Origin of the sequence: Pantoea sp. Fr+CA_20, assembly GCF_024520835.1 — a bacterium.
Taxonomy (GTDB): Bacteria; Pseudomonadota; Gammaproteobacteria; order Enterobacterales; family Enterobacteriaceae; genus Pantoea; species Pantoea allii.
The window spans coordinates 226,830-284,500 of the sequence record NZ_JALNPN010000005.1; the positions used below are offsets into that span (position 1 = coordinate 226,830).

A 57,671-nucleotide genomic window follows, 5' to 3' on the forward strand; every position below is an offset into this window, starting at 1 on the left:
ATCGAGTCCAGCAAGGTCTGATACTTCAGGTTGCTGATGAAAATGTGTTTTTCATGATCGGGCAGTGCCTGGTAGTCGATGCGGTCACGTGAAACATCAACCTCTTCAGGACGCCAGAAGAAGGAGAGCTGCTTTTCGATCAGTTTTTCAAAGATGTCGTATTTCTGCTGGTCAAAACGCGCCACGTTAACGGACTGACCGAAAAACATCGGCTCTTTCAACTGGTCATTTTTGTTCTGTGAAAAAGTGGAGTAAGCCATAAAAACTGTCCAAAGTAGACGAGGCTCAGCACCGGCCTCGCGGGAAAATGTGGGCGGAAAAGGCTTCCCGCCCGACCGTCAGATCTTACAGGCGCCGCTCTCGCAGCCATCATCCTGAATAGAAGGTGCCAGATCATCCTGTGCATCTTCCGCACCATCACGGGTGTTTTGATAATAGAGTGTCTTCACGCCAAACTTGTAGGCGGTCAGCAGATCTTTTAACAACTGCTTCATGGGCACTTTGCCGTTGGCAAAACGTGACGGATCGTAGTTGGTGTTAGACGAAATCGCCTGGTCGACGAATTTCTGCATCACGCCGACCAGTTGCAGGTAACCATCGTTCGACGGCATATCCCACAGCAGTTCGTACTGATCTTTAAGGCGCTCATACTCCGGCACAACCTGACGCAGAATACCGTCTTTGGATGCCTTGATGCTGATATGACCACGCGGTGGCTCAATACCATTGGTTGCGTTTGAAATCTGCGATGAGGTTTCAGACGGCATCAGCGCGGACAGCGTCGAGTTACGCAGACCGTGGGTTTTAATCTGCTCACGCAGGGTTTCCCAGTCCAGGTGCAGCGGCTCATTACAGATCGCATCCAGATCTTTCTTGTAGGTGTCGATCGGCAGCACGCCCTGCGCATAAGTGGTTTCATTGAACCACGGGCAGGCACCTTGCTCTTTCGCCAGCTCATTGGACGCTTTCAGCAGGTAGTACTGAATGGCTTCAAACGTTTTGTGCGTCAGACCATTGGCACTGCCGTCGGAGTAACGTACACCGTGTTTCGCCAGGTAGTAAGCAAAGTTAATTACGCCAATACCCAGCGTACGGCGACCCATTGCACCGCGTTGTGCGGCCGGGATAGGGTAGTCCTGATAATCGAGCAGGGCATCCAGTGCACGCACCGCGAGTGTTGCCAGCTCTTCCAGGTCGTCCAGGCTTTCGATGGCACCCAGGTTAAAGGCCGACAGCGTACACAACGCGATTTCACCGTTGTCGTCGTTAACGTCGCTCATCGGTTTGGTTGGCAGCGCAATTTCCAGGCACAGATTAGACTGGCGCACGGGAGCGATGCTGGCGTCAAACGGGCTGTGCGTGTTGCAGTGATCGACGTTCTGGATGTAGATACGGCCCGTTGAGGCGCGTTCCTGCATCATCAGCGAGAACAGGTCAACCGCTTTGACACGCTGCTTACGAATGCTGCTGTCTTTTTCGTATTTGGTGTAGAGACGCTCAAATTCGTCCTGATCGGCAAAGAACGCATCATACAGGCCAGGCACGTCTGACGGGCTGAACAGCGTGATGTCTTCGCCTTTAAGCAGACGCTGGTACATCAGTTTGTTGAGCTGCACGCCATAGTCCATATGACGAACGCGGTTGCCTTCAACGCCACGGTTGTTCTTCAGAACTAACAGGCTTTCGACTTCCAGATGCCACATGGGATAGAACAGTGTGGCTGCACCACCACGGACGCCGCCCTGCGAACAGGATTTTACGGCGGTCTGGAAGTGTTTGTAGAACGGAATACAGCCGGTATGGAAGGCTTCACCGCCGCGGATAGGGCTACCCAACGCGCGGATACGGCCGGCGTTAATACCAATGCCCGCACGCTGAGAAACGTATTTCACAATCGCACTGGAAGTGGCATTGATGGAGTCCAGGCTGTCGCCGCACTCAATCAGCACGCACGAGCTGAACTGACGCGTAGGCGTACGCACGCCGGACATGATGGGCGTCGGCAGTGAGATTTTAAAGGTCGAGATCGCATCATAGAAACGCTTGATGTAATCCATGCGGGTCGCACGAGGATAAGCTGAGAACAGGCAGGCTGCGACCAGGATATACAGGAACTGTGCGCTTTCATAGATTTCACCGGATACACGGTTCTGAGCCAGATATTTGCCTTCTAACTGCTTCACCGCCGCGTAGGAAAAATTCATGTCACGCCAGTGGTCGAGAAAGCCGTCCATTTGCTCGAACTCTTCACGGCTGTAGTCTTCCAGCAGATGGCGGTCGTACTTACCCAGATCGACCATCTTAACAACCTGATCGTACAGGGCTGGGGGTTCAAACTGACCGTAAGCTTTCTTGCGCAGGTGAAAAATAGCCAGTCGCGCGGCCAGATACTGATAGTCAGGGGCATCGCGAGAAATGAGGTCTGCAGCGGCCTTAATGATAGTTTCATGGATGTCAGACGTTTTGATGCCATCATAAAACTGAATGTGGGAACGCAGCTCTACCTGTGAAACCGACACATTGTTCAGCCCTTCGGCCGCCCAGTCGAGGACACGGTGAATTTTGTCGAGATCAATGCGCTCCTGGCGGCCATCGCGTTTAGTAACGAGCAGACTTTGGTTCATGTCGCGTTTTTACCTTTGCGTGAGTATCCAATAATTAAAAGAAATCCCGATTTATGCACAGCATATTCATTGTGAATAATGTTGTGGATAAACACTACATCTTGGGGTTGTCGAAGATATGTATAACAATATGGAGGCTTATTCTAGTATTTTGCTGGCGCTTAACAAGAGGAAAAAATGATGTCTACGGGGGTTGTATTTTCTAAGGGTTTTCTTAAGCCGCGTCTCGTAAGGCCGCAGGTCATGTCAACCATCCAGAGAAAATATTGCAATTTATGATCGACCGCTGATTTTTCAAACATTGCGCAAGTTTTTCAAACACCAGAAAGCAGGCATCAGCAAAATGTGCAAATGTCACGGCTCCGATGACACAGAACTGCCCCATGGGAAAATTAGCGCGAGCAGATGACAACAGGATGACAGCAGCGTGGGCAGAGCCGCACGCTGCGGCGGATCAGGCGTCGCCGTGGTGGGCGTGTATCATGTAGTTCACATCAACACCGTTACCCAGACGAAACTTATCGGTGATGGGGTTGTAGTGCAGGCCAATCATATTGCGCTCACGCAGTGGCGTTTCATCGACCCAGCCCAGCAGTTCTGAAGGGCGGATAAATTTTTTCACATCATGCGTGCCGCGCGGCACCATGCGCAGAACATACTCAGCGCCAAAAATAGCCATCAGCCAGGCTTTGGGATTACGGTTAATGGTAGAAAAGAACACCTCACCGCCGGGTTTCACCAGCTGCGCGCAGGCGTGCACTACCGAACGTGGATCGGGCACATGTTCCAGCATCTCCATGCAGGTCACCACATCGTATTCTCCCGCGTGTTGGCTGGCGTGCTCTTCCACCGTCTGCTGCACATAGCTGAGCGTGACGCCGCTTTCCAGCGCGTGCAGACGCGCGACTTCCAGCGGTTCAGCGCCCATATCCAATCCGGTGACCACTGCGCCTTCCCGGGCCATGCTTTCGGCCAGGATACCGCCGCCACAGCCGACATCCAGCACCTTCTTGCCAAACAGCCCGTTGCTGTGTTGTGCAATATAGCCCAGCCGCAGAGGGTTAATACGGTGCAGCGGTTTAAATTCGCCCTCCAGATCCCACCAGCGCGAGGCAACGGCCTCAAACTTGGCAATTTCCTGTGCATCGACATTGTGCTGATGATTCTGTGGTTGTGCATTCATTGAATCGTGACTCCTGACAAAATGTGACATCAGTATAAACGCTTAACTGACTCAGACGCACCTTATCAACTTGAGGAAAAGCACCTTAATAAGGTGGTTAACGTTCACCAGTGAATTGCGGTGTGATATACTTTCGCACCTTTAAAATCCGGGATTAGTAGAGGGATAGCGGCTCCATGAGCGACCTTGCGAGAGAAATTACACCGGTTAATATCGAAGAAGAGTTAAAAAATTCTTACCTCGATTACGCCATGTCGGTCATCGTTGGCCGAGCTTTACCCGATGTGCGTGATGGCCTGAAGCCAGTGCATCGCCGCGTACTTTTCGCGATGAGCGAACTGGGTAATGACTGGAACAAACCCTATAAAAAATCTGCCCGCGTCGTCGGTGACGTTATCGGTAAATATCACCCGCATGGTGATTCTGCCGTTTACGACACCATTGTACGTATGGCCCAGCCTTTCTCCCTGCGTTACATGCTGGTGGACGGTCAAGGCAACTTCGGCTCCATCGACGGCGACTCCGCTGCGGCGATGCGTTATACCGAAGTGCGCATGTCCAAAATCGCCCACGACCTGTTAGCTGACCTGGAAAAAGAGACCGTCGATTTCGTTCCGAACTACGACGGTACAGAGCAGATCCCTGAAGTTCTGCCCACCAAAATCCCTAACCTGCTGGTAAACGGCTCGTCCGGTATCGCAGTCGGTATGGCAACCAACATTCCGCCGCATAACCTGCGCGAAGTGATCAACGGCTGCCTCGCTTATATCGAAGATGAAAACATCAGCATTGAAGGGCTGATGGAACACATTCCGGGGCCTGACTTCCCGACAGCGGCAATCATCAACGGCCGCCGCGGCATTGAAGAAGCCTATCGCACCGGCCGTGGTAAGGTTTATATCCGTGCCCGTGGCGAAGTAGAAGTGGATGCCAAAACCGGGCGTGAAACGATCATCATTCACGAACTTCCGTATCAGGTGAACAAAGCTCGCCTGATCGAGAAAATCGCCGAGCTGGTGAAAGAAAAACGCGTCGAAGGGATCAGCGCCCTGCGTGATGAGTCCGATAAAGACGGCATGCGCATCGTCATTGAAATCAAACGCGATGCAGTCGGTGAAGTGGTCCTCAACAACCTCTATTCACTGACTCAACTGCAAACCTCTTTCGGCATCAACATGGTGGCACTGCATCAGGGCCAGCCGAAGATTATGGCGCTGAAGGAGATTCTTGAAGCCTTCGTTCGCCATCGTCGTGAAGTGGTGACGCGTCGTACTATTTTTGAACTGCGTAAGGCGCGCGATCGCGCACATATCCTTGAAGGTCTGGCGATTGCGCTGGCTAACATCGATCCGATCATCGAACTGATCCGTCGTGCACCGACGCCAGCGGAAGCCAAAGCGGGCCTGATTTCACAAGCGTGGGATCTGGGCAACGTGTCAGCCATGCTGGAGCGCGCAGGTGACGATGCAGCCCGACCGGAGTGGCTGGAGGCGCAGTTTGGTATTCGTGACGGCCAGTATTATCTGACCGAGCAACAGGCTCAGGCCATTCTGGACTTACGTCTGCAGAAACTGACCGGTCTTGAGCATGAAAAGCTGCTGGATGAGTACAAACAGCTGCTGGATCAAATTGCCGAGTTACTGCACATCCTGGGAAGCTCAGAGCGCTTGATGGAAGTCATCCGCGAAGAGCTGGAACTGATGCGCGATCAGTTTGGTGATGAGCGCCGCACGGAAATCACCGCGAACAGTGCTGACATCAACATCGAAGACCTGATCAATCAGGAAGACGTGGTGGTTACGCTGTCGCATCAGGGTTATGTGAAATATCAGCCACTGACGGATTATGAAGCGCAGCGCCGTGGTGGCAAAGGCAAGTCAGCCGCACGCATTAAAGAAGAAGACTTTATCGATCGTCTGTTGGTGGCAAACACCCACGATACCATTCTGTGCTTCTCCAGCCGTGGCCGACTCTACTGGATGAAGGTCTACCAGTTGCCGGAAGCCAGCCGTGGTGCGCGTGGACGTCCCATCGTCAACCTGCTGCCGCTTGAAGCCAACGAACGTATCACGGCGATTCTGCCCGTGCGCGAATATACCGAAGGCTTCAACATCTTCATGGCAACCGCAAGCGGTACAGTGAAGAAAACGGGTCTGCAAGAGTTCAGCCGCCCACGCAGCGCCGGTATCATTGCCATTAACCTGCGCGATGATGATGAGCTGATTGGTGTCGCGCTGACCAACGGTAACGATGAAGCGATGTTGTTCTCGGCTGCCGGTAAAGTGGTGCGCTTCGCCGAATCTGCCGTGCGTGCCATGGGCCGTACCGCCTCGGGCGTTCGTGGTATCAAGCTGGCGCAGAACGATCGGGTGGTTTCACTCATCGTGCCGCGCGAAGAGGGCGCTATCCTGACGGTCACCCAGAACGGCTATGGTAAGCGTACAGCTAACAGCGAATACCCGACCAAGTCGCGTGCTACGCAGGGCGTTATCTCTATCAAAGTGACCGAGCGTAACGGTCCGGTGATTGGCGCAGTGCAGGTGGTCGACAGCGATCAGATCATGATGATCACCGATGCAGGCACTCTGGTGCGTACACGGGTATCTGAAGTCAGCATCGTGGGCCGTAATACCCAGGGTGTGATTCTGATTCGTACTGCAGAAGACGAGAACGTGGTCGGACTGCAACGCGTTGCGGAGCCGGTGGAAGAAGAAGAGCTGGATTCCATCGACGGCAGCGTCGCGGAAGGGGACGAAGATATCGTGCCTGAAGTCGACAACGACGACGACGATGTCCCGGCAGCGGACGACGACGTGTAAGTCATCCAACGCACGTGAGTCATGAACGGCAGGTCAGGGGCAACCCGACCTGCCGTTTTTTTTGCGGTGGTGTGTTAGCAAGGATGATTTCCGGTAAGGTCAAACATTCCCAAACTGCGGTCGCGCTCCGTAGCCGACTGGCTTTTTTGCTGCGATAAAGCTAGTGTATGAGCATTAAAAATCCAACGATGCGACTAACCTTGCCACCTGCGAGTCACCTTTGAAATATCTAGTCTCTTTCCGCACGACGCTTCGCATTTCGCGCTATCTGTTTCGCGCGCTGGCGCTGCTAATCTGGTTACTGGGCGCGGTGCTGACCACCTTCTATATCATCAGCGTACTTCACGATAAAGAGAATAAGGTTCGTCAGGAATTCGCCAGCAACTACGGGACAATTGACTGGTACGTGCGCCACTCGGCGGGCATGATGCGTGAGCTCAAGTACATCGCTGAAAACCATTTAACCAGTAGCGGGGCCGATCCCTCAGGTCGGTTACCGGCCGGCAAAACCATTCAACCGCAGTTTACGCCACTGTATTCAGGCGACGACTGCGCCTCCATGAGCACCACCTGGCGCACCTCACTGGACTCACTTGGCAACTATATCAATTACTGGAAAAGCAACTTTGCCTCATCTTATGATTTGAGCCGGGTTTTCCTGATTAGTGGGGATAGTAAGTGCCTGGCGGATTTTGCTATCGGCAATAACGTCAGTCGCGATCGCAGTCTGAAACTGCTGCAAGAAAACCTGCAACGCTACCGCAACAGCTCGGAAGAGGACCGGCGCAATCCCGCTTACTGGGTAAACAGTAGCGCGCAGCCTGGCGTGGGTAGCTTCTCTGTTGTGATGCCGATATACGTTGCCGATAAGCTTCAGGCCTTGCTGGGGGTGGAACAAAACATTCAGCTTGAGGAGTTTATTCAGCCCGGTAGCCTGCCCGTAACAGCCACGATCACGGATGAAAACTATTATCCGCTCCTGACCTCGCGCCGGGGTGGTTTAGGTTTTTCACTAAATGAATTGCCCGATGACAAAACCTGGTTTGGCTATCTTGACGGTTATCGTCAACTGGTGCTGAAAAAACCGCTGCCGCCCTCGAATCTTAACGTGGTGTGGTCGGTATCGACCGACGTGCTGGTCGATCAGCTTAAGCTGATGATGATTAATGCCTTATTGCTTAATATCCTGAGCGCGATTGTGCTGTTTACGCTGGCCTGGCTATTTGAGCGGCGCATGTTTCTGCCAGCGGAAGAAAATGCCCACCGGCTGGAAGAGCATGAGCAGTTTAACCGTAAAATTGTGGCCTCGGCCCCGGTCGGGATTTGTATTCTGCGCACCAGCGATGGCACCAACATTCTCAGTAATGAGCTGGCGCACAACTATCTCACGCTGCTGACGCAAGAAGATCGTAAGCGATTGAATGAGATTATCGGTGGTCAGCAGGTCAACTTTGTCGATGTGCTGACGGGCAGCAACACTAACCTGCAAATCAGTTTCGTGCATTCCCGCTATCGAAATGAGAACGTAGCCATCTGTGTGCTGGTGGACGTGTCCGCGCGTGTCCGTATGGAGCAATCGCTACAGGAAATGGCCCATGCTGCTGAACAGGCCAGCCAGTCGAAATCGATGTTCCTGGCGACGGTCAGCCACGAACTTCGTACGCCGCTGTATGGCATCATTGGCAACCTGGATCTGCTGCAGACGCGCCAGTTGCCGAGCGGGATAGCGTCGCTGGTCACCGCAATGAATAACTCCTCCAGCCTGCTGCTGAAAATCATCAGCGACATTCTCGATTTCTCCAAAATTGAGTCGGAGCAGCTGAAGATAGAACCGCGTCCTTTCTCGCCGCGTGAAGTGATTACCCACATTGTCGGTAACTACCTCTCCCTGGTAGTAAAGAAACGTCTGACGCTTTACTGCTATATCGAACACGATGTGCCGCAGGCGCTTGATGGCGATCCACTGCGCCTGCAACAGGTGATTTCTAACCTGCTGAATAATGCCATTAAATTTACCCATACGGGCTGCATTATCCTGCATGCCTATGTCACACAAGGCTATCTGGCGTTCCGCACGCGGGATACCGGCGTCGGCATTCCGGCAAAAGAGTTAACCAGACTGTTCGACCCTTTTTTCCAGGTGGGTAATGGCGTACAGCGTAATTTCCAGGGCACCGGGCTGGGTTTAGCGATTTGCGAAAAGCTTATCAATATGATGGACGGTGATATTGAGGTTGAGTCTGAGCCAGGAATGGGAAGCCAGTTTATTGTGCGCATTCCCATCTATAACGGTAAGCAGCCATCAATCCCGCTGCTGGATGGGTTACAGGATAAGAAAATCTGGCTGGCGATGCGTAATGAATATCTGGCGCAGTATCTTGAGCGGTTGTTAAAGCAGCATGGTATTCAGGTCGCCGAATATCAGGCTGATCCCGGCAGTGATGATGTGGTGTTAACGGATTATTCGTTAGACGTTAGCTCTCCGGTTCGCGCAGTTATCACCGTTGACGGCTCACACGTGGACATGCCGCGTGAGCCCCAGGCCGGGCGCTGGATTCACAGCACCGCCACCCTGCATGAGCTGCCAACCCTGCTGGCGCGCATTTACCGCATTGCGGTTGAATCCGACGTGAACGATGCGTTGTCGCTGGCCAGTCCGGTGGAAGAGAAAATTCATAACGACGACATTATGGTGCTGATCGTTGACGATCATCCTATCAACCGTATGTTGCTGTCAGAGCAGCTTGGCACGCTGGGTTATCAGGTTAAAACGGCACAGGATGGCGTTGATGCGTTGAATGTCCTCAGCCGTAACAGCATTGATATTGTGCTGACCGATGTGAACATGCCGAATATGGATGGCTATCGCCTGACACAGCGGTTGCGTCAGCTTGGGCACGTATTCCCGGTGGTGGGCGTGACGGCGAATGCGCTGGCGGAAGAAAAACAGCGTTGTATGGATGCCGGAATGGACAACTGTCTGTCGAAGCCAGTGACGTTAGACGTGCTGAAAACGACGCTGGGTATTTATGCGGAGCGGGTACGTAAAACGCGGGAAGGATAGCCGGGAAGAGAGGCGGTGCGTAAACGCACCGCCTGCGGACTTAATCTTTATCGATTTGGGTCGCACTCACCGATGACAGGTAGTTGAGCAGGGCGATATCGTTATCCACACCCAACTTCATCATGGCTGATTTTTTCTGGCTACTGATGGTTTTAATACTGCGGTTCAGCTTCTTGGCAATTTCTGTGACCAGGAAACCTTCAGCAAAGAGGCGCAATACTTCGCTCTCTTTTGGCGACAAACGTTTGTCGCCATAACCGCCCGCACTGATTTTCTCCAGCAGTTTAGCCACGCTTTCTGGCGTATATTTCTTGCCTTTCTGCAGGGCTGCCAGCGCTTTTGGCAGATCGGTTGGCGCACCCTGTTTCAGTACGATCCCTTCAATATCCAGATCCAGTACCGAGCTCAGAATCGCCGGGTTATTGTTCATGGTAAGAACAATAATGGACAGGTCGGGATAGTGACGTTTGATATATTTAATCAGCGTAATACCGTCACCATACTTTTCACCTGGCATGGAGAGGTCGGTGATCAGAACATTCGCATCAAGCTTGGACAGGTTGTTGATCAGCGCCGTTGAATCTTCAAATTCGCCTACAACGTTAACCCACTCAATTTGTTCCAGAGATTTTCGGATACCGAAAAGAACAATTGGGTGATCATCCGCAATAATTACATTCAAGTTATTCATCTTATTGGTTACCTTGCTGCAGCAGTTGATTGACATAAGCGTCAATATTACTGGTGGTATTTGTAATGTTTGAATCGTCACACACTTTAATGTGGTGTTCTAACTCTTCACAAAGCTGTTTGCCCGGTGTCAAATTGAGCATAGCAAACACGCCTTTAAGGCGATGAGCTGTCTGAGCAAGCGAGGCATAATCTGATATCGCTGACTCAGTATACAATCTCTTTACATCATCCGGTACTGTCTCAGTAAACAGCTGGAAATAGCCACCACTTAACAGTGGCGTGCTGGCGTCATCGTCGGTGTCATCCTCCATCACATCGTGGGACAATTGCTTCTCAATCAGTGCCAGTAATGCATCAAGTAGTGCATTGCTGAGATTGAAATTGACGCGATACTGTTGATCGTTTAAAGCATGATGGCCGGGTTCATCTTCCGCCAGCAATAAAGCCCAGCCACATAATTTGCTGGGGTCGTCAGTAATTTGTACATCATGATCCTGGCCTGAGATGCGTTCATCTGGCGTCAGGCAGCGTGCGCCCCAGTTCTCCAGATGGCGACAGACGATCTTGTGGACGTCTTCAACCGCGATCTCCACCAGGGCGGTAATCCCTTCGAGGATTTTCTCTTCATCCTCTTCGCGCTTTTCTTCAAGCGTAAGCGGAAGCTGAATATTATAGCGAGTGCCAATATCCGCTTTGGCGACGATTTCCAGACTGCCGCCCATCTGCTTACACAGCTGTTTACACAGGAAAAACGCCATCCCGGAAGCCTGACCATAACGATCCTGGCTGGTATCGCCCAGGAACGGGAAGTCGACATTCGCCAGTTCATCCACGGTGAGTCCGGCACCGGTGTCCACCAGCTCGATATAAAGGCGGTCGGGATGGTGCTCCGCCGTTTTCACTTCGAGCGTTATCTTGCCCCAGCGCGTCGTGATCAAGGCATAATGCATCAGCGTCGTCAGCACTTTGCGCAGGGCACGGCGATCGCCAAACCGCATTTCATCATTCGCCTGATGATTATTCACCACGAGCGATAATCCCTTGCGACGCAGCAGCGGCAGACTTTCCAGAGTGATCTCGTCCAGCAGTTCCTGCAGGTTAAACACCGAGGCATCCGGGGACCAGTCATGCGCTTCAAGGCGATTGAGCAGCACGATATCGTCAACCAGGCGGGCCAGTGACTGACTCTCATCCAGAATATCCAGCACGCTCTCGTCGTTCTGACGCTGGCTCAGGTGAACCAGCTGCGAAACGATCTTTTCCAGCGGCTGGTTTAACGCGTGACCAAGGTGATGGAGCAACTGCTGACGCATCTGGTGGTTACGATCCAACACCTGTTGCGCTTTCTGCAGCTTCTTGTTCACCAGTAGCTCACGATCCTGATCGCGCATCATAAACAGCTGGGTATGCGGTGATAAGACGCTGCGCGCGTGGCGGATTTCATACACCTCATTGTTAATCGTGGCTTGCAGTACGCCCTGATGCTGATCGGACATATTGATGATCTTCTGCAAATTAAGGTGAGGCAAAAGATGCTCAGCGATTTTATTGCTTAACAAGGTGCGATTGCTGGCGAAGTCATAGACCAGCAAGCCAACCGGTAAGCTGGCGACAATCTCCTGATTGAGCACACGGAGCGAATCCAGCTCGGCGCTCTGGTTTTCACTCGGTCGCAGAGACTGTTGACGTAACAACAACATTCCGCCAAGTGACAGCAAGAACAGCAGCAGGTTAATCAGCAACGGCCACATCAAATTATGCGCGCTGTCGAGCAACAGGCGTAAGAAGGGCACCTGATAGACCAGCTGTAACGATGTGCTCGGGAGCGTTGCGGCTATTTCGATATCGTGACTGACCAACGAAACCTGCGTGGTTTCGACATCTTCCTGGTTGCTGCTGGCGCTGTTATTCAGCGGAGCATCCTGACGCAGCTGGAAGTTTTCCACCGGCATATTGAGTGGAATCAAGTCATTAACAGGTAAATCAAATGCCACCACGGTGGCCAGATGGCCCGGCTGATTGAACGTCGTACGCAGGGTAAAATAGTGGTCATTCTGGAAAGCGAGATGACGCAGCGGTGAAAAGCTTTCACGCTCATCCAGCGCATTAGCCTGTTGCAGCATTTCTGCACGCCGTGCTTCAACCAGAGAACTGATGGCGTTCTCTTTGTAGCGCGTGGTCATGTCTTTCAGGGGCAGGGTGGAAATCATGATCAGGCTGTTGTCCTGACCATTTAAAAAATACATTGACCATGTCGGCGTTTCTGCACCCCATAACGTATCCAGGTAACTGGACATCCGCATCGACATATCCAGCGTGCTGCTGTCATGCGAACCGAAAATCAGCGCTTCGGTTTTGCGTCGGGTTTTTTCCAGATAGTAGACATCCGGACGCAGGCGCGTCTCTTGTAAATTCGTGGCGGGTGTCGATCCGGCGGCGCTGGTCGACAGGTTTTCATAGATCTGCCAGGTCACAAAGCGATAGGCATCAATGCGTTTTTGAATATCACGCGCCATATCCGCCATGGCATAACGTTTATCCGTCAACCAGGCATTGACGGAATTTTGCACCATAAAGCCCAGCGCCAGTAACAGCACCAGATTAAATACGATAAAAAAGCGAGTGACATTACCGGATGTCAGCGGAAACTTATACAACATAGCGCTCAGATACCTGAATTATCGCGCAACGTTGCGCGCACTGACAGCCACAGCTAACAATAACAGTGCAATAAGCAAAAATGCACCGCTAAGGCTAATCCATTGAGAAATGAACCCGATCAACGCCGGACCAGAAAGAATACCTGCATATCCCAACGTTGTCATGGCAGAAATCGCCAGGTTCGCCGGCATATCATGCTGATTACCTGCCGAATTAAATAACATGGGCACGGTATTCGATAAACCAAAACCCACCAGTAAGAAAGCCAGCAGTGAGGCTTCTGGCCAGGGCAGGAGCACGGCTAAGGTCATGCCTGAAGCCGCCGCCAGCGCGCCCATCAACATGACCGGGTAGCGGCCAACGCGGTGAATGATTTTATCGCCGCTAAAACGTCCAATCGTCATGGCGACGGAAAACAGGGCATAGCCCAGCCCGGCATGCGCCGTTGTCATTGAGGGGTTTTGTAACAGCAGAAGTGCGCCCCAGTCGAGCACGGCTCCTTCCGCTAAAAACAGAATAAAACACAGCATGCCCAGAAAGGCGACGCGTCCACGCGGAATCACCAGCCACGACTGATCGGGCTGATGTAAGCGCTGATTCATATAGGTTGGCAGACGCCAGAGCAACAGTACCCCCATCACGGCCATAATGATTAACACGGCTATTAACGGGGTAAACGTCAGGCTTAACAGCAGGCTAACCGCACCGGCACCCAGAATACCGCCCAGGCTAAAAAAAGCATGGAAGCCCGACATCATCGGTCTGCCGGCTGCTTTTTCCACTTCTACCGCCTGATAGTTCATGGCGACGTCCAGCATGCCCAGTCCGGCACCAAACAGCATCAATGTTGCTGCCATTAACAGATGTGTTTGCACTGTGGCGAGCAGCGGCATCATGAATAACACCACTAACGTCGAACAGACCATCACCCTGCGGCAGCCAAAGCGCGCCACTAAGGTGCCGGTCACCGGCATGGCAAGGAGTGAGCCAATTCCCAGACACAGCAAAAGCGCACCCAATGAGGCGCCATCTAAGTGCAATCGATCGCGTGCATAGGGCACCAACGGAGCCCAGGCAGACATCCCCAATCCGTTGATCAAAAAAATAGTACGGGTGCCCCCGCTCAGGCGGCTGGCAGATTGGCTTGATTTTGCGGCATCCAGTGCTGTCATGGCTCTAATTCATCAGTAGCAAAGCAGAAAAGTGTAGCATCAATTTCCTGTAAAACGCTGTGAGAACACAGGTTTAACAGGTTAAGCGGCCTGCTGTAACAGGTCATGAGAAAAGCCAGTGTACCGACTTTTATCCTAATGGATGTGTTTTCCAGAACTTTCCTGGCAAAGCCCGCGAATAAACCCCAAACAGCTCCCTTTCCAGGACGATCTTCATCACAAATTCGCAAGGTGAATAGCTTAGCTGAATTTGAGTATCTGGCAGAAAGCAAAGAACCCAAAAAAGAGAGTCTTTTCCGTCACTTTTGCTATTTACTGGAAACATTTAGCAATGTTTTGACATGGGAGATCATCTTTCCCACCCTGTGCTCTGCTGATTAATCACAAATATGGCTAATGTTATTTTGATTAATTCATAAATAAAACTGCATCTTATGATTGATTTTTAAACGCGATAAGTTAACTATTGATTGCATGGTGTTGCTGTTTATGAACATCGGTTAACAAGAATTTTAAAAAATAAAGTAAATGCTTAGGACATGGTCGGTTTTCTGTGTCTTTTTCTCGCACTGCCCACACCAGACTGAAACGTTTTCTGATACACAGCATGAAAAAACGTCAATGTGAAATCATAACTTATGTTTATGGTTTTACATTTCAGCTAATTAGATATTCTGGTGGAGCAAGGTCAAGATGGCAGAACTCACTCAAAGTCGCGTCGATATCATTTCTCGTGCAAATGGTACGCTCACGTCTCAGGTCAACGGCGGCATAACACAAACGATTACGCTCAGTGAACCCAGCGTTGTACGCATCAACGGGACACGTGAGGCCGTCGTACAATACCAGCGTCAGGGCGACGATCTTATCGTCCAGATGCGTGACGGAAGTTCTGTTCGCTACAAAAAATTCTTCCTGGATGATGCCGCAGGCGATCACAGTGAACTTGTCTTTGACGATGGCGTGAACCCGCCCGATCATGCGCTCTTTCCCACCACGGCTGGTGCAACAGATTTAGCCACGACCACCGTGACACCCAGCTATGAGTCGCTGGATAGCGTGGAGCCGCTTCTGCTGGCAGATAACAGCAATATTTCCACCGGCCTGATGACGGCGAGTGGTGTCGGCTTGCTGGGTCTTGCGGGCGCTGCACTCGGCACCCGCCGTGGCGGTGGTGGTGGCGGAGATGACAACGCGGCTACGCCAGGAACCCCAGGTACACCGGGAACGCCAGGCACACCCAATACACCTTCCCTTAGCGTTAATCCGTTTGCCGGTGACAACGTTCTTGATAATACCGAGAAGGCCAGCGATCAGCCGGTGTCGGGCACCACAACCAACGTCGAGGCGGGCCAGACCGTCACCGTAACGCTGGGCGGGCAGACGTACACCACCACCGTCGGGCCAGACGGCAGCTGGAGCGTGACGGTGCCGTCGGCGGCGCTGACCGCGCTGGCGGCGGGTACCACCAAGCTTAACGTCACCGTCAGCAATGCGGCGGGCACTACCGCCAGCGCAGAGCAGGTTGTGACGGTGGATGCTCCGGTTACCACGCCGGGCGCACCGACGCTGACCGTTGATCCGTTTGCCGGTGACAACGTTCTTGATAATACCGAGAAGGCCAGCGATCAGCCGGTGTCGGGCACCACAACCAACGTCGAGGCGGGCCAGACCGTCACCGTAACGCTGGGCGGGCAGACGTACACCACCACCGTCGGGCCAGACGGCAGCTGGAGCGTGACGGTGCCGTCGGCGGCGCTGACCGCGCTGGCGGCAGGCACCACCACGCTTGATGTCACCGTCAGCAATGCGGCGGGCACTACCGCCAGCGCAGAGCAGGTTGTGACGGTAGATGCCCCGGTTACACCACCGGGCCCACCGACCATCACGGTAGACAACTTCGCCGGTGACAACGTACTGGATAACGCCGAGAAGGCCAGCGATCAGCTGGTATCGGGCACCACCACCAACGTCGAGGCGGGGCGCACCGTTACCGTGACGCTGGGCGGGCAGACGTACACCACCACCGTCGGACCAGACGGCAACTGGAGCGTGACGGTGCCATCCGCAGCACTCGGGGCGCTGGCAGCCGGTTCCACCACCATTGACGTCAGCGTCAGCAATAGTGCAGGCGCCAGTGCAACCAATAATGAATCCATTACCGTCGAACCGGCAACGGGTACGCCTGGTACATTGACCATATCGCAGCCACTGGGCGGTGATGGCTTCCTCAATGCCCTTGAAGCAGGACAAGGATTAACCGTAAAAGGGTCGATCGCGGGTGGTTCGCCAGGGCAGCAGGTTGCAGTCAATTTTAATGGCGTTAATTACAACGGAACGGTAGATGCGAATGGCCTCTGGTCCGTCACCATTCCTTCAACCGCGTTTAACGGGGTAAGCGATGGGCTGAAGCAGATCACCGTCAGTACGGTAGACGCCAACGGTAATCTGTTATCCGATACTGCAGACGTTACGTTGCAGGCTACGACCCTGCCAGCCATTACCCTGGATGCCGGATCGGTGAGCGATGGGGTGATTAACAACCTGGACACCGCCAGCGATCAGGTGCTGAGCGGCAGTACCGGGATTACCGGTGCCGGGCAACAGGTGCAGGTTCAGTTGGGTGGCAAAACCTATGATGTTCCGGTTAACAGCGACGGCAGCTGGAGCGTGACGCTACCCGCGGGCGATCTTGCTGTGCTGCCCCAGGGTAACAATTCACTGATCGTTAGCGCAATCGATCAGGCCGGAAACGTGGTTACCCAGACCAGCACCGTAACCATTGATACGCTTCCACCCTCATTGGGCGTGGACCCCGTGGGCGGCGATAATACGCTCAGCGTAAGCGATTTGACGCAACCGCTGGTATTGAGCGGTACCGGTCAGAATGGCGATCAGGTCACCATGTCACTCAATGGCCGATTCTATCGCACGTTTGTCACGACTAATGGGCGCTGGTCGTTACGCATCGATCAGTCCGATCTGGCTGCGTTGCCTTCGGGTAATAATCCTTTTACGGTGACCATCACCAACGCGAATGGCAGTCAGACGACCTATACCAGCGAGCTGAATGTCGCCACAGCACCAGAAGTGCAACCCACGCTGAGCGTTGACAGCGGGACTTTTGCTGGCAACGGTGTGCTGGATGGGTCAGAGCAAAAACTCCCTCAAACCCTTACCGGCACATCGACTAACGTAGAGGCCGGCCAGCAAGTCACCGTAACCATTAACGGTGTCACTTACAGCGGCACCGTTGAGGCAAGCGGAAACTGGAGCATCAGTATACCGCCAGCCGCACTGGCAACCCTGAATGAGGGTAATCAGGCCCTGACCGTCACCGTGGTGAATGCCGCAGGTAACACGACCAGCACTGAGCTTAACTTTGTGGTTGACGCAACGGGAAGCAGCGTTGCTCTGGCTCCTGCAGGCAACAACAACTATCTCAATGCTGATGACGTGGCAAGCGAGGTGGTGCTTAGCGGCAGCACCAGCAATATTCCGGCGGGCAGCATTGTTAACGTCAATGTTAACGGCACGAACTACACCGGTACGGTGGGTGCGGATGGCAACTGGACGGTTACGCTGCCGGCCGGCAGCCTCGTGGGATTACCTAACGGTGCACTTCCGGTGACGACCACCATCACCGACGCTGACGGCAATACGCTGGCGACCAGTACCTCAGATATTAATGTCGTGGCGACGGACGTGCCGGTTGCCACACCGGGTGATGCCTTTGTTGATGGCGTACTGAATGCCAGTGAAGCGGCAGCGGGCGGTTTTATCACCGGCAACAGTGGTGTAACCGGAGAAGGGCAGCGCGTTGTCGTCAGTCTTAATGGCGTCAACTACACCGGTATTGTCGATAACGCCGGTAACTGGCAGGTCAATATTCCTTCTGGCGTGCTCACCGCATTACCCCAGGGAACGGTGCCTTATACCGTGACCGTTACCGACATTGCGGGTAACACCAGCAATGCGTCCGGCAATGTCACAGTGGATACCTTACCGCCAGCGCTGACGGTGGCTACGCCGTCTGGTGATGGCGTTCTCAATGCTGCTGAACTTCAGCAGCCACTGGTCTTAAGCGGTAACAGCGAAGGCAATGCCGTTATCGTGGCGAATATTAACGGCACAACGGTCAGCACCACCGCCAATCCAGACGGTAGCTGGACGCTGGAAGTACCGCCTGCTGCGTTCAATGGGCTGACCAACGGCAGTTATCCTTTAACCATTACCGCCACCGATCCGGCGGGCAATATCACGACCGATACCAGCAACCTGACGGTCAAGGCAGATGCGGCTTCATTACCAACACTCACGCTGAATGCTTTTGCCGGTGACAATCTGATTGATGGGGCGGAACGCCAGGTTAATCAGGAACTGTCGGGTACCACGACGAACGTCGAGGCCGGGCAGGTGGTGACACTGACCGTGGGTAGCGATGTGTTTAGCGGTACCGTCCAGGCAGATGGAACATGGCGGCTGACGGTGCCAGCTACCGTTCTGTCGTCCCTGGCGGATGGCAGTGCCACCTACACGGTTGCCGTCAGCGATGCAGCAGGAAATACCACGACAGCGGATCTTGCTCTCACGGTTAACAGCAATGCATCTGGCGTGGCGCTGGATACCATAAGCGGTGATAACTTCCTGAATGCCAGCGAAGCCGGTGAGCCGTTAATCATCACGGGAACCACCGTGAATGTGGCACCAGACAGCACCGTCACGCTGCAGTTTAACAATGTCACTTATAACGCCGTGGTCTCCGCTGGCGGTACATGGAGCGTGATCATCCCGGCTGCTGCGCTGGCGAGCCTGGCGGATGGTCCTGCCACGTTGACGGTGACAGCGACGGACACGACGGGTGCCGCCCTGAGCAGTTCAGGCACCTTAAACGTTGCGATCAACAACCTGCCTAATCCTGTCGTGATTACGGCATTCGGTGACGGCACCCTCAATGCCGCTGATATTTCCAGCACACAACAGCTGAGCGGAACCACGGGCGTAAGCGGTGTGGGTCAGACCGTCAGTGTTTCACTGGGCGGCAATGTTTATAACGGTACGGTAGACGGCAATGGTAACTGGCGTGTGAGTATTCCTGCCGATGCCTTAACCACACTGAATGAAGGCAGCGCCAACTACAGGGTTACGGTCACTGACGCCGCGGGTAACAGCCGTGAGGTAGACGGTAATGTTAACGTTGATCTCACGCCACCAAACCTGACGCTGGACCCGGTCGCCGGGGATAATATCGTTGACGCTTCAGAAAGCACCGCGCCCATCGTGCTCAGCGGCAGCAGTGACGCCGGTGAAGGCCAGGTGGTGACCATCACCCTCAATAACCAGGTGTGGAATACCACGGTCGATGCGAACGGCAACTGGAGCTTTACTCTGCCCGCGGGTGCCCTTGCCGATGTTGCGGCGGGAAGCTATACCCTGGCGGTGACCGTCAGCGATGCGGCAGGCAACAGTTTTACAGAAACCCGTGATATTACGGTCGCGACGGGGACCTTAGCGATAAGCATTAATACGCCATTTGCCGATGATTATATCAGTCAGGTCGAGGCGGCCAGCGAACAAACGCTCACGGGCACGACCGGTCTCACCGGTGCGGGCCAGATTGTGACTATCACCCTGGGCGGTAATGACTATGCGGCAACGGTGGATGCACAGGGGAACTGGACGGTCACGCTTAGCAGCGCAGTCTTGCAGGCGCTGCCTGAAGGCGCGAATACGGTCGTCGTTAACGTCAGTGATGCCACGGGCAGCAATAGCGGCAGCCTGAGCACGTCGGTCACGGTCGACTTCACACCACCTGAACTCAGCCTTAATCCTGTTACCGGTGATAACCAGATTAACGCGCTGGAAATCCAGCAAAATATTCCGATTACCGGCACCGCATCGCTGGCCGATGCAGGGCAAACGGTGACGGTGACACTGCAGGGTGAAACCTATCAAACGCTGGTTTTGTCGGACGGCACCTGGCGTCTTGAGATTCCAGCCAGCGTGATGCAGGGCTTGCCGGATGGCACCTATCAGCTGGACATTACGCTGACGGATGCCGCAGGCAACCAGACGGCGTTAACCCAGACGCTGACGCGCGTTGCAGACAGCGCGGCATTGCCTGTACTGACCGTTGATGCCATCAGCGATGATAATTATGTTAACCGGGTTGAAGCGGCTGCAGAGTTAACCATCAGCGGCGGCAGTACTAATCTGACGGCGGGTCAGGTGGTAACTGTCTCGCTGAATGGTCAGAATTATACGGGTGAAGTGCAGAATGATGGCCGCTGGACAATTACCGTCCCGCAGGCGGATGTGAGTGCATTACCTGACGGACAGCTGAGCGTCGTCGTCAGCGCCACCGACGCTGCAGGCAACCCGACCAGCAGCAACGTAACCCTGAATGTCATTGCCAGTGACGCGGCCCAGCCGACGCTGAGTGTGGACGTGGTCGCCAATGATGACATTATTAACGCAATCGAAGCGGGTTCGGACCTTGAAGTGAGCGGCGGCAGTACGCATCTGGCGCAAGGAACGGTAGTGACCGTCACGCTGAACGGCGTCGGCTATACCGGTTCGGTGGATGCCAGCGGCAACTGGACGGTGTCAGTGCCGTCTTCAGCCCTGAGTGGCCTGCCTTCTGGTTCACAACAAACCTTTGTCGTCACGGCGGATGATGTAGCAGGCAATACGGCCCTGACCAATCACAATGTGGCGGTTGATACGACCCTGCCGGTATTGAGCGATATCAACCTGAGCGCAGGCGCGTCACTTAACCAGGCGGAGTCGTTGCAGGATTTAACCGTCAATGGCAACAGCGATCCGGGCGCGCAGATTACCGTCGTGCTGAATCAGATCACTTATACCACCCTTGCAGACGGTAACGGCGCCTGGTCACTGGCGATCCCGGCTGCGGATTTGCAGCAGCTCAATGATGGACGCCAGACGTTCACCATTACCGCCACGGACGTCAACGGCAATATCACGACCAATAACAGCACTACGCTGGATGTGGCCTTCCGCACATTGCCTGAGCTGACGCTGGATACGCCGTTTGGTGATGGGCTTGTCAGTCAGGCTGATGCGGCGGGCGAGCTTACACTCAGCGGCAATGCCACCAATCTGCCAGAGGGCACCCCGATCACGGTGACGATCGGCGATCAGACGTTTAATACGGCAGTCGGCGCCAACGGTGCCTGGACCTTAACGCTGGCACCGGGCGCGCTGGACGCATTACCAGATGGCGCAACGCAGGTGGTTGTCACCGCCAACGATGCAGCAGGGAATCCGGCTGAAGTCAGCGCAGGTGTAGAGATCCTGGTGACGACACCGGCCGATCCAACGATAACCCCAACGTTGTTTGGCGATAACGTCATTAACACCAGCGAAGCGGCCTCGGTGCAATTAATTACCGGCACGGCGCCGTTTGGCGACGGACAAACCGTCAGTGTCAGCGTAGATGGCACACCGCTTAACGTGACCATTGATGCGAACGGTAACTGGAGCGCCAGCCTGCCGCCAGACGTGATAGCCGGGCTGGCGGATGGAACGCACACGATCAGCGTGACCACCACTGACCGTGCCGGAAATACTTCGGCGACTGCCACGCAAGACTTCACGACGGCCACGGCCCCCATTGCGCTGCCGACGATCAATACGCCATTTGGTGATGGTCGTATCAACGCTGTCGAAGCGCAAACCGATGGCACGTTAAGCGGCAACCTGAATATCGATAATGCAGCATCCGTTACGGTAACGGTTAACGGCACAGCCTATGCCGCGACCATCAATGGTGATGGGACCTGGTCACTGGGTCTGCCTTCAACCTTATTGCAGTCACTGCCAGACGGTAACTGGCCGGTCACGCTGACCGTGACAGACACCAACGGCAATACGGCATCCATAAACAGCAACATCGTGGTTGCCATACAAACGCTGCCAGATGTCAGCCTCAATCTGCCGTTCGGTGACGGCGCATTGAATGCCAGTGAAGCGGCACAAAATCAGACGCTTACCGGTTCGACAGGCATTAGCGGGGATGGTCAGACGGTAACGGTCATCCTCAGCGGCTTTAATAACGATCAGCCGCTCAGTGCCACCGTTCAGCCTGACGGAAGCTGGTCACTGGTGCTGACGCCCGATCAAATGGCGCAGATCCCTAACGGCAGCCATGTGATTACCGTCACCGCCACGGATATTGCGGGCAATACCGACAGCACCACGCTTAATGTGGTCACCGCCGTCACCGTTCCTGTGCCAACCTTTGCCGACCTGCAGTTTGGTGGCGACAATGTGCTGAACATCAGCGAGGCCGCCGCAGGCGTAACGCTGACCGGCACGACCGGCAGCACCGGCGCAAACCAGGCAGTAAGCATCAGCGTGGATCTCAACGGAACACGCTATCCTGGGACGGTCGATGCGAATGGCAACTGGAGCGTCACGATTCCGCCTAATGCATTAAATGCGATTGGCACGGGTCCCCACAGCGTCACCGTGAATGTGGTGGATGCCACGGGCAACCCCGCCACCGCGCAGTTTACCTTTAACGCCGATCTGACCCCGCCGACACCGAGCGTCGATTCGCTGCCACGTGACGGCTATGTCAACGCCGCTGACGTGGCGAGTGGCATCTCTCTGACGGGCAGTACTGGTGAGGCTGGTGAAGGGCAACAGGTGGTGGTGACCATTGGCACCAGTACGTTCAATGCCCAGATCGCGGCGGACGGGAGCTGGACATTGCCGTTGAGTAACGCGCAGCTGGAAGCCTTTACCGACGGCACCTATCCGGTTTCCATCACCGTCACCGATCCCGCCGGAAACAGTACGACGCTCAGCGAATCGCTGGTGATCGATACCACGGCACCTTCGATCACCGGGGTGACGTTTGCGGGTGATAATGCGCTTGATTACGCCGAGAGTATTCAGTCTCAGGTATTGACCGGGGTCGCTGAGGGCGCGGAAACCGGCACACAGTTAACCGTTTCCTATAACGGCACGGTGCTGGGTACGGCGGTCGTGGGCGCTAATGGTGCCTGGAGCCTGACGCTGACGCCAGAGCAAATGAGCACCTTTACACAACCGACCACCACCTTAACGCTTGCCGTTAGCGACCTGGCAGGCAATCCGGTCACCCAGGATCTGACGCTACAGGTTGATCTGACACCGCCACCAGGCCCGCTCGTCACGCTGGGCACTGTGTCGGGTGACAATATCATCAGTACGGTCGATCAGCAGGCGGGCGGCGTTGTGGTCAGCGGAACATCGCAAAACCTGGGGGATAGCGGCGTCGTCACCGTTGTGATCAACGGGGTGGAGTACAGCACCACGATCGACGCTAACGGTAACTGGACCACGGCAACGCTGCCGGTCAGCGATTTCGGAAGCACTGACGGACCTGTCACCATCACCGTCAACGCCACCGACGGAACGGATACCGTGTCCACCAGCGGTACGGTTCAGATCGATCTGACGGCACCCACACTGACGATTAACAGCTTCGCAGGCGATGATGTGGTTAACGCCAGTGAGAGTTCAACGCGTCAGACGGTCAGTGGTACAGCAGACACCAGCGAAACGGGCCGCACGGTGACCGTGACGCTGAACGGTAAAACCTACACAGGCATCGTCCAGAGCGACGGAACCTGGTCCACCAGCGTGCCAGCCAGCGATATGCAGGCACTGGCCAACGGTGAAACGACCATTACTGCGCAGTTGACCGATGCCGCCGGTAACACAGGCACCGCCAGCCGTAATATTGACGTTGATACGACCGCACCAGTGATTGAGATTGATAGCTTCCTCGGCGATAACCTGGTTAATGCCGCCGATCTTGCCGTCGGTCAAGTGTTAACGGGCAGGGCAACGGGGGCAGAAGAGGGACAAACCATTTCTCTGTATGTCGGAGATGGTGCCCCCATCGCGACAGGTGTTATTGGCGCTAACGGCGTCTGGAGCATTGATTTAACACCAGAGGTGCTGTCCAGCCTCAATGATGGTGCACTGGTGTTTGGCGTTCGCGTCAACGATCAGGCGGGTAATCAAACGGATGCCACTATCACCGTGAACAAGGTGGTTAACGCCGCCTTAACGCTGGTGGTTGATTCCGTGTTTGGTGATGGCACGCTGAGCGCGATCGACACGACGGTTGCTCAGACCATTACCGGTACGGCAACGTCGGCGGGTGTAGGCGCAACGGTCGCGGTTACGCTTGGCGGCACCACGCTGACCAGCACTGTCGGTCAGGACGGTAAATGGGCGATTGTCGTGCCGCCATCTGTCCTGGGCTTGCTGAGCGATGGTGAACTGGCTGTGAACGTGACGCTAACCGACGCGGCAGGCAACACCCGCAGCGTTGGCGAAACGGTCACCGCGATTGTCGATGCCGTGCCTGTAGTGGGTAACCTGACCGGCCTGTTTGGCGGTGATAATTTGCTGAACATTGCCGAAGCGGCGGTCAATCAACAGATTGGCGGGGTGATTGAGAACGCGGCGGTAGGTTCACGCGTGACCGTTATCCTGGGAACTCACACTTATAACACCACGGTTCAGGCCGGTGGTAACTGGAGCGTGACGCTGCCGTCCAGCGATCTGACGTCGTTACTTGATGGTAATCTGACCCTGGGCGTTACCGTTACCGATGCCGTTGGCAACGTCGCCAGCAACAGCGCGACTATCGGTATCTTTACGCAAACCCCAACCATCAACCTGACGTCACTGTTCGGCGATGGTGTGCTTAACCTGGTCGATATTGCCACCAGCCAGACCATTAGCGGCGTGGTGAACAACGTTGCTGCAGGTTCACTGGTCACGCTGAACGTGGGTAACAGCCAGGTAACGGCAACAGTGGGCAGCAACGGGGCTTTCACCGCCACCGTAACGCCGGATATTCTCGGCACCCTGGCACAGGGTAATCTCATCGTTAGCGCAACGGTCACCGATCCAGCAGGAAATACCGCCTCCACCAGTGCCGGTATTCGTGTGGATACTCTTGCGCCTACGCTTACCATCAGCCCGCTGTTTGGTGACGGCTTGCTGAATGCCGCCGATGCGCTGCTGGGGCAGACCATTGGTGGCGTCGTGAGCGGTGCAGAAGCAGGTTCTCGTGTCGTGGTGACCGTGGGTGGTCAGCAAATCGTCACGGCAACCGACGCCAGTGGCAACTATTCGGTGGCACTGACGCCAAGGCTGCTCCAGGGCCTGACGGACGGTACTTTGACGGTCGGCGTCAGCGTCACGGACAGCGCCGGTAATACCGCCAACAGTTCAGCTTCTGCCATTGTAGGTATCAACAATTTACCTAAAGTGACACTCAACCCACTGTTTGGGGATGGCGTACTGAATATTGCCGAGTCGCTGATAACCCAGACAGTTAGCGGCACCGCAACCGGCGTAGCCGCCGGCAGTACGGTAAGGCTGGCGATTGGCAGCACCACGTTAACCGCGGTGGTCAACAGTGATGGCACCTTCTCGGCAACGGTTTCACCGGCCATTCTCTCAACCCTGCTCAGCGGTAATTTTACGGTGGGTGCCTCGGTCACCGATGCTGTGGGTAATACCACGTCCACCAGCGCAGGCGTGCAGCTGGCCCTGACTCAGCCTTCTCTGACGGTCAATACCGTGTTTGGTGACGGCATTCTGAGCGCCGCCGATCTGGCTTCTAATCAAACCATCAGCGGCACATCAAACCTGTCTGCGGGGGCGACAGTCAGTGCAACGCTAAACGGTATCACCTATTCAACGAAAGTCATCAGCGGCGGCAGTTGGACGATCAGCGTGCCGAAAACCGATTTGACGGGCATCAGCGATGGCGTTAAAGCCGTTGCGGTGACCGGCACGGATGTTAACGGCAATACTGTGACGGGCAGCGGTAGCCTGAGCGTCATCAGTAACACCGCGCCTGCCTTGACGATTACCTCGCTGTTTGGCGATAACGCGTTGAACGTGGCTGATGTTAAAACTACCCAGACCATCAGCGGTACAGCCACTAACGCCGAAGGTTCGGTGGTGCAGGTGACGATTGGCAACCAGACCTTTACGACCACGGTCAGCAGCAATGGAAACTGGAGTATTCCTGTCGCTGCTTCCAGTCTCGCGGCGATTGCAGATGGGCTCTATACCGTCTCGGCCAGCGTGATCAACGGCGTGGGTAACACGGGCAATGCATCGGCTTCGCTGGGCGTCGCCAGCCGGACCACGCCAACGGCGGGCATCAACAGCTACTTCGGTGGTGATGGTTATCTGAATATCACTGAGGCGAATGTTGCAGAAACCATCAGCGGCACCAGCAGTAATGCGGTTGGGGGGCAGGTTTCCGTTAACGTGGCGGGTAATATTTTCACGACCACGGTGGGCAGTAACGGCGCCTGGACGATAAGTGTGCCGTCAGCCACCCTGAAAGGCATTGCAGACGGAAGCCATTCTGTTGCCGTCACCGTCACTGATGTGGGCGGTAACAGCACCACGACCACAAGTAGCTTTACGGCGCTGTCGCACAATCAACCGCTCGTGGGCGTCGATCCGGTGCTGAGCGTGGTGTCATCGCTGCTTAACGGCCTGACCGTGCAGGGGGGATCGCTCAATGCGGCGCAGGGCGCTAAAGTCAGCGTCACGTTGCTGCTGGCGAACGGCAGTAACGGACCGACGATCAATACCACGACGGATGCGCTGGGACGTTACTCCGCTAACTTCAACCCTTCGCTGTTGTCGGTAGGTGGACTGCTGCTGTCCTTGAGTACGCTGGCTAAGGTCACGATTACGGATGTGGCCGGTAACAGCTACACCACAACCAATACGCTACTGTTAGGTGCTTTGTTGCCGGTGGCCACCACGTCGGCCACCGAATCCGTCGCGCTGTTCTCGGTGGTGGATGACAGTGCTGCGTCCAGTCTGGATACGCATCACAACACGCAGTCCACTGAACAGGCAACAACTACGGTGCATGTGGCTTCAACCCTGACTACCGAGGCCGATGTGGCCGCGCCGGTCAGTGCGGCGGAGGAGAATACGGCTGTCGCGGCGGCTGCCGTGGCTGAAACCGCAGTAGATCAAACGCCAGCAGAGGAAAGCTACAGCATTGGAGGCGTGGTGATTACGCTGGCCGATGGCACGACGTCAGAAGGTGCAACGGTCACCGGTAGCAGTGGTGCTGATACGGTCACGGTAAGCGATCTGCACTTTAACCATATTGATGGCGGAGCCGGTACCGATACGCTGGTGCTGAACGGTGAACATCTGACGCTGGATCTGACCGATCTTGGTCTGAAAGTGGAAAATATTGAAGTGCTCGATCTCGGCCAGAGCGGGACGAATTCAGTGAAACTGGATCTCAACGAGGCACTGAATATTACTGACAAACAGAGCGATGATCTGATGATTAAAGGGGCAGATGGCAGCCTGGTCACCCTGGTTAACAGCCTGGGCGGTACGTGGGAGATCAGTGGAGAGCGCATGGTGAATGGCCAGTCCTATGAAGTCTACCATAACTCGGCACTCACCAATGACAACACGCTTGGGGATGTGCTGGTCCAGCACAATCTGCAGGTACACGTCGTCTAAATTGCCACATCGTAGTTAAGCAGTGACTCACAGCAGCGGTTGCGTAAGCACCCGCTGCTTTTTTCTGCAACCTTGCGAGCCGCCACGCTCTGTGAGCGATGCGCAAAATGGACGCACTGGCTGGAGGGCCAGCCTGCTTATAAACCTGCACCAGGCCTTGCGTTGCCGTTTCGGGCAACGGCTTCCGGTCTGAGTAAAGGGGGCCGCATAGCGCAAACCCGCGGGCCGTGGAAACCTCTGCGCAGTTACCTGTATCCATACGACGGGTTGGCCGCAGCCTTACTTTTGACGCTTTGGCATCCTGCATTGTCGCTTTTAAGAATGGTAAGCCCTGCAACTTCTTCAAACAGGTTGTTGTTTATTTTTTCTTAACTGGTAAAGGAGGATGCAACTGATTAAAAAATCGCCTTTCAGTAAAGATATTTGATAATTGGTGATTTTTAGAATGAACCGCTAGGGGATATGTACTATTAATATTAACTCGCGCTTAGCGGTCTCTATTAAACGCATTAAGTAAATTAACAATAAAATGCGTAATGCTCATCGTGACCTTGCTTTTTTGTATGCTGAAATCACCAGGACGTCTTCAAATGATCATAAGAAAACCTGTTGGTATGAATAATGAACAAAGCGCGTTTAGCCCTGTTTTTTTACGCCCTGAATGGCGTGGTATTACCCGCGGCGTTTGCCGCACCGCTCCCCAAAGCGGAATTTAACTGGCGAGCGGCACCGAGTGAAGAGCAGGTCGCCATTTTAACGCTGCGAGATGCCATATTACGCGCCTTCTCACGTAACCCGAAGATTTCGGAGGCGGCGGCGCAGATTCATATCGGTGAAGGCGATCTCAGTGCTGCGCAGAGCGCCTGGTATCCTCAGCTATCGCTTCAGGGGGCGGCGGGGCGTTCTCATCAAACCGACTCCTCTGGCAGCCTGAATAATAATGGTTCCGGCGGGATCGTGCTGAGCCAACTGCTGTATGACTTTGGCCGCACCAATGGCGCAATAGACGAACAGCATGCCTTGTCGGATGCCTACCAGTTTAGTTTATTCGACGCGATGACGCAGGTCGCTAAAGAGGCCTTGCAGTCGTATCTGGAGGTCAAACGCTACCAGGCGCTGGCCGCTACCGCGCAGACCAATATCGCCTCGCTTGAACACGTGCGTGACATCGCCAAAATGCGCGCGGATGCCGGGCTAAACTCTCAGTCTGACGTCCTGCAGGCCGAAACACGGATCGCCGCGATGCATGCCACGCGTGAGCAGTATCTGGCGCAACTGCGCTCTGCTAATGCACAGCTTACCGTCCTGACCGGCGTGGTGCCTGCCACGCTGCCTGAACTGCCCCAGGCACTGCTACAACAGCAAATTACCCTGGACAAAATTGCCTATGAAAGCAGTGCTGCGGTGCGCAGTGCACAATACAAGCAGGAAGCCGCCAGGGAGCGGGTACGTCAGGCTCAATCGGGGCACTGGCCCAGCATCAAGGTCCAGGCCGGTCGGACACGTTATGAAAATGACACTCGCTCATACTGGGATGATGAAGTCCAGCTTCAGGTCGAAGCGCCGCTCTATCAGGGCGGTCTGGTCAACGCCAAAACACAGTCAGCAGAAGGCGATAGGCTCGCTGCGCAGGCTGCGGTACAGCAAGCCAAACTCACGATTAATCAAAATGCCTCCACATCTTACGCCGACATGATTGGCGCTCAGCAGCGTCAACTGGCGGGTGAGGCGCAGTTAGCCAGCGCTGAACATACACGCAACGTTTATGCCGATGAATACCGGCTGAGTAAACGCAGCCTGAATGATCTGCTCAGCGTCGAGCAGGATGTTTTTCAGGCCGACAGCGCGCGGATAACTGCGCTTTACGACGGCTGGGATGCCACCGTCCGCTACGCCGCTGCGGTTGATAACCTGCTCGACATCATGGGTATCGACCGTCAAAAAAGCAGTGGCGATCTTCTTCCTTCGTTGCAATAGCGAACCCGTTTTAAAAGGCGTTTACGATGAGTGCACAAAACCCGACGACCGATAACTGGATTGCTGCGATGTTGCGCGTGGCGGCCCGTTTCGGCAAACCTGCAGATGGAAAAACGTTGCGCCAGCAAATGCGCTGGTTTGAACACCTGCCGGTGGCACAGCAGCTGGAGCGCCTGTGTGGTCTCCTTGGGCTCCATCTCACGATGGTGCCACAGAACAAACTACGCTGGCGGCAGGAGATCACGCCCGTTGTGCTGGTCATGGAAAATAACAGCGTTGCGGTGCTGGAAGAGATCGATGCTGACGGCGGCGCACGCTACTGGCTGAGCGAAGGCGGTGACGTGATTCGCGAAGGCGAGCTGGCCGGTCTGCTCTCCAGAGCGCAGGGTGATATCGGCGTGATTGGCGTAGCCGCACGCGGCAGAGATGCCCGAATCGATGAGTTCGTCCAGCCCTATGAACCGCACTGGTTCTGGAAAAACTTTCGCGGCATGGGACGTCGCATCGCGGAAATCTCCGTGGCGTCGGTAATCAGTAACGTGCTGGCGCTGGCCGGTATTCTCTTTTCAATGCAGGTCTACGACAGGGTGATTCCCGCCCAGTCCGAGGCCACCTTGTGGGTGCTGTTTGTCGGCGTACTGATTGCCGCCGCCATTGAATATCTGATTCGCCTGATGCGCACGCAGGTGTCTGACCTGATGGGCAAACGCATCGATTTAAAAGTTTCCGCCATGCTGTTTGCCCGGGCAATGAATATCCGCAATGAGTCACGGCCCAAATCCACCGGGTCCTTTATCTCTCAGCTGCGCGAAATCGATCAGGTGCGTGAGTTACTGACCTCAACCACCGTCGGCGCGGCTGCAGACTTGCCTTTTGTCATTCTGTTCCTGTTTATCATGTCGTTTATTGGCGGCTGGCTGGTACTGATTCCATTGGCCGCCATTCCGTTAATCATTATTCCGGGCATGTTAGTCCAGTTCCCGATGGCGCGGCTGGCGAAAGCCGGATTGCGCGAAGGCGCGCTACGAAACGCCGTGCTGGTTGAAACAATAGAAGGCATTGAAGACATCAAAGCGCTGCAGGCCGAACCCTATTTTCAGCGCCAGTGGGAGCAGACACATGAGGTCAGCGCCGCGATCGGTAATCAGCAACGCCTGTGGGGAGCCAGACTGACCGGCTGGGCAGCCACCGTGCAACAACTGACCTATGCGGGCATGCTGGTGTTTGGGGTTTACCTGGTGCTGGACTCACAAATCACCACCGGAACGCTGGTCGCCTGTAGCATGCTTTCTTCGCGCACTATCGCGCCGCTGATGCAGTTAACCATGGTCTTTTCTCGCTGGCAGCACGCCAAAACCGCCATGAAAGGGCTGGATGAGCTGCTGAAAAAACCACTCGATAAACCTGATTCCGCCACCATGGCGCACTGCCCGACGCTGACCGGGCATTATGAACTGCGCAACGTGCACTATACCTACGACGAAGAAAACGAAAAGAACGTGCTTAATGTGCAGCAGCTGAACGTCAAGCCGGGTGAAAAAATCGCCATTCTGGGGAAGGTCGGTGCGGGGAAATCCACCTTACTGAAGATCCTGGCGGGCCAGGCGCAGGCCAGTCAGGGAAAAGTGCTGGTAGACGGCGTGGATATGGCCCATATCGATCCGACCGACCTACGCCGACAGCTCGGCTGGCTGTCCCACGATTCCCGTCTGTTTTTTGGCACGCTGAGGCAGAATTTGCTGCTCGGCAATCCCCACGCCAGCGAGCAGGACATGCTACAGGCATTACGCATCAGTGGGGCACTGTCGCTGGTCCAGCAGGATGCGGCCAGTCTGGATCGCATTATCAATGAGGGCGGGCGCGGGCTGTCAGGCGGACAGCGTCAAATGATTATGCTCAGCCGACTGATTCTGCGCCAGCCGCAGGTCGTGCTGCTGGATGAGCCGACCGCCTCCATGGATGAGCAGCTTGAAGAGCATGTTATCCGCCAGATGCAGGGCTGGATCAGTGGACGCACGCTGATTCTGGTGACGCACCGTCCCGCCCTGCTGAAGATGGTCGATCGTATTGTCGTAATGGAAAACGGCCGCATCATCGCGGACGGCGCAAAAGATCAGATTTTACGGCGCGCGACCCACAACGTTGCGGATGCCAGTCAGGGAGGTGCGGCATGAGCGTGGTGATGGACAAAGATCTGGCCAAACATGAACGGCGTACGTCGGCAATCATCTGGTTATGTACGGCGGCGCTGGCCATTTTTCTTGTATGGGCGCACATGGCGATTCTTGATGAGGTCACGGTAGGCACCGGAAAGGTCACGCCATCCACCCGCGCACAGGTGATTGACAGCCTGGACGGCGGCATCGTTAAGCAGCTCAATGTGCATGAGGGCGATATCGTCGAAAAGGGCCAGATACTGGCCACGCTTGATCCCACCCGTTTTCAGTCAAACTTTGGCGAAGTACAAGCCAGAGTGCGCACGCTGCGTGCGTCATCAGAACGGCTCAACGCTGAACTGTCGGGGATTCCGCTTACCTTCAGTGCAGAGACGCAGAAAGAGCCGCAACTGGTGGCGCGTGAGAGGCAACTGTACGAGTCGCGTCGCCGTAATCTGACCGAAACCATCAGTAATCTGCAACAGTCTTTACGGTTGGTACAGGATGAGCTGCGTTTAACTGAACCGCTGGTGGCTAAAGGGGCAGCAGGGCAGGTAGAAGTGATCCGCCTGCGCCGCCAGGTGAGCGATCTGCGCGGTAAGATCGATGAGGCGCGTAACGACTATCTGGTTCGTGCTCATGAAGAGCAGGTAAAAAACAATGCTGAACTGGACGCCCAGCTTCAGGTCGCCGCAGGCAAAGAAGATCAGCTGACGCGCGCGACGCTCTATTCACCGGTACGTGGGATTGTGAAGGATATTCAGGTTACGACAGTCGGCGGGGTACTTGAGCCGGGCGGAAAGATAATGGAGATCGTTCCTCTGGAAGATCAATTATTGATTGAAACCCGCATTAATCCTCGTGATATCGCCTATATCCGGCCCGGCCTGGCCGCGGTGGTCAAAGTCACCGCCTATGACTCGTCGATTTACGGTGACTTAGCGGGCGTGGTGGAAACCGTTTCTCCTGACACCTTGCAGGATGAGGTCAAGCGCGACCAGTTCTATTACCGGGTTTATGTGCGTACGCAAAAAGCGGAGCTGACGAATCGGGCGGGACGGCGCTTCCCGATTGTTCCTGGTATGGTGGCGAACGTTGAGATTAAGACGGGACAAAAATCCGTAATGGACTATTTGCTTAAGCCGTTGAATAAAGTCAAAGAATCGATGCGCGAGCGCTAATATCGCCAGTCCGAATCGGGCGGCCTGTTATAGTTTCATTAAGTGACTAATTATCTGATAAGCCTTACCTGCTGACGCACTATATTTTCTTAAATCAACAAATAAATTTGGTGATAAAAGCGGCAATAATCAAGGCTATTTAGCGCGTATGAAACCAGAGCAGAGGCGATCAGGCAAAAAAAAGCCGGGCAATAAGCCCGGCGATATATAAGGGTAAAAAAAAATCATTCGGGGTGAATGAAGATAAGAAATAAATGATGATAGCGGGAGTAAGTATATTGGCTGGGGCGCAATAAGTTTTACCATTGAGTGCTTAGGAATATTCCCATTAAAATCATCCTGATAACTATTATTTTCGATTGGATTATCATTTTGTGCTTTATTTTTTATCACTCTGTGCGGCTAATAAGTTCCGTGTTATTTACATGTAGAAATAAATTTTACAGATTATGAAACAGTTTCGGAAATTTAGTAGCATTTTTACGATGGATTATTACTCGCTATGAAACAACAATGGTTTGCCGACCGATATTACCATCGGTTTGCAGTGGCAAATATAAAAGGCACATAACAGAGGGTAATAAAATGAAGCGTCACATTCTCTCCCTGGCGATCCCTGCATTACTGGCAGCAGCGGGATCGGCAAATGCGGCTGAAATATACAATAAAGACGGCAATAAATTAGATTTGTTCGGCAAAGTAGACGGTTTGCACTATTTTTCGGATAACGACAGCGCCAATGGCGACCAGTCCTATGTCCGTTTTGGCTTCAAGGGTGAAACCCAGGTCACCGATCAACTGAGTGGCTATGGCCAGTGGGAATACCAGGCCGCACTCAACAATTCTGAGGCACAAGGCACGGCTGACAGCTATACCCGCGTTGGCTTTGCAGGGCTGAAGTTTGGCGATGCAGGTTCATTTGACTATGGTCGCAACTACGGCGTGGCTTATGACATCGGCGCATGGACCGACGTTCTGCCAGAGTTTGGTGGTGATACTTATGGCGCGGACAACTTTATGTTCCAGCGCGGCAACGGCATGGCGACCTATCGTAACAACGGTTTCTTCGGTCTGGTCGATGGCTGGAACTTTGCCGTCCAGTATCAGGGCAAAAATGACAACCCAACGGAAGCGAGCGGTGGTCGTGATGTGCTGGGTGAAAACGGCGACGGCTGGGGCCTGAGCACCACCTATGATCTGGGTTCCGGTTTCGGTATTGGTGCCGCAACCTTCCAGTCCGATCGTACCAGCAACCAGAATGGTAATGCTGCGGGTATTCTGGGACGCGGTGATAAAGCGGAAGCTTATACCGGCGGTCTGAAATATGATGCCAATAATATTTATCTGGCTGCGATGTATACCCGGTCGTATAACGCGACCAGCTTCGGTGACAGCACCAGCCGTAACCAGCCGAATACGGCTTACGGTTATGCGGATAAAGCGGATAACTGGGAATTAGTGGCTCAGTACCAGTTTGATTTTGGTCTGCGTCCTTCTCTGGCCTACGTGAACTCACGCGGTACCGACGTGCAGAACTGGGGCAAGCAGAATCTGAAGAAATACGTCGACGTCGGTGCGACTTACTACTTCAACAAAAACATGTCGACCTATGTTGATTACAAAATCAACTTACTGGACGACAACGACTTCACCAAAGCGGCGGGAATTAATACCGACGACGTGGTGGGCGTAGGGCTGGTTTACCAGTTCTAAAAGTCACAGGGAGCGCGAATGCGCTCCCTGGTTTTATTCATTCGTTATCTGTTCTGGCCCGGTTTCATCCTGCGGCAGGATAACGTTGCCATATCTCGCCCCCTCGAATGCCACACCCGACAAGGTGAACGCAGCAAAACTTAACCAGTTTTGCATCGTAGTCATCGCAGTCTCTGTCTTCTCCATCCCACACCTCTCAGCAAATCAGACGATATGACTGGTGCAGGAATCGTGCCAGTCCGACCGCTCTCATAGCCACGGAAAAACAGGGGATCTTGCTACAATAGCGCGCGGATAAAGGGGCGGATGACCTTAAATGGTGCAGAGGCGATCAACGGCGGCGCAGATAGGCTGTCGCCACATTGCGGTTTCGACGCTGCTGCCACGTTTTATAACTTCCTAACACGAACAGGCCCAACGCAGCGGCAAGGATTAATAAAATCATCTGTTACTCCTTTTTCTGACGCCCTCAAGATCGAGCGGAACGAGCTAGTCTGGTAGAGCGCATAAGTTTTATCAACCATATTTAAGTTACTTTACTTAGTGTTTGTGCTTTGAAATATGCATAAATTACCTGTTACGGATGAATATTGATGAACTTTAAGATAAATCTGCTGTTAGTGGCCGCAATGGTGCTGCTGGCAGGGTGTGATAACCCGTCGTCAAAAGAGCAAGACGCCATGGTGCTGGAAGGGAAAACAATGGGGACGGTGTGGCGAGTTAGCCTGGCAGGGGTTGATGCCGGACGTAAAGCCGTGCTTCAGCAGCGCATTCAGCAACGGCTTGATGCCGATGATGCGGAACTCTCAACCTGGAAGCCCACCTCTGTGCTGTCGCGCTTTAATCAGAGCCGTGCCACGACGCCACAGCCGGTGAGTGAAAACATGGCTGATATCGTGACGCTTGCCCTGCGAATCGGCAAGAAAACCTCAGGGGCCATGGATATTACCGTCGGTCCGCTGGTTAATTTATGGGGCTTTGGTCCCGATAAGCAGCCCAGCCATATTCCTGACGATCAGCAGATCGCCGCGGCCCGAGCCCTGACTGGCTTGCAACATTTGCGGGTGATTCAGGGAGGAGAAGGGCAGTGGCTGCAAAAAGATCTGCCAGGCTTATATGTTGACCTCTCCACGGTGGGAGAAGGTTTTGCAACGGACCATCTGGCGCGCCTGATGGAGCAGGAAGGCATTAATAATTATCTGGTCTCGGTGGGCGGCGCTGTTTTGTCGCGTGGAATGAATGCGCAGAACCAGCCGTGGCGGGTGGCGATTCAGAAACCGACCGACCGGGAAAATGCCGTTCAGGCGCGGGTCGATCTGCAGGGGCACGGTATCAGTACCTCAGGCAGCTATCGCAACTATTATGAACTGGATGGCAAACGACTTTCACACATCATCGATCCTGCTACGGGGCGGCCAATCGACCATAAGCTGGTGTCGGCGACCGTGATTGCCACCACCGCGCTGGAAGCCGATGGTTGGGATACAGGATTAATGGTATTGGGCACTGAAAAGGCCAAAGCGCTGGCAATCAAAGAGAAACTGGCGGTGTACTTAATCAGCAAGCAAGGAGACAACTTTGTCAGCTGGATGTCGCCCCAGTTTTCCGCTTTTATTATTCCATCTGACTGACAGAGAGAACATCTATGCTGGATCTGTTTAGTGACGCCTCACCCTGGCAAGAACCGCTGGCTGAGGGCGCGGTAATTTTACGCCGCCGCGCCCGCGATGAGGCGGAAGCACTGTACCAGGCGATGATGGCGATTGCCGCGCAAAATCCGTTTGAACACCGCATCACACCAGGTGGTCATCGCATGTCGGTTGCGATGACCAACTGCGGCGATTTCGGCTGGTCTACGGACGCGCGCGGCTACCGCTATAGCGAGCAGGACAGCAGCAGTCAACGTCAGTGGCCAGCTATGCCGGACGCGTTTCGTTTGCTGGCCCGACAATCCGCTGAAGAAGCCGGCTTTCCGGGATTCAATCCGGATGCCTGCCTGCTTAACCGCTATGAGCCCGGCGCTAAGCTCACGCTGCACCAGGACAAGGATGAGAAAGATTTGCGCCAGCCGATTGTCTCCGTTTCCCTGGGCTTACCTGCAGTTTTCCAGTTCGGTGGCTTTGAGCGAAGTGACCATGCACAGCGGGTTTTGCTGGAACATGGCGATGTGGTGGTCTGGGGCGGGCCTTCGCGCCTGCGCTATCACGGTATCTTACCGCTTAAAGCCGGTATCCATCCGCTCACCGGCGCCTTTCGCTATAACCTCACTTTCCGACGGGCGTTTTAGTCCGCCGCGCAAGGTGCGAATAACGATTGCTATCATTTGCCATCACTTTACACTGCTGGCTGATTTTCATGTCTGGTAAGGTTTTATGGCACTGTTAAATGTGGTTTTTCGCCAGTATCGCTGGCCTTTTATTGGCGTGATTCTGCTCACGCTACTGAGTGCCGCCTTAGGTATTGGCATGATCGCGTTTATTAATAGCGAGATGATTGTCGCGATTAATACCTCCCTGACGGTACTGCCCGCGTTCCTGTTCCAGGTGGTTATGTTGATGGCGGTAACGCTGGCCTCACAGTTGGCACTGACCTGGCTGGGCCATCAGTTTGTCTGGCGTATGCGTGGTGAATTTATCAAGCGCATCCTGGACACGCGCGTGGAGCGCATCGAACAGATTGGTAGCGCACAACTGCTGGCGGGATTAACCAGCGATGTACGGGCCATCACCCTTGCTTTTGTTCGTTTGCCCGAGTTAATTCAGGGAATCATTATCACGCTGGGATCGGCACTCTATCTTGCCTGGCTGTCCCCAAAGATGTTACTGGTGACCAGCGGCTGGTTGGTCGTGACGATTGCAGGCGGCTGGATGCTGGTGTCGCGCGTCTATCAGCACATGGCAAAATTGCGGGATGTTGAAGACAACCTGTATCGCGATTACCAGACCGTCATAGAGGGACGCAAAGAGCTCCAGCTTAACCGTGAGCGCGCCAGACTGATCTACGACAAGGTATATCAGCAGGATGCCAGTGATTACCGGTACCATATCGTGCGTGCCGATACCTTTCATCTCAGTGCCGTTAACTGGTCAAACATCATGATGCTTGGCGCGATTGGCATGGTATTTTTCATGGCCAACAGTCTGGGATGGGCCAATACGGCGGTGGCAGCCACCTTTTCCCTGACGCTGCTGTTTCTGCGCACGCCACTGCTGTCAGCGGTTGGGGCACTTCCAACGCTACTCAGTGCTCAGGTCGCCTTTCGCAAACTCAACAGCTTTGACCTCGCCCCGTATGAGCCGGACTTTCCTGCCTTTTCTGGCGACACCGCGTGGCAAACCCTTGAGCTGCGTGATATCACCTTTCACTACGGGGAGAAGGGTTTTCAGGTCGGGCCGATTAATTTAACGCTTCATCGTGGCGAGCTGGTGTTTTTAATTGGCGGTAACGGAAGTGGGAAATCGACGCTGGCCATGTTACTCACAGGACTCTATCGGCCTCAGTCCGGCAGCCTGCTAATAGACGGCAAACCGGTTGATGTCTGCGACCTTGATAGCTGGCAGAAACACTTCTCAGCGGTCTTCACCGATGTGCATTTGTTTGACCGTCTGATAGACAGCAAAGGCGATCCCGCATCGCCTGGCCGGGTACAGCAATGGCTCGAAAAGCTCAAAATGCAGGACAAGCTGAAAATTGAAGGGAATAAAATACTGAATTTGCAGTTGTCGAAAGGGCAGAGTAAAAGGCTGGCGCTGCTGCTGGCCGTCGCTGAGCAACGCGACGTCCTGCTGCTGGATGAATGGGCCGCCGATCAGGACCCGCATTTCCGTCGGGTTTTCTATCGTGAGTTACTGCCCGCGTTGCAGGCTGCAGGAAAAACCGTTTTTGCCATCAGCCATGATGACCACTACTTTATCCACGCCGACCGCCTGCTGGAGATGCGCGATGGCGTCCTCTACGAGTTAACGGGTAACGAACGCGACCACGCCAGCCTGGATGCCGTCAAGCTTACTGATACGGGTTTATAATTTTTGCTGAGATCGTCTCAGGCTCAGTCAGTCACACCGTGCTGAGCGCGTTGATCATCGGCGGCGAGCGTCAGACAGGGGCACTGAGAAACGAGAAAGCCGCTCAGTGATGAGCGGCTTAGAAAAGTTCTGGTTGGCGCTTGAAATCACACGGTGCCTGGCTGTAACAACAGGGAGGCGGTGTGAGGTTGGTAGCTTGTTATAATCAATCGTTGGGCGGGATGGGGAAGTTTTTTACTGAAACGACAAAATGCTGTTGGCTTTTACTGATGCGCGCACCGCGTTCGCACCACTGACTTGCCAGACGAAAGAAATCGTCACAACCGATGTCGTATGCCAGCTCCACCTTATTGATGCCTGAGTGCAGTAAGTTTTCTGCATCCTTCAGGTTTTTAGCTTTGATGATCATATCTGTACCCTCGATTTCAGGAGCAAACAGAATACGTTTTTTTCATGACAGAATTGTTTCAATTTAATGAACGGCTGTCATATTTGTTGTTTTTGTGAAGTAATCAACATTTGCATTTTATTAATAAATAAATGATTTTTATAATTAATGTTGTATTTATTCGCAATTTTTCAGGAAAGTCCGATACACCAACGATAAGCGCCAGGCGGGGCTGAACAGCCTGGCGGACCGAATTTGTTTAGCCCTGCTCACGTCTGAAAAAGAGCAGGCAGGGCAAAGGCTTCTCAGGTCTGGGCTTCATTATGGGTTGCCGGTTGCTGACGTTCCTGTGCCAGAAAACTCAGGTCGCTTCCTGACGGGCGCTGGTAGATGCGCAATGAAAAGACGTTAGCGATGGCATAAATATATTCGAAGATTGTCGATTGGGTATTTTCATAGTCGACCCACAGAATTGATGACGTGAAGCAATAGACTTCAATGGGCAGCCCCTCAGAAGAAGGCTTCATCGACCTCACCACGATATACATGTCTTTTTTGATGTCATCTCGCTGAGCCAGCCAGGCTGTAAGATAGTGACGGAAGATCATCAGGTTAGTCATACCGTTTTCAACAAACCAGCGGTCACCTACGGCACTCAGTTCCCGACCATCCATAAGTTTGGAGAGTTGCTCATTGATACCGCGAATCTGCGTCATGGGCTCCAGCATGGCGTGGTCCACAAAACCTATCGACGTCTGATCAATGTAAAAACTGCGCATGATTCGGCGAGCACCGGATGAGAACATGGCCTGCCAGTTGGTATAGGTTTCAGTAAGAAAGGTTTTGGTGGGAACACGGGAAAGCGTGTTGTCCCAGTTGCGAATGGTGATGGTGTGAAGGGCGATATCAATCACTTCACCACTGATGTTGTTCGCCGGGATTTCAATCCAGTCACCCAACTGCAGCACATCATTGGATGACAGCTGAATATTCGCCACCAGCGACAACAAGGTATGCTGAAATATCAACATCAGCACCGCCGCCACCGCACCGAGACTGGAGATAATAATCACTGGCGATTTATTCGACATAATGGCCAGGATCATAATCGCCGAGATGATATGCACCAGGATTTTGCCGACCTGAATATAACCTTTAATCGAATGATTTTTACGTTTCGACTTTTTAACATAGGAGATATTGATAATCTCCAGGACTTCATTAAAAAACAGCGACAGGTAAACCATAAATAAAATGCCGCAGATAGTCTTAATCGCGATTAACAGATGCTCGGGCAAGTCCGGCATAAACTGCAGCAGAAAGTAAACGGTGATAACCGGAATGAAATTAGAGATTTTTTCAGACAACCTGACATCTTTGTCGAGCGGCACCTGTTTCTTATGGGTACTAAAAAACACCTTACGTACCACTTTTACCACAAAAAACTTACAAATCAGATGCGCAACCAGGCCCGCGACGATCAACACAACGAGGTTAATAGCAACAGAAAGTGCAGGTTTGTTTTCAATATAGTGTTGTATGTCGTTCAAATAATTCATGTTAATCGTATGCCTGAAAATGTTGTTTGTATTCAACCACAAACCCGATGATGCCGATAAGCGTAGCGTGCGTTTGGGCTTCCTGCGACGAGTAAGTTAATGGAATTTATTCATAATGTCATTTCGAGGTTGCACTGTGGCAGCGCTGACCGCCGCTTTCAGACCGCCGCAGCAGGGCAGCCGATGACAGAGCAGATGGCCCTGCGCCTGCACTGAGGGTGGGCTGCTTTCTGCACGCGGCAGGAAACACGTGCTGCACGATGAGGATTTATTGGCGGTCAGCATGGTACGTTGCCGCCGTAAGGGCACTTTCACCGCGTTTTTACAACACTAAATACGCATGTTTCTGCACTGTATATTTTTAGCTTTCATTATTTAACGATAATGCATTTCATCAGGTTTATATCGATTGAGCAATGTCGTAACCCCTTTTACTAAAATGATTGGTTAATTCAAACCCACAAGAGGGTGAGTGAAACGATTCTGTTTTATTCCTCTTTACTGTCCTCTTAATGATCTTTTTGCCGCCATTCAGCACGATATTTATATACAGGAAATCACACCGTGCTCCATCACAGGAGGTTACACAATGGGGTAACCTCCTCCGGCTTTTATGCCTGCATAAGCTAAATATATGGAAAATATAGTCATGATTTTGCTTATGCGAGGGTTATCGTAGGCCAAAAATAGCTCTAAAACATATGCTTATCGCCACCTCTTTTCAGGAAGGCGAAAGGTGAAAAATGAAAACGAATATTACGTCAAACAGTGATACCGCTTATCGTGCCCAGCCGGTGCGCTCGGGTCGCGTTGGCTTTGTTGAAAAGGCCGGATTTGGGGCCGGTGATGCCGCCTGTAATATGCTGTTTAATCCGATAACCATGTTCTTGTCTTTTTTCTATACGGATATATTTGGACTGGCACCTGGGGTTGTGGCGACCATATTTCTTGTTGTACGTTTTGCCGATGCGGTTTTCGACCCCTTTTACGGCGCTTATATTGATAAAACCACGACGCGCTGGGGGCGTTTTCGTCCGTGGATTATTGGCTTTGCTGTGCCCTTTGCCATTAGCTGTATGGTGATGTTTTACACGCCGGATTTACAGGGCCATGCAAAGGTCATGTATGCCTTTATTACCTATCTGATCCTGTCGCTGCTTTACTCTGGGGTGAATATTCCTTACTGCTCGTTGGGCGGGGTGATCACCACCAATGCGCAGGAACGGGTTTCCTGCCAGCAGTTCCGCTTTATGGGCGCGGGGCTTGCCAGCTTATTCTGCACCCTGACCTTACTGCCGATGGTAGCGTTTTTCGGTAACGGAAACCGGCAAATTGGTTTCTTCTGGGTCATCACGCTGTTTGCCGTGATCTCCCTGTTTCTGTTTGTTTTTTGCGTCGCGACCACCCGAGAGCGCATCACACCTAAGAGCAATGCCGGGGAGTCGATTTTCGCGATCATCCGGCAAATTACAAAAAACGATCAGTGGGTTGTTTGTGTTTTTGCCATGTTTCTCGACTGCATTCCTTCCTTTGTACGCGGCGCGGCCTGTATCTATTTCGCAAAATACGTGATGGGACTGAACGACTATTACGCCACGCTGTTTCTGAGTACCGGCATTGTTGCCGGTATTCTTGGCTCTTACATTACCCCGTATTTCACCAACCGCTGGTGTAAAGTCCAGGTTTATCAGGCCGCTAAATCGACAGCCCTGGCAATGTCGATCGTGTTCTTCTTTTTACCCGCCCAGAGTAGTGTGCTGGTTTTCATCTGGTTTTTTATCCTGTCTGTCATTCATCAGATTGGTGCACCCATCCTGTGGTCGTTCATTGGCGATGTCGATGACTACGGCGACTGGAAAACGGGCAAGCGCTTATCCGGAATCTGTGCCTCCGGCAACCTGTTTTCACTCAAAATTGCCCTGGCCGTCAGTGGCGCGATTGTGGGCGGGGTTCTGTCGTTTACCGGTTATCAGGCCAATGTGGCCGAACAAAGCCGCAGTGCGATCGATGGCATTTACGCACTAATGGTCTGGATTCCCGTGGTCGGTTATCTGCTGTCTGTGTGGCTGGTCCGCACGCGCTATATCCTGACCACCGCCAAAATGAAAACCATTGAAGACGATCTGTTCTCGACTCATCCCGACTGAGTCTCCAGCTGTAATCCATTGTGAAAACAGAAGGGAAGAAAATGATTAAGTACTTTTTTCAAAAACAAAACACCATCGATCGGGTGGACGATGCCCTGTACGGTTCCTTTGTGGAACACCTTGGACGGGCCGTCTACAGCGGCATCTATGAACCGGGCCATGCCACGGCGGACGAACAGGGTTTTCGTCAGGACGTGGGCGAACGGGTAAGAGAGCTGGGGATTAGCACCGTCCGTTATCCCGGCGGTAATTTTGTTTCGGGATACAACTGGCGCGATGGTATTGGCCCAAAATCAGCGCGCCCGGTAAGGCTGGATTACGCGTGGCTGACCAAAGAAAGCAATCAGTTTGGCATAGATGAGTTTGCCACCTGGTGCGAAAAGTATGGGGTTACGCCGATGATCGCCGTCAATCTCGGCACAGGCACGCCGCAGGAGGCCGGTTACTTCATTGAGTACTGTAATCTGGCATCCGGCACCGCACTCAGCGATCTGCGTATCCAGCATGGTCGGCAAAAACCCTATAATTTCAAGCTCTGGTGCCTGGGCAACGAGATGGACGGCGAGTGGCAGACCGGGCAATTGAGTGCGGAAGATTACGTCAAAAAAGCGCGTGAAACGGCAAAAATCATGCGTTGGGTTGATCGGGATATCAAGCTGGTCGGATGCGGCAGTTCTAATTCGCTTCAGGCCAGCTATCCCGAATGGGATCGCATTGTACTGGAGGGGCTTTATCATCAGATTGACTACCTGTCATGCCATCATTACTTTGAAAACAGCACCGGTCATCCACAGGATTTCTTAGCCTCGTTCCAGAAAATGGATGATTTTATTCATACCATCACGGCAACGGCCGACTATGTTAAAGCCAAACTGCGCAGCGATAAAAAGATGATGCTGTCGTTTGATGAATGGAATATCTGGTCTATCGAAGGCGAGCCCTGGCAGGATCACTTTATCGACCCGAACAACCTGTATCAGGAAGCGCCGCCGTTACTGGAACAGTCTTATACTTTTCTGGATGCGCTGACGTTCGGTGGGCTAATGTGTTCGTTGCTCAATCACTGTGACCGGGTAAAAATGGCGTCCCTGGCTCAACTGGTCAATGTGATTGCTCCCATTTTCACCCGCCCCGGTGGTGAGGTGATTCGCCAGACCATCTTCTGGCCTTTCCAGATGGTGAGTCAGTATGGACGGGGACAGGCATTACGCTATTTTGCCAATGTTCCTACGGTGAACACCGTGCATGGCGAAACCCGACAGGTTCAGAGCGCGGCCGTTTACAACGAAGAGAAACAGCAGATCGCCTTCTTCGCGCTGAACACCCACGCCCATGATGTGGCAGACATTACCTTTGTGCTTGATGAGTTTGGTGAGGGGACATTATCACAACATGTCGTGTTAGCGGGCCATGCGCTGGACGCTAAAAATACCTTTACTGAGCCGGATAAGGTGGTGCCGCAGCCGCGCACTGTCACCGATGCACAGCGTCGCCAGAAACAGGTGTCACTCCCGCCTCTCAGCTGGAATATGGTGGTGATCGATCTGCAGCCCTGAGGCTTTGATCGCCCAGATACCAGAAAGGCGTGGGCATCTGGGCAGTCAGAATGGATATGGCCTGACTCTGCTCGCAGGCAATAAAAAAGCAGCCGTAAGAGGCTGCTTTTTAAGGGATAATTTGGTCGGCACGAGAGGATTTGAACCTCCGACCCCTGACACCCCATGACAGTGCGCTACCAGGCTGCGCTACGTGCCGAACTTTGGAAAGCTAGTCTACTGATTCTTCGTACGAATGCAAGCTACCCGGCAACTAACTGCCGCATTATTAATCAGTTAGCAATAAAACGTTTCTCTTCTGTGAGCACCTGCAACAATAGCGCCAGCTCCGGTTTATGATCTTTCAGCACTTTTCCACTGGCGTCATAAGCGCGGTAGCTCCCGTTATTGTTCAGCACCAGCGTGATGTCACGCGTCGTGATCACCAGCTTGTTGTCTTCACTACTGGTGACCCAGTCATGGCGACGCTGAGCAGCAAACAGATCTTCGCCCTGGGCATAATTCACCGGATTCGTACTGACGTGCAGCAAGCGCTGCATCAGCGTCACCATCACATCCTGATGATCGGAAAGGCGCGTCACCGTCTGTGCTGGCGTGTCCGGCCAGTGAATAACCAGTGGAACCTGCAGGATTTGGCGATTGCCTTCATTATCGGGATCGCCATCCAGCGGCACGCCATGCTGCGCCGTAATGACCACCACGGTGTTTTTCAGCAAGTCGCGTTGCTGCAGCGTAGTGAGAATGGCCTGAATCTGATCATTGAGCGCTGGTGCCTGGCGCATATAGCTGCGCTGCCGTGCTTTGGCGTTATCGCCGCTCACTGTCGGGCCATGCAGTGCCACCCAGGAGAACCATGGCGTACCATCGCTCTTTTGAGCGCCCAGCCAGTTTTGCCATTGCGAGACGGTGCTGGCATTGGGCTGTTCTTCACTGGCAGGCAGCGTGTAGTCGGACAGCAGAGCCTGACGATAAAGTGGCTGACTAAATCCATCCGATGAGAACAGGCCAAACTGATAGCCCTGGGTGCTCAATGCGGTGAGAAGGGCGGACGGCGTTCGCTGTGCCAGCACACCGTTCATATAGCTGGCCGAGATACCGTAGAACAGACCAAACAGGCCTTTTTCTGCATTATCGCCCGCGCTGAAATGTTGGGTAAAGCGTACGTTCTGGCTGGCAAACTGGTTCAATGCTGGCAGGGCGCTGTCACTACTGGCGCTGTTCAGCCCATCCACCGTAATCACTAACAAATTATCGCGCGCGCCTTTATCCGCAAAGGTGATATCACTGAGCGGATACTGTACTGCTGCGGCTTCAGGATCGCCTTGTTGCACCAGACGACGCTGATATTCCTGCGCATCCAGCAAACCATGGCGCTCCAGAAAGCGACGTGCCGTCATAGGATAGGAAAGGGGCAAATTTGCGCGCTGCATGGTAATCGGGCGATAAAAATTGGCATCAGCCCAGATATACATTAAGTGGCTGGCAAAGAAGGCGCTGATAAAGAGCGCTGCCAGCGGCTTGCCAAAAGAGCGGCGGTTCAGGCTGCGCAGCTTCTGCCAGCTCCAGGTAGCAAACAGAATCTCCACCAGGAAAATCAGCGGCACACCGATAAACATCAGCTGCCAGTCGCGCGCCATTTCACTTTGATCGGGGTTAATCACCAGTTCCCATACCACCGGATTAAGGTGTAAATGGAAACGATTGAACACGGCACTGTCGACCATCAGCAACGTTAAGCCGGCGGTGGCGACCACCGTCGAAAGCACCCGCATCAAACGTTGCGACATGACGACAAACGTCAGCGGGAAGATAATCAACAGATAAGCGGCAAACACAATAAAGCTGAAGTGACCCACCCAGCTTGTGTACGCATAGATACGTCCCGCCAACGAGGCAGGCCAGTCGGCAACCAACAGATAGCGGCTACCCAGAATCAGCGCGAAAAAGATATTGAACAGAGCAAACCAGTGTCCCCAGCTAATCATCTGGGAGACTTTCTCGCGGTAGCGCTGTCGGTTGGTTACCATAGTTTTACGTCAGATCAGCGAATTAATGGGTGCTGTCGTCTACCGATGCCTGCAGTGCATCAGCAAAAGAACGTGCCAGAGAGCGGCGTTGCGCAGGCGCAACATCGCTGTTAATCAGGTTGGTTACCATGTTCCCCAGTACCATCAGGGAGAGGTCGGTGGGTGCCTGGTCTTTTTGCAAAACCTGCGCCATTTCCGCGAGGAGTTGTTCAACGCGTTGGTCGCTGTAACGGGATGATTGTGGCATAGCGAAAAGTTATCTCGTCTCAAAAGGCGATATAGTACCGGAACAGCGCACTTTTTTCCGCAAATTTATCGAAAGCGCACTGTTCGCATGATGCATGGAGTTGAAAGCTGCTGCTGGCGGTGTTTGAATACGCGCCTGTGCTATTAGGAGAGTTTACCATGAGTCTGGATATCGACCAGATTGCCTTGCATCAGTTAATTAAACGTGATGAAAATCAGTTTGAGCTGGTGCTTCGTGATTCGTTACTGCCTGCCACCAACACCGTCGAAGCGATGGTGGAAGAGCTGCACCGTGTTTACAGTGCGAAGAGTAAAGCTTACGGGCTGTTTAATGCTGAAAGCGAGCTGGCAGAAGCGCTGCGCAACTGCCGCAAAGGTAACGATGATTTTCTCGCTTTTAGCCGGGCTGCGACCGGACGTCTGCGTGATGAACTGGCAAAATATCCGTTCGCCGAAGGCGGCGTGGTGCTGTTTATTCAGTATCGCTACCTGGCGGTCGAATATTTACTGGTGGCGGTGTTGAACAGCCAGTCCAGTATGCGCGTCAACGAACAAATGGATATCAGCAGTACCCATTATCTGGATATTAATCATGCCGATATTGTGGCACGTATCGATCTGACCGAATGGGAAACGAATCCGGAATCAACCCGTTACCTGACCTTCCTGCGTGGACGCGTCGGGCGCAAAGTTTCTGATTTCTTTATGGACTTCCTGGGTGCGGAAGTCGGACTGGACACCAAGGCGCAAAACCGGGGACTGTTACAGGCAGTGGATGACTACTGTGACGAGTCGAACCTGGATAAAAACGAACGCCAAAATTACCGTCAGCAGGTTTACAGCTACTGTAATGAGCAGCTTCAGGCGGGCGAAGAAATTGCGCTAAAAGAATTATCAGGCGAGCTCCCTCCGCTGGGTGAAAAGACGTTTGAAGCCTTTACCCAGGAACAGGGCTATGAACTGGAAGAACATTTCCCGGCGGATCGCGGTACGTTACGCCAGTTAACCAAGTTTGCCGGCAGCGGCGGCGGTCTGACCCTGAACTTCGACGCACTGTTACTTGGTGAACGCATTTTCTGGGACCCGGCAACGGATACGCTGACCATCAAAGGAACGCCACCTAACCTGCGCGAACAGCTTCAACGCCGCACCAGCAGCAAGTAATGCCAGGCCGGGGCAATGCGTTCCGGCGGATAACAGACAAAATAAAAGGGCCGGTTTCGCAACCGGCCCTTCTACGTTCAACCCATTCGGCGATTAAGCGCGAACGAAGTCGATGTGGTGCAGTTTTGGCTTGAACGGGTGACGCTGAACAGCCTGCACTTTAACTTTGGTGTCTTTACCGTCAACCACCAGAGTCAGAACTTCATCGTAGAAGCCTGGCTTAGTTTGCAGGTTCATCACCTGGTCGTGGTCAAGGTCGATAGCAACCGCTGCTTCTGAACCACCGTAGATGATGGCCGGGAAACGGTTTGCTGTGCGCAGGCGGCGGCTCGCACCCTTACCCTGCTCTTTACGTTCTGCTGCTTCGATAGTGAACATTGATACGTCTCTTTATGATTCCTGCTACAGGCGACCCAGTAACAGAAGGGTTATTCAACACTGCTTATGCACATGCAAAAGCGGGCGGCATTATAGCCGTAATAGGCAGCAGGGGCAAACGCTAATCCGGCCTAACGGAGTTCGTTAGCGCGGCGAAAGCGTCCCTGGTAGTCAAAGAGCTTTTCACGGATCTGCCAGAAGTGGCCTTTGGCGCGCGCCACAACAAAATCGGGATGGCGCAGCAGGGGTTGCAAAGCCAGCACATCGGCAGCGGTTTGCCAGCCTAATGGCACGCCAGGGGCGCGCTGATGAGGGCGCATAAACAGTTGCTCAAACGCTTTGCGCTGTGCAGGCGTTTGCAGGCGAAACCGTTCGCTGACGCTGGTGCCATCTTCATCAAAATAGGTGGCTTTCAACCATTCGCCTTTGTCGTCCTTACCCTGTTCCAGCGTCATGCCGCCGCAGCGCAGTACGCGTGCATCTTTCAGCTTCAGGGCGGCTTTGAGCATATCATCGGGATCGACCAGAATCTTGTCGCATTCCCGACAGCGGCGAGCGGCGATATCGTTTTCAGCGTTACAGTCCGGGCAGTTTTTAAAGCGAAACCGGTAGTCGCACTGTTCTCGCTCGCCTTCATCGTCTTCCAGAACGCCCTGGCAACGCCGGCCAAAGTGCTCAATCACCATGCCGTCCTGGGTGGCCTTGCCCCAAAATGTATTCGCGAAACCACATGCAGGGCAAAATACCTGCACCGGCTGATTGTCGCTTTTGCCTTTTGGCGCGCCGACTTCAGGGGTAAAAAGATCGTGCGGATTTCCGGCGTAGTCCAGAATCAGGCAATCTTTTTTACCGGGTGACAAACGTAAACCGCGTCCCACAATTTGTTGATACAGGCTGACCGACTCGGTGGGGCGCAGGATTGCAATCAGATCCACATGCGGCGCATCAAAGCCGGTCGTTAACACCGCGACGTTAACCAGAAATTTAAGCTGCTGGGCTTTAAACGCCGCGATCACCGCATCGCGCTCCTGCGCATGGGTTTCCGCCGACACCAGTGCGCTGTTCTCGGGCAGCAGGCCCAGAATTTCGCGCGCGTGCTCCACAGTGGAGGCAAAAAGCATGACGCCGTGGCGATCCTCGGCAAACTCTACAATTTGCCGGATGATATGCGGGGTAATCCGCTGCTGCTGTTTGAGCTCCCGATTCAGGTCGGCTTCGCTGAACAGACCATTAGCCTGAGCGGTGAGGCGGCTGAAATCATATTGAACCACCGGCATATCCAGCCGCTCTGGCGGCACCAGAAACTGATGCTTGATCATGTAGCGCAGAGGCAGCTCGTAGATGCAGTCACGGAACAGGGCCTTCTCATCGCCACGGACCATGCCGTGGTAATGAAAGCGATAAATCCATCCCTTGCCCAGGCGAAACGGCGTGGCGGTCAGACCCAGCAATCGTAACTGGGGATTGTGCTGGCGCAGATGATGAAAAATCTGTTGGTACTGGCTCTCTTTATCGTCGCCAATACGGTGGCACTCATCCACAATGACCAGTGAGAAAGCACTGTCAAACAGGCTGAGATTACGTGCAACGGACTGGACGCTGCCGAACACCACCTTTCGCTGGCTCTCTTTACGCTGCAACCCTGCCGCAAAGATATCGGCCTCAAGTCCGTAAGCCTGATATTTGCTGTGATTTTGCGCCACCAACTCTTTGACGTGCGCCAGCACCAGCACCCGACCGCGTGCCAGGCGCGCCAGTTCGGCAATCACCAGGCTTTTTCCGGCCCCGGTGGGCAGGACGATCACGGCAGGTTCATGATGGCGACGGAAGTGGGCGATGGTGGCATCGACCGCGTCCTGTTGATAAGGGCGTAAGGTAAAAGACATGCTGCTCACTTTTGTAAAATCTGCCGCAATTATGCCACGAATCCACTGTAAACGCGCTGTCAGCGAGGCGCAGTTCAGGATATACTTCTCATACTTTTTCAACGGTTAAACAGGCCGTTTTAGTTTCCCTCCGCAGTAACAGGCAAAACGAATTCATGCGACTCGACAAATTCATCTCTCAGCAACTGGAAATCAGCCGTGCTATCGCTGCACGTGAAATCCGTGGTCAACGTGTCACCGTTAACGGTGACGTGGTGCGCGACACCGCTTTCAAACTCCAGCCCGATCACGAGGTTGAGTATGACGGCAACGTGTTACAGATGCAGACCGGGCCGCGCTACTTTATGCTGAACAAACCGCAGGGTTATGTCTGTTCTACGGACGATCCCGATCATCCCACCATTATCTATTTCATTGAAGAACCGATGGCATTTAAGCTGCATGCCGCAGGCCGGTTGGATATTGATACCACCGGTTTAGTTCTGCTTACGGATGATGGTCAGTGGTCACATCGCATTACCTCACCGCGTCACCATTGCGAGAAAACCTACCGTGTGACGCTTGAAGCGCCGGTGAGCGAGGATACGGCCGCGCAATTCAGCGCAGGTGTGCAACTGCATAATGAAAAGCACCTGACAAAACCTGCTCAGCTTGAGGTCATCACGCCCACTGACGTGCTGCTCACGCTTAGCGAAGGCCGTTACCATCAGGTGAAACGTATGTTCGCCGCCGTGGGTAACCGGGTCGTTGGCCTGCATCGCGAGCGCATTGGCGCGATTGCGCTGGACGACGCGTTAGAACCGGGTGAATACCGCCCGTTAACCGCAGAAGAGATAGCCAGCATTGGCTTGCCAGAAGAACTTAAACAGAAATAGCGAGAAACCCGGTGCGTAAGGAAAAGAATTCGCCGATGGGCCTGGTCGTTATTCTCGGCCTGTTAGCGATGTTGATGCCGTTATCGATAGACATGTATCTGCCAGCGATGCCACAAATTGCGCGCCAGTTTGCGGTGTCCGCCGGGAGCGTGCAGATGACGCTCAATCTTTACATCCTGGGGTTTGCCATCGGTCAGTTGATCTACGGTCCCCTGGCCGACAGCTATGGCCGCAAGCCGGTCATTACGCTGGGTACCCTGATCTTTGCCTGTGCGGCGGCGGCCTGCGCACTCTCGCAGTCGATTGAACAGCTTATTGCGATGCGGTTTTTGCACGGCCTGTCTGCGGCGGCCGCCAGCGTTGTGATCAATGCGTTGATGCGCGACAGTTACTCGAAAGAGGACTTTTCGCGCATGATGTCATTCGTGATGTTAATTACCACCATCGCACCGCTGCTGGCCCCGATTATCGGCGGCTGGCTGCTGTTAATCTGGAGCTGGCACGCCATTTTCTGGACGCTGTCGATAGCGGCCGTTATCACCACCGTGCTGGTGGCGACCCAGATTCGCGAAACCCTTAAACCTGAGCAGCGGCAGCGCTTTCACCTGCGCACCACGCTGGGGAATTTCGTTATCCTGTTTCGCCATAAGCGGGCGTTCAGCTATATGTTATCAAGCGGATTCTCGTTTGCGGGGCTGTTCACTTTTCTCAATGCCGGCCCTTTTGTTTACATCGAACTGAATCACATTTCGCCGCAGAGTTTTGGCTACTACTTCGGCCTGAATATTGTGTTTTTGTTCATCATGACGCTGATTAACAGCCGTGCAGTGCGCCATTTTGGCCCCGTCGCCCTGTTCCGTTTTGGGTTGTTGGTGCAGTTTGCGATGGGCATCTGGTTGTTGATGGTGAGCGCTTTCGATCTGGGGTTCCTGCCGCTGGTATTGGGCATTGCGATGTTTATCGGCTGTGTTTCCATGGTGTCGTCTAATGCGATGGCCGTCATCCTTGATGAGTTTCCGCATATGGCCGGTACCGCCTCCTCTCTGGCGGGTACGTTACGCTTTGGTGTCGGCGCACTGGCTGGCGCGCTGCTGTCTCTGTTCAGTTTTAACAGTGCCTGGCCTATGGTGGGAACCATTGCGCTGTGCGCGACCCTCTCTGTTTTGTTATTTCTCTACGCTTCACGTCCTCGTTCCGTCGCCCGCTAAGCGGGCGTCGCGCCTTGCTGCGATCCGCCTTTATCCGCTTATAAAATAATGTTTCTTATTTGTGAAAAAAAATAGCAAATAAAGTAATCACATTGGGTCTAAAATGATTGTTAGTTATCATTAAACGCGGTACATATAGCCCAAAGTGAGATTTAACTCTCAAATTTGCTTTTACAGGATGCCTTGCAGGATCTGCGCGTTAGCATGATTTAACGGCTCTCGATGCAGACACCGTTGGTTGTAAATTGAGCTTCATTCTCTGGAGATACTGATCACTATGTTGCAACTTTCGGTTGTGCATCGCTTGCCACAGCGGTTTCGCTGGATTAGCGATCGTCGTGGCGTGATTGAAACCGACGATGTCGGCTCAGAAGAGCATGATGTGATTGCGCTGCGGCTGATCAGCCATGATGGCGTCCCGGCCTGGGAAATTCTGCACGAACTCAAAGACATGCTGGCAGCCATTCAGGTGGACGGAAAAATCGCCGAGTGCGAAGGGCAACCCTGCCTGTTTATCCGCCGGTGTGATGAGAGCGCCACAAACTGCTGCCTGAAAAATCAGGGCGTGGCTATTGCGGAAACCTTTATTGGTCACTGAGCGTGACGGAACCCAGCAACTCGCGGGTATAAGCCTGTGCAGGCGCGGCAAACAACGCTTCACAATCGCCTTGTTCAACGACCTCGCCCTGACGAAGTACGATCAGCTGATGGCAGAGCGAGCGTACCACTTCTAAATCATGACTGATAAACAGATAGCTCAGTTGACGCTGTTGCTGTAATCCGCGCAGCAGGGTCAGAATCTGTTTCTGCACTGAGCGGTCAAGCGACGACGTCGGTTCATCCAGTACCAGTAGTTCCGGTTCAAGAATCAGGGCGCGCGCAATGGCAATGCGCTGACGCTGGCCGCCTGAAAATTCCGCCGGATAGCGATGGCGGCTCTCTGTATCCAGACCCACCTCTGTCATTACCGCGTTAACCCGTTCATCCTGCTGGGCCGCACTCAGCTGTGGATAATGCACCGCCAGGCCTTCGGCGATGATCTGCTGCACCGTCATACGGGGATTCAGCGCAGAATTAGGGTCCTGAAACACCACCTGAATACGGCGACGTAACGGCAACAGTTGCTTTCGTGACAGCTGATGCAGCGGCCGATCGTCAAACCAGACCTCGCCCTGAGCCGCAATAAGACGCAGCAGGGCCAGGCCCGTAGTGCTTTTGCCTGAGCCAGATTCGCCCACCAGCCCCAGACTTTCTCCCCGTTTCAGGCTAAAACTGAGGTTATTTACGGCGATTTTCTCGCCCGTTTTACGTTTAAATAACCCCTGGCGCAGGGGAAAACCGACGCGCAGATTATCCACTTTCAGGATAACCGGCGTCGCTGCAGGAAGGGGCACGGCACGCCCTTCCGGATCGGCCGCCAGCAGTTGCTGGGTATAAGCGTGCTGTGGCTGCGTGAGCAGCGGTTGGCTGCGGTTGTGCTCAACCACCCGTCCAGCGCGCATCACGCTCACGCTGTCCGCCAGTTGGCGAACAATTTTCAGGTTATGGGTAATAAACAGCATCCCCATATTCAGTTCCTGTTGCAGTTCGCGCAGCAGGTTAAGGATTTGCGCCTGAACCGTTACATCCAGCGCAGTCGTGGGTTCATCGGCAATCAACAGTTTCGGCTGGGTGAGCAGGGCCATGGCTATCATCACGCGCTGGCGTTCTCCCCCGGAGAGCTGGTGGGGAAAATCATTCAGGCGCGAGGCCGGCTGGCGAATGCCGACGCGATCCAGACAGCGCAGTATTTCTGCCCGCGCGGCTTCACGTCGCATCCCACGGTGTAGCGAAAGCACTTCGTATAACTGTTTTTCAATACTGTGCAGAGGGTTCAGGGACACCATCGGTTCCTGAAAAATCATGGCCATCTGATTACCGCGCAGACCGCGAAGCCGTTGCTCCGATGCCTGTAGCAGGTCTTCCCCAGCCAGCAGGATTTCCCCCTGGGGATAGGTCACCGCGGCGTCATGAAGCAGGCGCATGATCGACAGGGCAGTAACGCTTTTCCCGGAACCGGATTCGCCTACCAGAGCCAGGGTTTCACCCGCTTCAACGCGCAGCGAAACATCCTCCACCACCTGATGCAACTGTTTGCCCTGACGAAAGGCGACGGAGAGATGATTAACAGCAAGCAGCGGGGCGCTCATTCAGACTCCTTTACTGGGATCAAAAGCGTCGCGCACGGCTTCGCCAATGAAAATAAGCAGCGACAGCAGAATCGCCAGCGTGAAAAAGCCAGATAAACCCAGCCACGGTGCCTGCAGGTTATTTTTACCCTGTAGCAGCAGTTCACCGAGAGAAGGCGAACCAATCGGCAGGCCAAAGCCGAGAAAATCGAGCGAGGTCAACGTGGTGATGGAACCGCACAGGATAAAAGGCAGAAAAGTCAGTGTGGCCACCATGGCATTGGGTAATATATGGCGCAGCATGATCCGTCCGTCACTGACGCCCAGCGCCTGCGCGGCGCGAATATAGTCAAAGTTACGCGTACGCAGGAACTCAGCGCGTACCACGCTGACTAAACTCATCCAGCCAAACAGCACGGTGACCAGCAGCAGCCACCAGAAGCTGGGCTGGATGACGCTGGACAGTAAGATCAGTAAAAACAGCGACGGCATGCCGGACCAGACCTCAATCAGGCGTTGACCAATCAGATCCACTCTGCCACCAAAATAGCCTTGTATCGCGCCGATCACGATGCCAATCACGCTGGAAAACAAGGTTAGCAGTAAGCCGAACAGCAACGAAATACGCAGGCCGTACAACAGACGCGCCAAAACGTCGCCACCGTTCGCGTCAGTGCCCAGCCAGTTTTGCCATGATGGCGGAGAAGGGAAGGGCACCTGTGACGCAAAATTAATGCTGTTGGCACCAAAGCGAATCGGTGCCCACAGCGCCCATCCCTGCTTTTCAATACGCTGTTGCAACCAGGGGTCCTGATAATCCGCTGCGGTAGCAAACTCGCCACCAAAATCACTTTCGCTGTAGTTGAAAAATAGCGGGGCGTACCAGCGTTGCTGATAATGCACCAGCAGCGGTTTGTCATTGGCGACTAACTCGGCACACAGGGAAAGAACGAAGATAAGCAGAAAAATCCACAGCGACCAGTAGCCTCGGCGGTTATGACGAAAGCGCTGCCAGCGCTGCTGATTCATCGGGGAAATGTGCATTACCGCCCCTCAAAATTAATGCGTGGATCAACCAGGGTATAGGTTAAATCGCTCAGGATATTCATCAGCAAACCAATCAAGGTGAAAATATACAAGGTGCCAAACATCACCGGATAATCACGCTGGACGGTAGCGTCAAAGCCCAGTAAGCCCAGGCCATTCAGCGAGAACATCACCTCAATCAGTACCGAACTGGTAAAAAACATGCTGATAAAAGTGGCGGGAAAACTGGCAATCACCAGCAGCATCGCATTGCGAAACACATGGTGATAAAGAATGCGCCGTTCCGAAACGCCCTTGGCCCGGGCGGTGACCACATACTGTTTTCGAATTTCATCAAGAAATGCGTTTTTAGTCAGCATGGTTAAGGTGGCAAAACCGCCAATCACCGTAGCCAGTACCGGCAGCGCGATATGCCACAGATAATCGGTTACTTTGCCGTACCAGGGGAGCGTATCAAACTGTGGAGAGGTCAGTCCGCGCAAGGGGAACCAGTCGAAATAGCTGCCGCCCGCAAACAGAACAATCAAGACAATGCCAAACAGAAACGCCGGGATGGAGTAGCCAATGATAATGAAGGTGCTGCTCCAGATATCGAACGTGCTGCCATTACGCACGGCCTTTTTAATGCCCAGTGGAATCGACACCAGGTAGATGATCAACGTACTCCACAGGCCAAGGCTGACAGAAACGGGCAGGCTCTCTTTGATTAACTGCAATACGGAGGCGCTGCGGAACAGGCTGTCGCCAAAGTCGAAGCGCACATAATTCCACAGCATCGTAAGATAGCGTTCCCCGATAGGTTTATCGAAGCCGTAACGTCGCTCAATTTCTGCGATAACTTCGGGGTCGAGACCGCGCGCGCCGCGATACTGATTATCCCCAGGCGTGAGACGATGCAGGCTGGCCTGCGTACCGCCGCTGTCACCGCCGCCCGCACCGGGCAGCCCGCTGGTTTGACCAAACTGAATATTTGCCAGCGCCTGATCGACCGGGCCACCTGGTGCTATCTGTACAATAAAAAAGTTGAGCGTAATGATCGCCCATAAGGTAGGAATAATCAGTAACAGTCTGCGTAAAAAGTAACGTGCCAACCGGGCTCTCCTCAGCGTCTGTCGGCCGGCAGTCGCCCGGCTTTATTCACGTCATACCACCAGTTATCCACACCTGTGCTGTAGGCAGGTTTAACGGCAGGATGGGAAAATTTATCCCAAAAGGCAAGCCGCTGCTCGGCGCTATACCACATCGGGATCATATAAGCATTCCACAGCAAGATGCGGTCCAGCGCCTGTCCCAGCGGCAGCAACGCGTCGGCATCGTCCTGATGAGCGATAATTTGTTTGACAACATTATCGACCATGGGATCTTTTACCCTCGCCGTGTTCCACGAAGACTGGATATAGTCCGACTGCCAGTTGGCCTGAAGATTGCGTGAGGGCGTCGGCATAGCATGATAAATATTACTGACCATATCATAGTCGCCGCTACGCAGGCGGCGCAGGTATTGCGAGCTGTCAATCTGGCGCAGGGTTAACGTGATACCCAGCCGCGACAGACTATGCTGATAGGGAAGCGCCCATTCACTATTCACACCGGCAGGCAGCAACAACTCTAGGGTAAAGGGCTGCCCGGTTTTATCGTTCACCAGGCGCTGGTTGTGGATATGCCAGCCAGCCTGATTCAGCAGTGACATGGCCTTAAGCAGGTTAGCGCGATCGTAGCCGCTGCCGTCAGTTTTCGCGGGCGCATAGGCTTCAGTGAAGACTTCAGGAGGTAACTGTGATTTGAACGGTGCCAGTATTTTCCGCTGTGCAGCATCAGGCACGCCTTGCGCCGCGTACTGCGTATTCTGGAAATAACTGCTGGCTCGCTTAAAAGCATTATAAAACAGTGCTTTATTCATCCATTCGAAATCAAAAGCCAGCGCCATTGCCTGCCGTACCCGGCGATCGTGAAACAGGGGTTTTTCATTATTCAGCGCCAGCCAGCGCGTATCAATTGAGGCCGTATTCGGCGTGGTCTCTTTAACGATCTGCTGATTATCGAAGTTACGACCCAGATACTGGGTGGCCCATTTCTTCCCCGACGTTTCTTCGCGGAGATCAAAGGCACCGGCTTTGAATGCCTCAAACGCAACGTTGTCATCCAGATAATAGTCATAACGCATGACATCAAAATTGAAACGGCCACGATTGACCGGCAA

34 protein-coding genes and 1 tRNA gene (2 of these 35 cut by a window edge) are annotated in these 57,671 nt (G+C 53.7%); 16 read left to right on the forward strand and 19 right to left on the reverse strand.

The window, feature by feature from the left end; all coding sequences use genetic code 11:
* From nrdB to ubiG, 3 genes are all read right to left on the reverse strand, one after another.
* Positions 1–260 carry the beginning of a class Ia ribonucleoside-diphosphate reductase subunit beta gene (gene nrdB, locus NR177_RS09515; protein ID WP_063880280.1) on the reverse strand. The gene continues 871 nt to the left of window position 1, outside the view, so only the first 260 of its 1,131 coding nucleotides appear in the window; the start codon lies at positions 258–260; the stop codon falls past the left edge of the window.
* A gap of 78 nt (positions 261–338) precedes the next feature.
* Positions 339–2,624, reverse strand: a complete 2,286-nt coding sequence (nrdA, locus tag NR177_RS09520) for a class 1a ribonucleoside-diphosphate reductase subunit alpha (RefSeq protein ID WP_063880279.1) — start codon at positions 2,622–2,624, stop codon at positions 339–341.
* A 454-nt stretch (positions 2,625–3,078) separates the two neighbouring features.
* Positions 3,079–3,807 (reverse strand): bifunctional 2-polyprenyl-6-hydroxyphenol methylase/3-demethylubiquinol 3-O-methyltransferase UbiG, encoded by a 729-nt coding sequence (gene ubiG / locus NR177_RS09525; RefSeq protein ID WP_172898281.1) that lies wholly within the window; start codon positions 3,805–3,807, stop codon positions 3,079–3,081.
* Positions 3,808–3,983: 176 nt separating this feature from the next.
* On the opposite strand from ubiG, the gene gyrA reads away from it, so the two are divergent.
* A complete protein-coding gene (gene gyrA, locus NR177_RS09530; RefSeq protein WP_063880274.1) occupies positions 3,984–6,626 on the forward strand; it encodes a DNA topoisomerase (ATP-hydrolyzing) subunit A in 2,643 nt (880 codons plus the stop codon).
* 220 nt (positions 6,627–6,846) lie between these two features.
* Entirely contained in the window at positions 6,847–9,690 is a 2,844-nt protein-coding gene (rcsC, locus tag NR177_RS09535; RefSeq protein ID WP_063880273.1) for a two-component system sensor histidine kinase RcsC, read from the forward strand.
* Between the two features lie 40 nt (positions 9,691–9,730).
* Here rcsC and rcsB read toward each other — a convergent pair whose 3' ends face one another.
* From rcsB to NR177_RS09550, 3 genes are read right to left on the reverse strand one after another with little or no spacing between them, the layout of a single operon-like run.
* Positions 9,731–10,381, reverse strand: a complete 651-nt coding sequence (rcsB, locus tag NR177_RS09540; protein ID WP_014605387.1) for a response regulator transcription factor RcsB — start codon at positions 10,379–10,381, stop codon at positions 9,731–9,733.
* 1 nt (position 10,382) lies between these two features.
* On the reverse strand, positions 10,383–13,043 hold the full coding sequence (gene rcsD / locus NR177_RS09545) for a phosphotransferase RcsD (protein ID WP_256852775.1): 2,661 nt from the start codon (positions 13,041–13,043) through the stop codon (positions 10,383–10,385).
* 18 nt (positions 13,044–13,061) lie between these two features.
* The gene (locus NR177_RS09550; protein WP_256852776.1) at positions 13,062–14,216 is read right to left on the reverse strand and encodes an MFS transporter; all 1,155 of its coding nucleotides are present in this window, start codon (positions 14,214–14,216) and stop codon (positions 13,062–13,064) included.
* A 693-nt stretch (positions 14,217–14,909) separates the two neighbouring features.
* On the opposite strand from NR177_RS09550, the gene NR177_RS09555 reads away from it, so the two are divergent.
* The 5 genes from NR177_RS09555 (at position 14,910) to ompC (ending at position 34,797) form a co-directional block, all read left to right on the forward strand.
* Entirely contained in the window at positions 14,910–27,770 is a 12,861-nt protein-coding gene (locus NR177_RS09555; RefSeq protein WP_256852777.1) for an Ig-like domain-containing protein, read from the forward strand.
* A gap of 621 nt (positions 27,771–28,391) precedes the next feature.
* Positions 28,392–29,747, forward strand: a complete 1,356-nt coding sequence (locus NR177_RS09560; RefSeq protein ID WP_063880269.1) for a TolC family outer membrane protein — start codon at positions 28,392–28,394, stop codon at positions 29,745–29,747.
* A 26-nt stretch (positions 29,748–29,773) separates the two neighbouring features.
* Positions 29,774–31,921 carry a type I secretion system permease/ATPase gene (locus tag NR177_RS09565; protein WP_063880268.1) on the forward strand — a complete coding sequence of 716 codons (2,148 nt, stop codon included), beginning with the start codon at positions 29,774–29,776 and terminating at the stop codon, positions 31,919–31,921.
* Entirely contained in the window at positions 31,918–33,084 is a 1,167-nt protein-coding gene (locus NR177_RS09570) for an HlyD family efflux transporter periplasmic adaptor subunit (RefSeq protein WP_063880267.1), read from the forward strand. Before NR177_RS09565 ends, NR177_RS09570 begins: the two co-directional genes overlap by 4 nt.
* A 585-nt stretch (positions 33,085–33,669) precedes the next feature.
* Complete coding sequence (ompC, locus tag NR177_RS09575) at positions 33,670–34,797, forward strand: porin OmpC (protein WP_063880266.1); 1,128 nt, start codon at positions 33,670–33,672, stop codon at positions 34,795–34,797.
* Positions 34,798–34,830: 33 nt separating this feature from the next.
* Here ompC and NR177_RS09580 read toward each other — a convergent pair whose 3' ends face one another.
* Together NR177_RS09580 and NR177_RS09585 are read right to left on the reverse strand one after the other, a co-directional pair.
* Positions 34,831–34,962: a hypothetical protein gene (locus NR177_RS09580; RefSeq protein ID WP_256852778.1), complete on the reverse strand. Its 132-nt coding sequence runs from the start codon at positions 34,960–34,962 to the stop codon at positions 34,831–34,833.
* A 166-nt stretch (positions 34,963–35,128) separates the two neighbouring features.
* Positions 35,129–35,242 carry a hypothetical protein gene (locus NR177_RS09585; protein WP_063880265.1) on the reverse strand — a complete coding sequence of 38 codons (114 nt, stop codon included), beginning with the start codon at positions 35,240–35,242 and terminating at the stop codon, positions 35,129–35,131.
* A gap of 145 nt (positions 35,243–35,387) precedes the next feature.
* Between NR177_RS09585 and apbE the strand changes: the two genes are divergently transcribed.
* The 3 genes from apbE (at position 35,388) to NR177_RS09600 (ending at position 38,822) form a co-directional block, all read left to right on the forward strand.
* A complete protein-coding gene (gene apbE, locus NR177_RS09590) occupies positions 35,388–36,428 on the forward strand; it encodes an FAD:protein FMN transferase ApbE (protein WP_109717399.1) in 1,041 nt (346 codons plus the stop codon).
* Positions 36,429–36,442: 14 nt separating this feature from the next.
* Complete coding sequence (gene alkB / locus NR177_RS09595) at positions 36,443–37,084, forward strand: DNA oxidative demethylase AlkB (protein WP_218996052.1); 642 nt, start codon at positions 36,443–36,445, stop codon at positions 37,082–37,084.
* Between the two features lie 85 nt (positions 37,085–37,169).
* Complete coding sequence (locus tag NR177_RS09600) at positions 37,170–38,822, forward strand: multidrug ABC transporter permease/ATP-binding protein (protein WP_256852779.1); 1,653 nt, start codon at positions 37,170–37,172, stop codon at positions 38,820–38,822.
* Between the two features lie 205 nt (positions 38,823–39,027).
* On the opposite strand, the gene NR177_RS09605 is transcribed toward NR177_RS09600, so the two are convergent.
* Together NR177_RS09605 and NR177_RS09610 are read right to left on the reverse strand one after the other, a co-directional pair.
* A complete protein-coding gene (locus NR177_RS09605) occupies positions 39,028–39,231 on the reverse strand; it encodes a hypothetical protein (RefSeq protein ID WP_063880261.1) in 204 nt (67 codons plus the stop codon).
* 284 nt (positions 39,232–39,515) lie between these two features.
* Complete coding sequence (locus NR177_RS09610; protein WP_256852780.1) at positions 39,516–40,769, reverse strand: mechanosensitive ion channel family protein; 1,254 nt, start codon at positions 40,767–40,769, stop codon at positions 39,516–39,518.
* Between the two features lie 743 nt (positions 40,770–41,512).
* Between NR177_RS09610 and NR177_RS09615 the strand changes: the two genes are divergently transcribed.
* Positions 41,513–42,916, forward strand: coding sequence for a glycoside-pentoside-hexuronide (GPH):cation symporter (locus NR177_RS09615; protein WP_145393974.1), 1,404 nt, complete (start codon positions 41,513–41,515; stop codon positions 42,914–42,916).
* A 41-nt stretch (positions 42,917–42,957) separates the two neighbouring features.
* Positions 42,958–44,472 (forward strand): alpha-N-arabinofuranosidase, encoded by a 1,515-nt coding sequence (locus NR177_RS09620; protein WP_256852781.1) that lies wholly within the window; start codon positions 42,958–42,960, stop codon positions 44,470–44,472.
* A gap of 122 nt (positions 44,473–44,594) precedes the next feature.
* Here NR177_RS09620 and NR177_RS09625 read toward each other — a convergent pair.
* From NR177_RS09625 to NR177_RS09635, 3 genes are all read right to left on the reverse strand, one after another.
* A tRNA-Pro gene (locus NR177_RS09625) sits at positions 44,595–44,671 on the reverse strand.
* Positions 44,672–44,744: 73 nt separating this feature from the next.
* Entirely contained in the window at positions 44,745–46,499 is a 1,755-nt protein-coding gene (yejM, locus tag NR177_RS09630; protein ID WP_172898271.1) for an LPS biosynthesis-modulating metalloenzyme YejM, read from the reverse strand.
* A gap of 22 nt (positions 46,500–46,521) precedes the next feature.
* Positions 46,522–46,746: a YejL family protein gene (locus NR177_RS09635; RefSeq protein WP_063880245.1), complete on the reverse strand. Its 225-nt coding sequence runs from the start codon at positions 46,744–46,746 to the stop codon at positions 46,522–46,524.
* 158 nt (positions 46,747–46,904) lie between these two features.
* Here NR177_RS09635 and yejK point away from each other — a divergent pair, with 158 nt between their 5' ends.
* Entirely contained in the window at positions 46,905–47,909 is a 1,005-nt protein-coding gene (yejK, locus tag NR177_RS09640; protein WP_256852782.1) for a nucleoid-associated protein YejK, read from the forward strand.
* A 93-nt stretch (positions 47,910–48,002) separates the two neighbouring features.
* Here yejK and rplY read toward each other — a convergent pair whose 3' ends face one another.
* Complete coding sequence (gene rplY / locus NR177_RS09645; RefSeq protein ID WP_063880243.1) at positions 48,003–48,287, reverse strand: 50S ribosomal protein L25; 285 nt, start codon at positions 48,285–48,287, stop codon at positions 48,003–48,005.
* Between the two features lie 131 nt (positions 48,288–48,418).
* Complete coding sequence (locus NR177_RS09650; RefSeq protein WP_256852783.1) at positions 48,419–50,173, reverse strand: DEAD/DEAH box helicase; 1,755 nt, start codon at positions 50,171–50,173, stop codon at positions 48,419–48,421.
* 155 nt (positions 50,174–50,328) lie between these two features.
* Here NR177_RS09650 and rsuA point away from each other — a divergent pair, with 155 nt between their 5' ends.
* The 3 genes from rsuA to NR177_RS09665 all read left to right on the forward strand — a co-directional run bounded on the left by rsuA (position 50,329) and on the right by NR177_RS09665 (position 52,854).
* Complete coding sequence (gene rsuA, locus NR177_RS09655) at positions 50,329–51,048, forward strand: 16S rRNA pseudouridine(516) synthase RsuA (RefSeq protein WP_096010859.1); 720 nt, start codon at positions 50,329–50,331, stop codon at positions 51,046–51,048.
* An 11-nt stretch (positions 51,049–51,059) separates the two neighbouring features.
* Positions 51,060–52,256 (forward strand): Bcr/CflA family multidrug efflux MFS transporter, encoded by a 1,197-nt coding sequence (locus NR177_RS09660; protein ID WP_063880241.1) that lies wholly within the window; start codon positions 51,060–51,062, stop codon positions 52,254–52,256.
* Positions 52,257–52,533: 277 nt separating this feature from the next.
* On the forward strand, positions 52,534–52,854 hold the full coding sequence (locus NR177_RS09665; RefSeq protein WP_063880240.1) for a hypothetical protein: 321 nt from the start codon (positions 52,534–52,536) through the stop codon (positions 52,852–52,854).
* Here the strand turns inward: NR177_RS09665 and yejF are convergent.
* The 4 genes in view from yejF to NR177_RS09685 are tightly spaced (at most 11 nt apart) and all read right to left on the reverse strand, a layout consistent with a single transcriptional unit that may run on beyond the window.
* Positions 52,841–54,445 (reverse strand): microcin C ABC transporter ATP-binding protein YejF, encoded by a 1,605-nt coding sequence (yejF, locus tag NR177_RS09670; protein ID WP_109717391.1) that lies wholly within the window; start codon positions 54,443–54,445, stop codon positions 52,841–52,843. The genes NR177_RS09665 and yejF overlap by 14 nt on opposite strands.
* Positions 54,446–55,468: an ABC transporter permease gene (locus NR177_RS09675; protein WP_109717390.1), complete on the reverse strand. Its 1,023-nt coding sequence runs from the start codon at positions 55,466–55,468 to the stop codon at positions 54,446–54,448. It lies immediately after the preceding gene.
* Positions 55,468–56,562 (reverse strand): microcin C ABC transporter permease YejB, encoded by a 1,095-nt coding sequence (locus NR177_RS09680; RefSeq protein WP_063880237.1) that lies wholly within the window; start codon positions 56,560–56,562, stop codon positions 55,468–55,470. Before NR177_RS09680 ends, NR177_RS09675 begins: the two co-directional genes overlap by 1 nt.
* A gap of 11 nt (positions 56,563–56,573) precedes the next feature.
* Positions 56,574–57,671: the 3' portion of an extracellular solute-binding protein gene (locus tag NR177_RS09685; protein ID WP_256852784.1), read on the reverse strand. It continues 711 nt past the right edge of the window; 1,098 of the gene's 1,809 nt are visible here — the last part of the coding sequence; the start codon falls outside the window, past its right edge; the stop codon is at positions 56,574–56,576.

Excerpts from the sequence above, each read along its gene's own strand:
- NR177_RS09610 (WP_256852780.1), bottom strand. The coding sequence starts at position 40,769 with ATGAATTATTTGAACGACATACAACACTATATTGAAAACAAACCTGCA.
- NR177_RS09550 (WP_256852776.1), bottom strand. The coding sequence starts at position 14,216 with ATGACAGCACTGGATGCCGCAAAATCAAGCCAATCTGCCAGCCGCCTG.
- NR177_RS09650 (WP_256852783.1), bottom strand. The coding sequence starts at position 50,173 with ATGTCTTTTACCTTACGCCCTTATCAACAGGACGCGGTCGATGCCACC.
- yejK (WP_256852782.1), top strand. The coding sequence starts at position 46,905 with ATGAGTCTGGATATCGACCAGATTGCCTTGCATCAGTTAATTAAACGT.
- NR177_RS09565 (WP_063880268.1), top strand. The coding sequence starts at position 29,774 with ATGAGTGCACAAAACCCGACGACCGATAACTGGATTGCTGCGATGTTG.
- NR177_RS09560 (WP_063880269.1), top strand. The coding sequence starts at position 28,392 with ATGAACAAAGCGCGTTTAGCCCTGTTTTTTTACGCCCTGAATGGCGTG.
- NR177_RS09665 (WP_063880240.1), top strand. The coding sequence starts at position 52,534 with ATGTTGCAACTTTCGGTTGTGCATCGCTTGCCACAGCGGTTTCGCTGG.
- NR177_RS09675 (WP_109717390.1), bottom strand. The coding sequence starts at position 55,468 with ATGCACATTTCCCCGATGAATCAGCAGCGCTGGCAGCGCTTTCGTCAT.
- alkB (WP_218996052.1), top strand. The coding sequence starts at position 36,443 with ATGCTGGATCTGTTTAGTGACGCCTCACCCTGGCAAGAACCGCTGGCT.
- NR177_RS09615 (WP_145393974.1), top strand. The coding sequence starts at position 41,513 with ATGAAAACGAATATTACGTCAAACAGTGATACCGCTTATCGTGCCCAG.
- NR177_RS09570 (WP_063880267.1), top strand. The coding sequence starts at position 31,918 with ATGAGCGTGGTGATGGACAAAGATCTGGCCAAACATGAACGGCGTACG.
- yejF (WP_109717391.1), bottom strand. The coding sequence starts at position 54,445 with ATGAGCGCCCCGCTGCTTGCTGTTAATCATCTCTCCGTCGCCTTTCGT.
- nrdA (WP_063880279.1), bottom strand. The coding sequence starts at position 2,624 with ATGAACCAAAGTCTGCTCGTTACTAAACGCGATGGCCGCCAGGAGCGC.
- rcsB (WP_014605387.1), bottom strand. The coding sequence starts at position 10,381 with ATGAATAACTTGAATGTAATTATTGCGGATGATCACCCAATTGTTCTT.
- rcsD (WP_256852775.1), bottom strand. The coding sequence starts at position 13,043 with ATGTTGTATAAGTTTCCGCTGACATCCGGTAATGTCACTCGCTTTTTT.
- NR177_RS09585 (WP_063880265.1), bottom strand. The coding sequence starts at position 35,242 with ATGATTTTATTAATCCTTGCCGCTGCGTTGGGCCTGTTCGTGTTAGGA.
- NR177_RS09635 (WP_063880245.1), bottom strand. The coding sequence starts at position 46,746 with ATGCCACAATCATCCCGTTACAGCGACCAACGCGTTGAACAACTCCTC.
- ubiG (WP_172898281.1), bottom strand. The coding sequence starts at position 3,807 with ATGAATGCACAACCACAGAATCATCAGCACAATGTCGATGCACAGGAA.
- NR177_RS09555 (WP_256852777.1), top strand. The coding sequence starts at position 14,910 with ATGGCAGAACTCACTCAAAGTCGCGTCGATATCATTTCTCGTGCAAAT.
- yejM (WP_172898271.1), bottom strand. The coding sequence starts at position 46,499 with ATGGTAACCAACCGACAGCGCTACCGCGAGAAAGTCTCCCAGATGATT.
- gyrA (WP_063880274.1), top strand. The coding sequence starts at position 3,984 with ATGAGCGACCTTGCGAGAGAAATTACACCGGTTAATATCGAAGAAGAG.
- rplY (WP_063880243.1), bottom strand. The coding sequence starts at position 48,287 with ATGTTCACTATCGAAGCAGCAGAACGTAAAGAGCAGGGTAAGGGTGCG.
- NR177_RS09605 (WP_063880261.1), bottom strand. The coding sequence starts at position 39,231 with ATGATCATCAAAGCTAAAAACCTGAAGGATGCAGAAAACTTACTGCAC.
- NR177_RS09580 (WP_256852778.1), bottom strand. The coding sequence starts at position 34,962 with ATGACTACGATGCAAAACTGGTTAAGTTTTGCTGCGTTCACCTTGTCG.
- NR177_RS09620 (WP_256852781.1), top strand. The coding sequence starts at position 42,958 with ATGATTAAGTACTTTTTTCAAAAACAAAACACCATCGATCGGGTGGAC.
- NR177_RS09600 (WP_256852779.1), top strand. The coding sequence starts at position 37,170 with ATGGCACTGTTAAATGTGGTTTTTCGCCAGTATCGCTGGCCTTTTATT.
- ompC (WP_063880266.1), top strand. The coding sequence starts at position 33,670 with ATGAAGCGTCACATTCTCTCCCTGGCGATCCCTGCATTACTGGCAGCA.
- rsuA (WP_096010859.1), top strand. The coding sequence starts at position 50,329 with ATGCGACTCGACAAATTCATCTCTCAGCAACTGGAAATCAGCCGTGCT.